Source organism: Rhodovastum atsumiense, assembly GCF_937425535.1.
In the GTDB taxonomy this organism is placed as follows: Bacteria; Pseudomonadota; Alphaproteobacteria; order Acetobacterales; family Acetobacteraceae; genus Rhodovastum; species Rhodovastum atsumiense.
Genome location: NZ_OW485601.1, coordinates 2760251 through 2817921, shown reverse-complemented (window position 1 = coordinate 2817921; position 57671 = coordinate 2760251). Strand labels below are relative to the sequence as shown.

Genomic DNA, 57671 nt, shown 5'->3' with positions numbered 1-57671 from the left:
AGCTCCGCCAGTTCCGCATCGGTGAACACGCGGCTGCGGGTCAGGAAGCGCAGACCCTCCGGCGCTTCCAGGGAAAACCCCGAGCCGCGGCCTGGCACCACGTCGATGACGAGCTGGGTGTGCTCCCAATAGGTGAACTGCGCGGCGCCGATGAAGAAGGCGCAGCCGGCGATGCTGCCGAGCCGCACATCCTGCCCGCCGACGCGGAACTCGCCGCGCGGATAGCACATCGGCGCGCTGCCGTCGCAGCAGCCCCCTGACTGGTGAAACAGCAATTCGCCGTGCAGGTCCCGCAATTTCGCGATCAGGGCCTCCGCGGCCTCGGTCGCGACCACACGCTCGACCATGTCCTCTCTCTCCCCCGGCCGGCGAGGCGGGCGGGCCATCCCGCCTCGCGCGGTGCCCCGCCTGATCAGAAGAAGCCGAGCGCCTTCGCGCTGTAGCTCACCAGCAGGTTCTTGGTCTGCTGGTAATGATCCAGCATCATCTTGTGCGTCTCGCGGCCGATGCCAGACTGCTTGTAGCCGCCGAACGCCGCATGCGCCGGATACAGGTGGTAGCAATTGGTCCAGACCCGGCCGGCCTGGATCGCCCGGCCGAAGCGATAGGCGCGATTGCCGTCACGCGTCCACACCCCCGCACCGAGGCCATAGAGCGTGTCGTTGGCGAGCGCCAGGGCGTCGTCATCATCCTTGAAGGTGGTGACGGCAACGACGGGGCCGAAGATCTCTTCCTGGAACACGCGCATGCGGTTATGGCCGCGCACGATCGTCGGCTTCACGTAGTAGCCGCCTTCCAGGTCGCCCCCCAGATGCGCCCGCTCGCCGCCGGTCAGGATCTCGGCATGCTCCTGCCGGGCGATGTCGAAATAGGACAGGATCTTTTCGAGCTGGTCGTTGGACGCCTGCGCCCCGAGCATGGTGGTGGCATCGAGCGGATTGCCCTGCACGATCCGGCCGACCCGCCGCAGCGCGCGCTCCATGAAGCGGTCGTAGATGCTCTCGTGCACCAGCGCCCGGCTCGGGCAGGTGCAGACCTCGCCCTGGTTGAGCGCGAACATGGCGAAGCCTTCCAGCGCCTTGTCGAGAAAGTCGTCGTCCTCGGCGGCGACATCGGCGAAGAAGATGTTGGGCGACTTGCCGCCGAGCTCCAGCGTGACCGGGATCAGGTTCTCCGAGGCGTACTGCATGATCAGCCGGCCGGTGGTGGTCTCGCCGGTGAACGCGACCTTGGCGATGCGCCGGTTCTGCGCCAGCGGCTTGCCCGCTTCCACGCCGAAGCCGGTGACCACGTTCACCACGCCCGGCGGCAACAGGTCGGCCAGCACGTCCATCAGCACGCAGATCGCGAGCGGGGTCTGCTCGGCCGGCTTCAGCACCACGCAATTGCCCGCTGCCAGCGCCGGCGCCAGCTTCCAGATCGCCATCAGCAACGGGAAATTCCACGGGATGATCTGGGCGACCACGCCGAGTGGCTCGTGGAAGTGATAGGCGACGGTGTCCTCGTCGATCTCCGCCAGGCTGCCTTCCTGGGCACGGACGCAGCCGGCGAAGTAGCGGAAATGATCGACGCCGAGCGGCAGGTCGGCGGCCTTGCTCTCGCGGATCGGCTTGCCGTTGTCGATGGTCTCGACCAGCGCCAGCAGCTCCAGCTTCTCTTCCAGCCGGTCGGCGATGCGGTTGAGCAGGCGCGCCCGCTCGGCTGCGGCGGTGCGGCCCCAGGCGGGGGCAGCGGCGTGCGCGGCGTCCAGCGCCAGCTCGATATCCTCGGCGGTCGAGCGCGCATGCCTGCTGATCACCTGGCCGGTGATGGGCGAGGGATTGTCGAAGCTCTGGCCGCGCACCGGCGCGACCCAGCGACCGCCGATCCAGTTGTCGTAATGCGAGCGGAGCGCGATGCTGCGGGCGATCTCGCCCAGGGTCTTTTCGACCATTTGTTCTTCCTCCCGAATGCTGCCCCTGGGGTGTTGCCCGGGGCGGTCTTGGTTTCGTTGTTCTACCGGGACCGGAGATGCCGCGCCGGCCTGCGACCAGGAGGCGCGGCTCGCGCGATGTCACCGTGGGTATAACGCGCGTACCACACGCGGTCTGTTCTGCCAAGCACGCGACCGGACACCTGCCGGACCAGGCCGGGCCGATCCGTCGGGCCGCCCGCCCCCGCCCGGCCCGTCTATCCCAAAGGTAGATTTTGAAAGGCATTCAGAAATCAACAAGAAAGCTCAACAATTCCACGCAATTCCCTGCTTTGCCTGGACGAGAATATTTGTCTCAATACCGCCAGTTCACAGATTCGTGAGTGAGGCGGACAATGACCGATTACACCGATGCCTTGGCCGGGATCACGCAGACCGCCCTGGACGCGTGCGACCCCACATTTTCCGCCGGCCGCAGCGGCATTTACGCTTATTTGACGATTGGCCGGATGCACGGCGTCTGCGTGACCTTCGCGGATCGCCATGATGTGAACGGCGAGGTTCCGTCGCTGATCCGCGACGGTGTCGTGCTGCGCTTCCTGATCCCGCGCGGCGCCAGCCTCGATGACCTGGTCCTGGGACTGGCCGAGGGCGGACATCTCTCCACCCTGATCGACACGGTGCTCGAAGGCCATGTGCTGACGCTCGGCCCCGACAGCGCGACGGGACGACTCACCGATGCCGCCGCCGCCGCCCGCGACGACCTGCTGGAAACGATCGGGGCGCTGGGACCGCTGGCGCATTTCGACGACGAAGCCTTCGACTTCGCCGACACCGCGCCGGAGCTGAAAGTTTTCTGGTCGATGCCCGATTTCGCCGATTTCGCCGATTTCGACTGCGACGGCGTGCCGGCCTGAGCCCGTCCGATCCGACCTGCCGGCCGGACAGGTGCACTTTCGATCGCGATCTGGCGGCCATGATCACCGCCAGCAGGATTTCCGTTGCCGGTTGGCGTATTCGACCGGCAATGGAGGGATCATGCAGACAGTTTTCGTCTATGTGGCGGCCGCCCTGGCCGAGATCGCGGGATGTTTCGCGTTCTGGGCCTGGCTGCGGCTGGACCGGTCGCCGCTCTGGCTGATGCCGGGCCTGCTGTCCCTGGTCCTTTTCGCCTGGCTGTTGACACGCGTGGACAGCGACGCCGCGGGGCGCGCCTACGCGGCCTATGGCGGGGTCTATATCTGCGCGTCGCTGCTCTGGCTGTGGGCCATGGAAGGCGTTCGACCGGATCGCTGGGACATCACCGGCGCCCTGGTCTGCCTGGCCGGCACCGCGATCATCCTTCTTGGTCCCCGTCCCGCCTGATCCTGCGCACGCCTCGTGCCGCGACGGGATGTTTCATCGCCATCGCGGCACGAAGCACGGAACGAGCAGCGGCCAGCCTGGCTCGTTCAGCTCCCTTTCGGCCGGAAGGCGACGCAGACGGCCGGGTCGGTTTCCAGCCGCGGCCCGCCGATGAGATCGATGCAGTACGGAATGGCCGGGAAGACCGCGTCGAGGCAGTCGGAGATCGCGCTCGGCTTGCCCGGCAGGTTCACGATCAGGCTGCGTCCGCGCGTGCCCGCCGTCTGCCGCGACAGAATGGCGGTCGGCACGACCCGCAGCGAAACCGCGCGCATCAGTTCGCCGAAGCCTGGCAGCATGCGCTCGCAGACCGCCTCGGTCGCTTCCGGCGTCACGTCGCGCGGCGCCGGGCCGGTGCCGCCGGTCGTCACGATCAGCGGGCAGCCCTCGTCATCGGCAAGTTCCCGCAACGCGGCCTCGATCGCCGGCCGCTCGTCGGCAACCAGACGACGCTTCGCGTGCCAGGGGGTCGTCAGGATGCGGCCAAGCACGGCCTCGATGGCCGGCCCGCCCTTGTCCTCGTAAATTCCCCGGCTGGCACGATCAGAGACGGTGACCACGCCGATCGGCACCGCGTCCATCGCTCAGGCTCCGGCGCAAGGGGTGGCGATGAGGTGGTTGGAAAAGATGTCCATGCTCGGCTCCTCGGCGAGGCGGCATTCGTGCCGCGGCAGCGATGAAACCTGCCGTCGCGGCACGAATGCCTGATGGGGTGTCCGGTTCACGCGACAAGGCGCACGCATCCGCCGGGGACGCGCCATGCGCGCGCCGGCACCGCGTCCCGACGGGCCCCCGTCCGCAGAGGCGATGATGGCCGGCATGATGACCCCCGAAGCTGCGCCCGCACAGTGCCGCCAAGTCAGAGCAGCGTGACGGCCCGGAAGGCAAGCCGTAATCCGTCATGGGAACCGCGCGCGCATGATGCCGCCGCCCGCCGGCAGGCCGGCGGCCGCAGTTCAGGCGCTGGCCGGGGCGGTGGTCACGCCGGCTGACAGCCTTGGCTCGATCACCATGCGCACGAGGATGCCGACGACACAGCCAAGCTGCAGGAAGAAGACCGGAGCCGTGATCATCGGCGATGCCACCGCCGCCGCGGCCAACTGGCCGCAGAGCGCCGCCGTGAACCCGTCCACCAGGATCTGCCCGGCATGGCCGCGCGAGACGACGCGCCCCTGCACCCTGAGACGCCGCAGGCGCAGCAGCAGCCATATCACCATGGCGATGCCGAAGACCCCGGCATTGGCGAGCAGTCCGGGGATCAGGCTCGAGCTGCGATAGCTGCCCCAGCCGACGCCCAGCCCGTAGGTCGGCGCCAGCGTCTCCAGCGCGCCGGCATCCCATTCCGAGCGTTCCTGGAACGATTCGCTTTCGCCCTTGCTCAGGGTCGCCTCGACGACGGTCTGCACCGAATCGAACAGGCTCGGCCTGGTCGCGAAGATCAGGGCGCCCAGCATCACCCCGCCCAGGACCAGTACGCCGGCCGTCCGGCCGATCCGCCCCACCGCGGCACGGCCGCCCCCGGCCAGGGCCAGGGCGAAGGTGAACGGCAGGCCGACGGCGACGGTAACGATGCCGGTGGTGGAGGTCGACAGCAGGATCGTGCCGAGCGACAGGAGGAACAGCACGTTGGGCCACATGGTCCGGTAGCCGCGCAAGGTGATCCACAGGCTGCAGAAAGCGATCCCGGACATGTAGCCGGCCAGCGCCGCCGGTTCGGAAAACGGTCCCTGGATTCTCGGGACCGAGCCCACTTCCTGTTCGACGATGGCCCACCCCGGGTTCGAATGCAGCAAGGTGTCCGGAAACGGAAGGCCGGCGACACGGCTGGCGAATTGCCACAGCGCCAGGGCAACCACCACGTAGCCGCTCAGCAGATAGGCCGCGATGAGGCTCTCACAGGGAATCCGGGCGCGGGTGAGAAAAATGGCCACCACCGTGGCAAGCAGCACATTGAACGCGAGATACAGCGTCTGCGTGACGTTGCCGAAGCCGGCCTGCAACGGCACGAAGGCGTCCGGCGCGAGCGGATCGGCCTTCTGCGGCGCCACCATGACGCGTCCGGCGAACAGGTCCGGCAACAGCCAGGCCGACATCACCGCGTAGAGCAGCAGCAGCAGCAGCGGCAGCATCGCCCACAGCACGCCGCCCTCGCCCGGGTAGCGCATGCCGATGGCGTATTGCGACACCATGTAGAGCACGAACAGCAACCCCGGCACCATCGCCGGCTGCAGGCCGAAATTTCCAAAGATCAGGGCGGCGGCGGCTTCGAAGGCCGCCACCAGCAGCGCCAGTTGCAGCAGGCGGATCGGGCGATAGGCCAGCCACAGGCTGATCGGCAGCAGGATCATGCCGAAGACGGTGATGCTCATGTCGCCCGCCCCCCCCCGCAGGAGGGCCGGCAAGACCTACGCCAGGTGTTCCTGAATGCCACGTCTCGCGCGCCTCCATGACCAGCGGCGTTCTTAGTCCCCCGCCCGCGTTGGTGCGGGATCAATTCCTTTTGCTTGCCGTATTGCTTTGCGCCCCGTGGGGCAGTCCCGGCGCAGCCCGGCCTGGTCATGGCTGCCCGCAATCATGCAATACAATTGTATGATAAAGCCGCCCCCCCCCCGGCCTGATCGCCCGGAGTGGTATTCGCCGGGACGATGACCATCTCGTTTCAATCGATTCCTTCTATCATCGAAATCGGTTTTTTTCGTTTTTTATTCACATCGGGGTTGGCTATCTCCAGTGTGGTCAAGCGGCCGGCGACGGCAAGCAACCCCTGGCGGAAGACGGGCCGGTGCGGACCAGACAAGATCCGCGGGCACGGCCGAAGATCCGGGAAACCACAACGTTATCATTGAAGGCAGTGCAGACTCATGTCCTTGATCAACACCGAGATTAAGCCGTTCAAGGCGACGGCCTTCAAGAACGGGAAGTTCGTTGAGGTCAGCGACGCCGATCTCAAGGGGAAGTGGTCGGTCGTGTTCTTCTATCCCGCGGACTTCACCTTCGTCTGCCCGACCGAGCTCGAGGACCTGGCGGACAACTACGCGGCTTTCCAGAAGCTCGGCGTGGAGATTTACAGCGTTTCGACCGACACGCATTTCTGCCACAAGGCCTGGCATGACACCTCGGCCGCGATCGGCAAGATCGAGTACACGATGGTCGGCGATCCCACCGGCACCATCAGCCGCAACTTCGAGGTCCTGATCGAAGACGTCGGCCTCGCCGACCGCGGCACCTTCGTCGTCGATCCCGAGGGCAAGATCCAGATCGTCGAGATCACCGCCGGCGGCATCGGCCGCGATGCCACCGAGCTGCTGCGCAAGGTCAAGGCCGCGCAATACGTCGCCGCCCATCCCGGCGAGGTCTGCCCGGCCAAGTGGCAGGAAGGCGAGAAGACCCTGGCCCCGTCGCTGGACCTGGTCGGCAAGATCTGAGCCTACCCGGCTGCCCCGGGACCGGCCCTGCCGGCCCCGGGGCGCCCTCCGGGTCCGCCCCACCCGGGTTGCTTCACGTGGTCCGGAGTCATTCCGGGGACCGCCATCGGGAGACATCGCATGCTGGACGCCACGCTGAAGACCCAACTGAAGGCCTATCTCGACCGCATCACCCAGCCGGTCGAACTGATCGCCTCGCTCGATGACGGTGCCAAGTCGCAGGAAATGCTCGGCCTGCTGCAGGACATCGCCGGCCTGTCGGAGCGCATCACGCTGGTGCGCCGCGATGACGACGCCCGCAAGCCCTCCTTCGCCATCGTCCGCGCCGGCACCGATCATGGCGTGCGCTTCGCCGGTCTGCCGATGGGGCATGAATTCAACTCGCTGGTCCTGGCGCTGCTGCAGGTCGGCGGCCATCCGCCGCGCGAGACGCCGGAAGTGATCGAGCAGGTCAAGGCGCTCGACGGCACCTATCATTTCGAGACCTATTTCTCGCTCTCCTGCCAGAACTGCCCGGACGTGGTGCAGGCGCTGAACCTGATGAGCGTGCTCAACCCCCGGATCCGGCACGTCGCCATCGACGGTGCGCTGTTCCAGGACGAGGTCGAGGCGCGCAAGGTGATGGCGGTACCGAGCATCTTCCTCAATGGCGAACCCTTCGCCCAGGGGCGCATGAGCCTCGCCCAGATCCTGGAAAAGCTCGATACCGGCGCGGCCCGGCGCGAGGCGGAGAAGATTGCGGCCAAGGACGCCTTCGACGTGCTGGTGGTCGGCGGCGGCCCGGCCGGCGCCGCGGCGGCGGTCTATGCCGCGCGCAAGGGCGTGCGCACCGGCGTCGTGGCGGAACGCTTCGGCGGACAGGTGCTCGACACCATGTCGATCGAGAACTTCATCTCGGTGCCGCATACCGAAGGCCCGAAGCTGGCCGCGGCGCTGGAACAGCACACCAGGGACTACGGCGTCGATATCATGGCGCTGCAGACCGCGGTGGCGCTGGAACCGGCGGCGATCCCGGGCGGGCTCGCGCGGGTGAAGCTGGCCAGCGGCGCGACGTTGCAGGCCCGCACGGTCATCCTTTCCACCGGCGCGCGCTGGCGGCAGATGGGCGTCCCCGGCGAGGCCGAATACCGCAACAAGGGCGTCGCCTATTGCCCGCATTGCGACGGCCCGCTGTTCAAGGGCAAGCGCGTCGCGGTGATCGGCGGCGGCAATTCCGGCGCCGAGGCGGCCATCGACCTGGCCGGCATCGTCGCGCATGTCACGCTGATCGAGTTCGATGCGGCGCTTCGGGCCGACGCGGTGCTACAGAACAAGCTGCGCTCGCTGGCCAACGTCACCATCATCACCTCGGCCCAGACCACCGAGGTGCATGGCGACGGCAGCAAGGTCGTCGGCCTGTCCTACAAGGATCGCAACAGCGGTAACCTGCACCGGGTGGACCTCGACGGCATCTTCGTGCAGATCGGCCTCGTGCCCAATACCGAATGGCTGAAGGGCACGCTGGCACTCAGCCCGCGCGGCGAGATCGAAATCGATGCGCGCGGCCAAACCTCGGTGCCCGGCGTGTTCGCCGCCGGGGACGCAACGACGGTTCCCTACAAACAGATCGTGATCGCCCTGGGGGAAGGGGCGAAGGCTGCGTTGTCGGCCTTCGATCATCTGATCCGAACCGTGCCCGCCAACCTCGCGGCGGCAGCCTGAGCGCTGCCGCGACGCGAGGACGCGTGCCCGACCGGATCCGGACCCTGCTTGTCACGGGCAGGGCCAGCCGGGCGACGAGGGGGACGGCCATGCCGTCACCTTCGCCGCCCGGTTCGCTTTTCGGCAGGCTGACGCGATCGCGCGCACCGGCCCGCTTGCAGCGCATCGGGCCCGCCCCGATATGCCGGGCATGATCGACGCGAAAGCCCTCCTCGACCGTTTTCTCGGCCCCGGCGGGACCGGCGCCGTCCCGGGCCGCCCTGCCCAGCCCCCTTCTCCCTGGGGAACTCCGTCAGCACCCGCCACGGGCACGGGCGGAGGACTGGCGGATCTCGCCAAGCAGGTACTCGGCAGCGGAGGTGGCTTCGTCGGCGGCACCGCGGCCGGCGGGTTGCTGGGCGTTCTGCTCGGCAAAAAGACCGGCAAGCGCACCAAGGGACTGCTGAGCCACGGTGGTGCCGCGGTGCTCGGCGCCCTCGCGCACCGTGCCTGGCAGAACTGGCAGGCCGGCCAGGCCCCCGGCACCGCCGCCCCGGCCACCGCGCGCGACGTGGAAACCCTTGAGCCGCGTTTCCTGCCGGCCACCACCCAGGCGGCCGGCGGCGAGCCATTCGAATTGTCGCTGATCCGGGCCATGATCGGCGCCGCCCGCGCGGATGGCCATATCGACGCCGAGGAACGGGCCCGCATCTTCGAACAGGTGGAAAAGGCCGGGCTGGACGCCGAGGCGAAGGCCTTCGTCTTCGACACGCTGGACGCCCCCATCGGGGTCAGCGAGGTCGCCGCGGCCGCCCGCACCCCCGAACAGGCCGCCGAACTCTACCTGATCTCCCGCCTCGCGGTGAATCCAGACGAACTGTCCGAACGCGCCTACCTGCAGGCGCTCGCGCACCGGTTGAAATTGCCCGACGCCCTGGTGGCGCATCTCGACCGGCAGGCCGACGCGGCATCGCGTCCGGCCACCTGAGGCACCCCGCCGGCGCGCGCGCCCGGCCTTATCCCCGCAGCCGATGGAACATCCAGGCCCCCACCCGCCAGCGGGCGAAGGCGGGGGGCGCTGGTGGCAACTCGGGCGGAGGAAGCGGCACCGCTTCAGGAACCGCATGCGCACGTGTGAGCACGGCGGCGATCTCCGCGCTGAGCGCCTGCGCCTGGACCTGATCGACCAGGGTGATGCGATTGCGCACCACGGCGTCCAGCAACAGCTTGATCGCGCCAGCGGTGGCCTCGAGCAACCGACGGTCGTTGTCAGTCATGGGTCCTGCCCTCCGTTCTGATCGTAACAAGCTGTAACGATGCCAGCAGGGAACGTCGATCCATCGGCTGGTCGCTTCAGCAATCTGTCATATGCACTGCCCGCCGCGGTGGCCGCCCCGCGCCCGGCGCGCAATTTCGTCCAAGACCGGGTGCCGCCACCCGGCCTAATCTCCGCCGCATGTCGGCAAGGATCCAGCACCTGACGGACCAGCACGGCGCGGTCGGTGCCGGGGGCACGCTCGCCGCCACCGACCGCGCCCGCCTCTGGCGCGAGCAGCGCCATGGCAGCCTGGAATGCCTGACCGCGCTGTTCCGCCGCCACCGCTACCTGCCGCACACCCACGACACCTTCGTGATCGGCGTCATCGAGGCCGGCTGCGAGGCGTTCCATCTCGGCGGCGTGCGCCATCTCGCCACCGCCGGCAGCCTCTGCCTGGTCAATCCCGGCGAGGTGCATGACGGCGCCCCCGCGGAGGACGGCTACGCCTATCGCATGACCTATCCCTCCGAGCAGTTGCTGCGCGCCGTCGCCTCCGAACGGCAGGGGCGGCGGATGGCCATCCCGCGCTTCCGCGACGCCGTGGTGCAGGACCCGCAGGGCTACGCGCTGCTGCGCCGTGCCCATCTTTTGCTGGAAGCCGCCGCCCCGCCGCTCGCCGCCGACGAGGCGCTGCTCGAAGCCTATGGCTGGATCGTCGCCCGCCATGCCGAGGATGCCGGCCCCACGGCACGGCTGCCCTCCGCCCCCGACGCGGTGGCGCGCGCCCGCGACTGGCTCGACGCCCATCACACCGAGCGCGTGGACCTCGCCACCCTGGCGGCGGTCGCCGGACTCTCCAGCACCCATCTGGTGCGGGCCTTCCGCCGGGCCACCGGCCTCACCCCGCATGCCTGGCAGACCGACCGCCGCATCCGCACCGCCCGCCAGATGCTCGCCCGCGGACAGGCACCGGCCGAGGTCGCCGCCGCCTGCGGCTTCTGCGACCAGAGCCATCTCAACCGCGCCTTCCGTGCCCGCGTCGGCGTCGCGCCGGGCGGCTATCGCGCGTGATGCGCCGCGCCGCCCCGCCCCTCGCCGAGCTGCACGCCGGCGCCTTCGCCATCCTGCCGGCAGCGCTGGCGGCCTGTCCGTTCGGGCTGATGCTCGGGCAGCAGGCGGTCGCCAAGGGACTGACGCCGATGGACGTGCTGGCGATGTCCTCGATCGTGTTCGCCGGCTCGGCCCAGTTCGTCGCCATCGGGTTGTGGGAATCGCCGCCGCCTTTGCTCGTGCTGGCCTGCACGGTGCTGCTGATCAACCTGCGGCACGTGTTGATGGGGGCTTCGATCGCCGGGCGCATCCGTCCCTTCGGGCCCTTGCGCTTCGTCGCGGTGCACCTGATGGCCGACGAGATCTGGGCGGTCGCCGAGCGCCGCGCGCTGTCGCAGCCCTTGACCCCGGCCTTCTGGTTTGGCGCGGGCCTGCTGCTGTTCTTCTGCTGGCAGGTTTCCACCGTGCTCGGGGCCGTGCTGGGGGCCACCATCCAGGATCCGGCGCGCTACGGCCTCGATTTCGCCTTTCCGGCGATGTTCCTCGGCCTCGCCCTGAGCTTCTGGAAGGGCTGGCGTACCGGGCCGGTGGTCGCGGCGGCCGGCATCACCGCGGTGCTGGCGCATGCGGCGCTGCCGGGCGGCTGGCATGTCCCGGCCGGCGCCCTGGCCGGCATTGCCACTGCCGTCGTGCTCGGTCCTGAGAAGGCACGACGGTGATGGTCGGTGATCCCTGGACCCTGCCGGCGATCGTGCTGATGGGCGCGGCCACCTATGCGACCCGGATCGCCGGGCTGTTCGTCGCGGCCCGGCTGCCGCACAGCGGGCCGGTGCGCCGGGCGCTCGACGCCCTGCCACCGGCGGTGCTGACGGCGGTGATCGCGCCGGCCCTCGCCGCCGGCCCGGCCGAGGCGCTGGCCGGCGGCATCGTCGTGCTCGCGGCGTTCCGGCTGCCGCTGCTGGCGACCGTGGCTGTGGGGGTGGCGACGGTGGCCCTGCTGCGGCAAATGCTGGGCGGATAGCGCGTCGGGGCGTTGCCCCGAGCCCCACCAGGAGGCTTCGCCTCCTGGACCTCCACCAAGGGCGTTGCCCTTGGAACCCGATACTCTGTGCCGCGCAGCGAGAATGGGATCCAAGGGCCTTGTGGCCCTTGGCGGGTCAAGGGCGGAGCCCTTGCCTTCCCTTATTTGCCTGCGCGCCGCCGCTCCTCCAGCCGCTGCATCACCACGAAGAACGACGGCACCAGCAGCACGGCGAGGCAGGTCGAGGCCAGCATGCCGCTGCATGACGCGAGCCCGATGGAAATACGCGCATTCGCCCCCGCCCCGGTCGCCAGCACCAGCGGCAGCACGCCGAGGATGAAGGCGAAGGAGGTCATCAGGATCGGCCGCAGGCGGGTGCGCGCCCCTTCCACCGCGGCGTCCAGGATCGGCTTGCCTTCGACCAGGCGGGCGTGCCGGGCGACCTCCACGATCAGGATCGCGTTCTTGGCGGCCAGCGCGATCAGCAGCATCAGCCCGATCTGGGTGTAGAGGTTGTTGTCAAGCCCGAGCACCGAGAGCACCGAGACCGGCCCCAGCAGGGTCAGCGGCACCGCCAGGATCACCGACACCGGTGCGAGCCAGCTTTCGTACTGTCCCGCGAGCACAAGATAGACCAGCAGGATGGACAGGCCGAAGGCGTAGAGGATGCTGCTGCCGACTGCCTTCTCCTGGTAGGACATCGCGGTCCATTCGAACCCGGCGCCGCGCGGCAGCGACGCGGTGGCGACCTGTTCCATCAGCGCCATCGCCTCACCGGTGCTGAAGCCCGGGGCCGGGCTGCCGATGATCGTGCTGGAAGGATACAGGTTGTACAGGCTGATCAGCGCCGGCCCGACCGAGGGACGGATATGCACCAGCGTGCCCAGCGGGATCATCTCCCCTGCCTCGTTGCGCACGCTGAGTCGTTCGATATCGGCGGGCCGCAGGCGGAAGGTCGAGTCCGCCTGGGCATAGACCTGGAAGCTGCGGCCGAAGCGGGTGAACTGGTCGACGAAGGACGACCCGACATAGGTGGCGAGCGTCTGGAACACCGATCCGACCGGCACGTGCAGGCTTTCCGCCTTGACCCGGTCGACCTCGATTTCCAGGTGCGGCACGCCGGCGCGGAAGGGGCTGGCGAGATGGGTCAGGCCGGACTGGGTCTGGGCGTTGGCGATCACCGTGCGGGTGAGCCCCTGCAGCTTGCCGAGATCGAAGCTGCCGTCGCGCAGTTCCAGTTGCAGGGTCAGGCCGCTGGCATTGCCGATGCCCTGGATCGCCGGTGGCACCAGGATGAAGGTCGCGGCCTCGTCCACGGCCTGCAACCCCTGGCTGAGCTGGGCGTAGACCGCGCGCAACCCCTGCTTCTCGCCGCGCACCGACCAGTCCTTCAGCACCACATAGGCAAGGCCGCCATTGGCCAGGGTGGCGTTGTTGTCGAGCACGGAGATGCCGGCGATGCTGATCACCTGATCGACACCCGGTACGGCGTGCGCGATCTGCTGCACCTGCCGCAGCACCGCCTCGGTGCGCGCGAGCGCGGCGCCGTCGGGCAGTTGCACGCCGACCAGCAGATAGCCCTGGTCCTCCACCGGCAGGAAGCCGGTCGGCAGGCGGGCGAAGCCGTAGAAGCCGACGCCCATCAGCACGAAGGCGGCCAGCACCATGGCCAGGCTGCGCCGGACCATGCGCCCGATCAGCGCGGCATAGGCCCGCTCCAGCGCGTCATAGACGCGGTTGAAGCCGCGATAGAACAGGTTACGCCGTTCCGGCGGCACCGGTGGGCGCAGCCACAGGGCGCATTGCGTCGGCTTCAGCGTGGCGGCGTTGACGGCACTGATCAGCGCGGTCGCCGCGATCACCAGCGCGAACTGCGCGTAGAGCCGGCCGGTGAGCCCCGGCAGGAAGGCCGATGGCAGGAACACCGCCATCAGCACCAGGGTGATGCCGATGATCGGGCCAAACAGTTCGGTCATGGCCTTGGTCGCCGCCTCGCGGCCCGGCAGTCCGGCCTCGATGTGGCGGGCGGCGCCTTCCACCACCACAATGGCGTCGTCCACCACGATGCCGATCGCCAGCACGATGGCGAACAGGGTCGAGAGATTGACGCTGAAGCCGAGCGCCGCCATGGCGGCGAAGGCGCCGAGGATGGTGACCGGCACGGTGGTCGCCGGCACCAGCGTGGCGCGCCAGTCCTGCAGGAACACCATGATCACCAGCAGCACCAGCAACCCGGCCTCGATCAGCGTCATGTAGACTTCGTCGATCGAGGCGCTGACGAATTTCGTGGTGTTGAACGGGATCGTCACCTGCATGCCCGGCGGGAAGGCGCGTGCCAGTTCATCCAGCTTGGCCTGTACGCGCCGCGCCACGTCGAGCGCATTGGCCTCGGGAGTCTGGAAGATAGCGATGCCCGCAGCCGGCCGACCGTCGGCGGTGAAGGACTGGCTGTAGGTCTGCGCCCCCAGCTCGACGCGGCCGACATCGCGCAGCCGGGTCACCTGCACGCCGCTCGCGGAGGGGCCGGTCTTGAGGATAATGTTCTCGAACTGCGCCGGATCGTCGAGCCGGCCCTTGATGTCGAGCGTGTACTGGAACGCCTGGCCCGTGGGCACCGGCGGGGCACCGACCTGGCCGGCGGTGACTTCCTGGCTCTGCTGCTGGATGGCGCTGACCACGTCGCTGGCGCTCAGGCCACGCGCCTGCAGCCGGTCGGGATCGAGCCAGACGCGCATGGCGTACTGGCCGGCGCCGAAGACGGTGACGTTGCCGACGCCGGGCAGCCGGGCCAGCTCGTCATGCAGGTTGATGGTGGCGTAGTTGGCCAGGAACAGGCTGTCGTGGCGCGGATCCGTCGAGGTCAGCGTCGCCATCTCCAGGATGGCGGTGGATTTCTTCTGCACCGTCAGGCCCTGCGCCTGCACCGCCTGCGGCAGCGCGGCCAGCGCCGCCGAGACGCGGTTCTGCACCAGCACCTGGGCGAAGTTGAGGTCGGTGCCGATGGCGAAGGTCACGGTCAGCGTGTAGGTGCCGTCGGACGCCGCCGTCGATTGCATGTAGAGCATGTTCTCGACGCCGTTGACCTGCTGCTCGACCGGCAGGGCGACGGTGTCGATGACGGTGCGCGCGCTGGCGCCGGGATAGCGCGTGGTGACCTGCACGGTCGGCGGCACCACGTCGGGATATTCCGCCACCGGCAGGCTGAACAGGCCGACGCCGCCAAGCAGCATCATCACGATCGCCAGCACGTTCGCGAGCACCGGGCGCTCGATGAAGAATTTCGAGATCACGGCGATCTCCCTGGCTGGAGGACGCGCTCAGCGAGCGGTTGCGGCGGTGCCGGGAACGGCCTCGACCTTGCTGCCGGGGATGGCCGCCTGCAGCCCGGCAACGACCACCCGGTCACCTGGCTGCAGCCCCGTCTCGATCACCCGCAATCCGTCGGACAGCGCGCCGGTCTGCACATAGCGCTGTGCCACGACGCCATCCGCGCCGACCACCAGCACGTAGCGCCCGCCCTGGTCGGCACCGAGCGCGGTGTCAGGCACCAGCAACCCGGCGGCGTCGCGGCGCGTGGGGATGCGCACCCGGGCAAAATAGCCGGGCAGCAGCGTGTGCTCGGGATTGGCGAAGACGCCGCGCATGGTCAGCGTGCCGGTGCCGGGATCGACCAGGGGCGCCACATAGTTCAGCGCGCCGGCGTGGGGATAGCCGGTCTCGTTGGCCAGCCCGACCTCGACCGGAACCTTGCTGAGGTCGGTGACCTTGATGCCGCGCTCGACCATCGACTGGCGGATGCGCAGCACGTCGCGCTCGGAGACGTTGAAGGTGACGTAGATCGGGTCGAGCTGGATGATGCTGGCCAGCCTGGTGGGGGTGGCACCGCCGACCAGCGCACCGATGGAGGCAAGATGGCGGGTGACGATGCCATCGAACGGCGCCAGCACATGGGTGTACGAATAATCGATGGCGGCGAGTTCCAGGCTCGCCCGGCTGTTCTGCAGGTCGGCGCTGCTCTGGTCGCGGTTGCGGATCGCCTCGTCGACCTTGGATTGCGAGGCGAACTGGTCCTTCCCCAGGGTGGACTGGCGCAGGTATTCCTCCTGCGCGTGCTTCAGCACCGCCTCGGAGGCCTGCACCTGCGCCTGCGCCTGCAGCAGCTTGGCGCGATACGGCTCGGGCTCGATGGTGAACAGCGAGGTGCCGCGCGCCACCATGGCGCCGTCGGCGTAGTTGATCTCCTGCAGGAAGCCGGTGACCCGCGCCATCAGATCGACGGAATTGACCGCTTCCACCGAGCCGTTGACCTCGAGGTACTGGATGACCTCGCGCTGCACCGGCAGCATCGTCGTCACCTTCGGCGGCGGCGGCGGAACATAGTGGTTCCGGTCCTTGCAGCCGCCGGGCAACACCGCCAGGAGTGCCAGGCCGGTCGCGCCGACAAGGCGGACGGTGACTTGCATCATGCTACGGCTCCCTCCGGTCCACGACTCCGGCCCGCCGCCGATGGCGACGACGTTACCTGGCCGGGGCGCGCGCGGATGTCTTCTGGTGCGACTCCTCGACGACCCGATCGGCGGCGGCGGCGAAATCCCGGGCGGCCTTGGCAATCGCCAGGCGCGCCGTCATCACCGTGCCGGCCTCCGTGCGCAGATCATAGGCCTGCGGGCTCTCCTTGGTGACGAACCCGGCCAGCACCTTGCCGCCGGCGGATTCGGTCAGCTTGCCGCCGATGGTCACTGAACCGACGAAATTGGCCGGCAAGCCAGCCGCCGACTTGACCACCATCAGCCCGAAGCCGACCGGGGTGAGCCGGGTCAGACCACCGATGGCATTGGTCTTGCCGACGCCACCGAGCGTGAGCTGCAGGGTGACGGTGTCGGGACCCGGCCGGTCGACCACCCGGCGGTGCTGGCTCAGGGCCTTTTTGAACTCGGAGGTCAGCACCCCGGCGAGTTCCTGCCGTTCCGCCTCGGTGGTGCCACCGAACTCGGCATCCGGGCCATCATAGACGGTGGCCGGCAGCACGACGAAGCCACGGTAGCGCCGGGCGTCCAGATCCGGCGCACGATAGATGATGGTGTTGCTGGCGTTGTCGCCCGCCGCGCTGTCGGTCTTGGCGGGCTGCATGGCCAGACCGTCGCTCAGGGCCGGCGGCGCCTTCTGCTCCGCGCAGCCGGCCAGCATGAGGGGAATGGCAACCAGGGCAGCAAGTGCTCGCAAGGCGTGGCCCCCTTCTTCATCTGATCAGGGAACATTCCTTATGAGTGTAGGATTATGCTGACTTCCTGAACAGTGAAATGTTTCGTAGTACAATCAATCGCACGCGCCACGACCGCCCCTCTGGCCGAAGCCAAGCAGGCGGGCGACCGGACCGATGGTCCAGCCCTGCACCAGCAGCGATGCGACCACGACGACGAACACGCTGTCGAACAGCCGCAGCCCGCGGGGATCGGCGATCGCCGGCACGATGCTGAGGTAGATCGGCGCCGCGCCGCGCAGCCCCACCCAGGAGATGAAGGCCACCTCCCGCGCGGCGAAGCCGAAGGGTGCGAGGCAGGCGAGCACTGCCACCGGTCGCGCCAGCAGGATCAGCACCGCCGTCATCATCGCCATCGGGCCGATCAGCGGCAGCAATTGTGCCGGCGTGACCAGCAGTCCGAGCATGACGAACAGCACTACCTGCGCCAGCCAGGCCAGCCCGCCGAAGAACGCCGCGAAGGCGGGTCGTGCCGGGAAATGTGCCGGCCCGACGATCAGCGCGGCCACGGTGACCGCCAGGAAGCCGCTGGTGTCCAGCACCTGCGCCAGGCCGAACAATGTCAGCACCCCGGCCAGCGCCAGCACCATGACCAGCGAGGCCTCGGCCGGTACATGCCGCAGCAAGGCCACCAGCAGCAGGCCGCCGCCCGCCCCCAGCGCCGCGCCCCCGCCCATCTGCTGCAGGAACATCAGCATCCCATCGGCGGCGCCGACCGATTCCGGACGATGGATCAGCATCATCAGCAGCAGGGTGAGGAACACCGAGGCCGGGTCGTTCAACCCTGATTCCAGTTCCAGCGTGGCATGGACCCGCTCGGGTAGCACCGCCCCGGCGCGGCGCAGCAGCGCGCCGACCGCGGCCGCGTCGGTCGGCGCCATCGTCGCCCCCACCAGCAATGCCACCGGCCAGGACGGCGCGCCCATCAGCAGCTTGACCGCAACCCCGACCACGCCGGCCGTCAGCGCCACCCCCACAGTCGCCAGCAGCAGCGCCGGCCCCCATGCCAGCCGCAACAGCCGCGGCGAGATCGACAGCCCGCCATCGAACAGGATCACCGCCAGGGCCACGCTGCCGATCACGTAGGCCGAGCGGAAATCGGCGTACACCAGCCCGGGTGCCGCCTCGCCGACGATCATGCCGATGCCGAGAAACACCAGCAGCAACGGCGCCCCGATGCGCCGTGACAGCAGGCCCGCGAGAATGCTCAGCAGGCCGGTTGCCCCGATCGCCAGGATCAGCAGGTGGGCCGTCGCCATCATCGCACGCTCTCCGTGGGGTGCGACTGCCCTGTTCGTCGCGGCCTCAGCCGCCGGTCGTGGCGATCCAGCCCTCGCGCCGGAACACCGCCCCGAGCGCATCGGCCACGCAGTTCCCCAGTTTCTTCGCCTGGTCCTCCGGATCCGCCTTGCGGTTCTCCGATGCCACGTGCAACCCGCCGGAAACGGCGGCGGAGGTCGCCAGATGACCGGCCGCGGCCCCCACGCCCATGGTGGTCGCCATGCCCGGCATGCGGCCGCTGTCGACATCGGCCTCGAAAGTCTGCAACAGCGCCGGACGCTGCCCGGGCGCCGCGTAGTAGACCTGCACGTCGGCCCCGACCACGCTCTTGCCGGCGCCGAAGCCGATCAGGGTGCGGCGGGTCCGGTTGCCTTCATCGATATCCACCACCTGGCCGCGCACCAGCACCGCGCGCTCATGCGGCGTCGTGCCGATCGCGACCACGGCCGCCGGCAGGCCCATGGCCTGGATCCGGCCGACCAGCGTCGCCGCGGCGACGCCCCGCACCCGGGCCGCTTCCTGGGCGCGGCGCGTGTCGGGTTGCGTCCCTTCCAGGCCGCGGGTCAGCCGGGCGCGCAGGCTGGTGTCCAGGTGCACTTCCGACGGGTCGACGGCGAATTCCTCCACCAGCACGATCTCGGGCCGCTGCAATGGCGCCCCGGTCGCCACCGCCCCGTAGGTGCCGGTGCTGCGCACATGCGTCGCGCAGGCACTCACCAGCAATGCCAGGCCTCCCAACAGCGGAACCTGGCGAAGGACACGACGGCGCGCAACGATCGACACTGGCATGAACGCCTCCTGCCGGCGGAACTGCGGGCATGGCTGTCACGCCAGGCCGGGACCTCCGCCACGGTGATTGATCCGGTTCGACCGGTCCGGGGGCGCCCGCGATCTAATCCGTTTCATTGCTAGGTTGCAACACAAGACCAGGACGGAGTCGGTCTTCTATCGCAACCAGCGTACCATGAACCGGGACGACTCGCCGTACTCGGCCAGCTTCGCCCTGATCTCGGGCGTCTCAAGCACGTCGAAACCGTGCCTGCGCCAGAACCCGGATGCGCCGCTGACGGCAACCAGCGACATGTTGCCAAGGCCGCTCGCCACGGCCTGCCGGGTCAGCAATGCCACCGCCGCGCCGCCGGCCCCCGATCCCCTGGCCTCGGGCAACAACGCGACATCGTGGATGTAGAACGTGTCCGGCCGCTCCGGCAGGGATCCCAGCACGACGTTCAGCTTCGGCGGTTGCCCGAGCCGCCACGGGTGGCTGATCGTATAGCCCAGGATGCTGCCCGGTCCCTGGAACACCAGGCACCCGGCGGGATAGCGCTGCAGGCGCTCGCCGAACACCGCGGCCGTTTCGGGATAATCCGGATGCACGCGGTCGCCGACCCGCTCCACCTCATCGAGGTCCGCCGCCGTCATCGCCCGCCAAGGGCCTGTCGGATCCTGCTGCATCATCGAGCCAGCATAGCAGTTTCATGACGGAAGAGAATGTACGCTTGGGATACGCCTGCATTCCTGCTTCCGTGAGGATGCATCGCGACATGCGGTCACAGCCGCGATACCGGCGCGAGAAACCCGGTTGGCCTGAACGCCCCCCTTGAACCCGGGGATCTTCCCCCGCACACTTTCCGCACCGGCGCAGAACCGGTACCAAGAGAGGAACGTCCATGACCGTCACACGCCGCTCCGCATTGGGCGCCGCTGCCGCGTCCTTCCTGTTGCCCGGCCAGATCCGTCGTGCCGCCGCCCAAACGCCCGTGATCCGCCTTGGCGTCCTGAACGACCAGTCGGGCAATTACCGTGACGACACCGGCCCGCTGTCGGTCACCTGCGTACGACAGGCCGTCGAGGAATTCGCCCGGCAGCGTCCCGACATCAAGGTCGAAGTGCTGTCGGCCGATCACCTGAACCGTCCCGACACCGGCGCCGGCATCGCCCGCCGCTGGTTCGACGAGGCGGACGTGGACGCGATCATCGACGTGCCGACCAGCTCGGTGGCGCTGGCGGTGAACACCATCTGCCGAGACAAAAACAAGGTGTTCCTGAACTCCGGCGCCGCTACGACCGATCTCACCGGCGGGCAGTGCAGCCCGAACACGATCCAGTGGACCTACGACACCTATATGCTGTCGAAGTCGACCGGCGGCGCGATGGTGCGATCGGGCGGCGATACGTGGTTCTTCATCACGGCCAACTATGTGTTCGGCCAGCAGTTACAGCGTGACACCGCCCGCTTCGTGCAGGAAGCCGGCGGCAAGGTCCTCGGCGCGCAGACCTACCCCTTCCCGGAGACGACGGATTTCAGTGCCCTGCTGCTGCAGGCGCAGGCCTCGGGCGCCAAGGTACTCGGCCTGTGCAACTCGGGCACCGATACGGTGAACTGCATCAAGCAGGCGCATGAGTTCGGGCTGACCGGCTCGATGCGGATCGCCGCGATGCTGATGTACGACAGCAACGTGCGTGCAGTCGGGCTGGCCGAATCGCAAGGCCTGGTCATGACGGAAAGCTTCTACTGGGACCTGAACGACCGCACCCGCGCCTTCTGGGAACGGGTGCGGCCGAAGACGCCGACGCAGCCGCCGAACATGATCCAGGCCGGATGCTACGCGGCGACGCTGCATTACCTGAAGACCGTGGCCGCGCTGGGCGTGGCCGCGGCGAAGGCGGACGGACGGGGCGCGGTCGCGCACATGAAGGCGATGCCCACCGATGACGATTGCTTCGGTGCCGGCCAGATCCGTGAGGACGGGCGCAAGATTCATCCGTCCTACCTGCTGCAGGTCAAGAAGCCGGCAGAGAGCAAAAGCCCTATCGACGTGCTGAAGGTCGTAGCGACGACACCGGCGGACGCTGCCTTCCGGCCGATGAGCGAGGGCGGCTGCAGCCTGGTCAAGAGCTGATCCTTCGTCCTGGCGCAGGGCCATGGCGTCGTCCTCGCGGGCACGTCATGGCTGCTGGCCGGCACCGCCAGCACGAGAAGTGTCGAACCAAGATCAACCAGGACAAAATCGCGGTGACTTGGCAGTCTGCGTCCGGTCTGTCAGAGAGGGGAAGCAATATGCCGGACACCTTGATCAAGGTCGATCTGTCGCAGTCTCCCTATGAAAATGATACGATCCACAATCGCTGGCATCCGGACATCCCGATGGTGGCGACGGTCAGACCCGGCCAGGATTTCATCATCGAGTGCTATGACTGGACCGGCGGTTTCATCAAGAACAACGACTCCGCCGCCGACGTTCGCGACATCGACCTGAGCATCGTGCATTTCCTCAGCGGCCCGGTCGGCGTCGAGGGCGCGGAACCGGGCGACCTGCTGGTGGTGGACTTCCTCGACATCGGCGCCTTCCCGTCCAATGCGTGGGGATTCAACGGGTTCTTTTCGAAGCAGAATGGCGGCGGCTTCCTGACCGATCAGTTCCCGCAGGCGCAGAAATCCATCTGGGATTTCCACGGCCTGTTCACCACGTCGCGCCACGTGCCGGGGGTGCGCTTCGCCGGGCTGATCCATCCCGGACTGATCGGCTGCCTGCCGTCGCATTCCCTGCTGGAAACCTGGAACGCGCGGGAGACGGCGCTGATCGGCACCAACCCGACCCGCGTGCCGCCTTTGGCCAATCCGCCCTTTGCGCCCACCGCGCATCTCGGCCGGCTGCGGGGCGAGGCACGCGACGCCGCGGCCGCCACCGGGGCCCGGACCGTGCCGCCGCGCGAGCATGGCGGCAACTGCGACATCAAGGATCTCTCGCGCGGCGCCCGCGTGTATTTCCCCGTCTATGTCCCCGGCGCCGGGCTTTCCGTGGGCGACCTGCATTTCAGCCAGGGCGACGGCGAGATCACCTTCTGCGGCGCCATCGAGATGCCCGGCTGGATTCACCTGAAGGTGGAGCTGATCAAGGACGGCATGGCGAAGTACGGCATCCGGAACCCGATCTTCCGGCCCAGCCCGATCAAGCCGGAATACCGCGATTACCTGATCTTCGAAGGCATCTCGGTCGACGAGAGCGGCGCCCAACACTACCTGGACGTGACTGTTGCCTACCGCCAGGCCTGCCTGAACGCCATCGAGTACATCAGCAAGTTCGGCTACACCCGCGCCCAGGCCTATGCCATCCTCGGCGTGGCCCCCGTGCAGGGCCATGTCAGCGGCGTGGTCGACATCCCCAATGCCTGCGCCACGCTGTGGCTGCCCACCGAGATCTTCGACTTCGACATCAGGCCGGGTGCCGCCGGGCCGATCGCCGGCGTGCAGCCCGGCACCGACATCCCCATCGCCCCCGACGCCTGAGCCGGGCGACGCCATGCCCGACTACGATTACCTGTGCGAGCGCTGCGGCCCGTTCACCGAGAACCGGCCGATGGCCATGTTCAACGCGCCGCATCCCTGTCCGGGGTGCGGCGCCGACGCTCCCCGCGCCCTGCTGCGCGGACCGGCCCTGGGACGGATGGAGGCGTCCCAGCGGAAAGCCTTCGCCACCAATGAACAGAGCGCCCATGCCCCGAAGCTGGCGAGCAGCGCCGGGCGGCACCCACGCGGCTGCGGCTGCTGCTCGGCCGGCACCGGACGGAAAGCCGAGGCGGTCAGCCCGGCCAAGGGGTTTCCCGGCAAGCGTCCCTGGATGATCAGTCACTGAGCGGCACGGGGTCGCGCCCCACGCGCGGCCCCGCCGCAAAGGATCGCGATGGCGAGTAACAGTTCGCTACCCGGTTGGCCGTTGCAGTCGGCACGAAACTTTCCCACGTGTCGCGCGCCCGCTCCCCCACGGGGACGGACCACCAACCAATCAGGGCTCTCGCATGTTCGGAATGTTCAGGTCGCAGTCTGCGCAACTCGATCTCACGCCGCGCAACTGCCTCGTCATATCCCTCATCTACTGCATGGGGGCGGACGGAGAGATCGACCCCGAGGAAGTCGGGCATCTCACCTCGGTGCTCGGGCGTGGCGCCAGCCGTGACCAGCTCGATGCCTGCCTGCGCTATGTGCGCGTGACCCAGCCGGCGCAGTTCCTCGCTACCGTGGCACCGCAGCTGCGGCCGGACCAGAAGCTCTGCATCCTGCTGAACATGATCGACAGCGCCATGTCCGATGGCGACGCCGAGCCGGGCGAGCAGCGGCTGATCATCGACTTCGCCCAGGCGTTCGGCCTCGCCGAAGCCGAGATCGAGCCGCATTTCCGCACCCTGGCCCGCAAGAACGACCGTTCGGTGCTCGACCGCTAACCCGACGGGGCGCCCAGCCATCCGCGCTCACGGAAGCCGGCCAGATCCACGCCGGGCGGCGCATACCAGCCGCCGGCGCGGTAGCGGGCACCGAGCCGGAAGGCGATCTCCTTGTTGCCGAAGGGGATACGCAGCGGTGTCTCGGCATCGCTCGTCTCCGGTGTCGGGGCATTTGCCACCGGCGCCGGGACGGTGCCGGCGGGACCGGGACGCCTTGCACGCGACGTTGCCCGCTTTGCCTTCCGGGCGGGCGGCGCCGCGGTGGCTTCCTGATCCGCCTTCACCCGCCGCCGGCGCGGCTTGCGTGCGCGCGGCGATCCGGCCGTGCCGGCGCCGGGTGCCACGGTGGCAAGCAGGGCGGCATCGGGCGATGCCACCCCCTGGGGCAGGCCCTGGCATAACCGGCCGATGATGCGGCTGGCCTGGGTGCAGACGGCATCGATCGCCTGCATCATCTCCTGCTGGCCGGTCAGCACCTGGTCGAGCAGGCATTCCATCTGCGCGGTCACGCCCGGATCGACCAGGGCGGCATCGGCCCGCTGCAACACGGCGAACAGCGCCAGGCCCCGCTCGGTGGGCACGATCGCCTTGCCGTCGGCCACCAGAAAATCCTGCGCCTTGAGCCCACGGATGATCTCGGCGCGGGTAGCCGGGGTACCGATCCCCTTGGCCTCCTTCAGCCTTGCCTGCAGCGCCTCGTCGGCGACGAAGCGCCAGGCATTCTGCATCGCCTCGATCAGCGTGCCCTCGTTGTAGCGGGGCGGCGGGCGGGTTTCCTTGTCCTCGACCGCGGCGTCGCGCAGCGTGACCGTCTCGCCATCCCGGAGCGCGGGCAGCAGTTGCGCCTCCTCGCCCTTTTCCCCGGGCGGCTGCCAGTCCGGGAAGGCGGCCCGCCAGCCCAGCTCAATGGGCTGGCGCCCGGTGACGCCGAACAGGTGGCCCCGCACATCCAGCGTGACAGTGGTCTGCCGGTAGCGGAAATCCGGCATCATCGCCGCCAGATAGGCCCGGGCGATGATGTCGAACAGCCGGCGCTCGTCGCCCGACAGGCGCGGCCAGACCTGCGGGAGGTCCCCGACCGTGTTGACGTTGGGGATGACGGCGTGATGGCTGGCCCCGGCGAGCCCCTTGTCATGGAAGGGACCGGCGGCGCCGCGACGAACCAGCGGCGGCTCGGGCACCGGGATGGCGGAAAAGGCGCGCCCGACCCGCAGCCCGGCGACGATGCGCGGCACGTCGGGGATCAGGCTTTCCGGCAGATAGCGGGTCTCGGCACGGGGATAGGTGATGATCTTCTTGCCCTGGCCGTCATACAGCTCCTGCGCCACCTCCAGCGTGTGCGCCGCCGACCAGGCGAAGCGGGCACCGCACAGCTTCTGCAGCGACGGCAGGTCGAACAGCCGCGGCGGCGCCTGCCGCTTGTCCTCGACCCGCAGCACGAGCGGCCCGGTGAAGCCTTCCGCAAGGGCCGCAATCGCCTCGGCTTCCGCGCGCTTGAGGATCCGCTCCTTCGGGGCATGGCGCAGCCGCACCGGCCCGGCTTCGGCCTGCGCGGTCGCGACCACCTCGTAATAGGCCTGCGGGACGAAGGCGCGGATCTCCAGCTCGCGCCGGCAGACGATGGCCAGGGTCGGGGTCTTGACCCGCCCGACGCCGATGACGCTGCGCGCGCCACGAGCGAAGGTGACGGTGGCGGTGCGGGTCAGCGACAGGTTGTAGATCTGGTCGGCCTGGCGCCGCGCCACCGCCGCGGCATAAAGCCGGGCGTACTCGGCATTCGGCTTTGCCCGGGCAAAGGCGTCGCGGATCGATTGCGGGTCCTGGGCCGTGAACATCACCCGCATCACCACGCCGCGGTAGCGGTAGTGCTCCAGGATCTCCTGGCCGATCAACTGGCCCTCGCGGTCGCAATCCGTGGCCAGCCAGACCCGCTTCGCCGTCCGCAACGCCTCGCGGATCGCCTTCAGCTTCGATGGCTTGTTGCCGCCCGCCGCCGGCCGCGTGGCGTAGAGTCCCTCCGGCCGCAGCAGCACCGGCGCCCAGCGCTTCCATTCCGGCACCACGTCTTCCGGTTCCACCAGATCGAACAGGTGCCCCTCGGCCGGCAGGATCGGACCATAGCGGTTGCCCACCGCCGCACGCACATCCCTGGCCTGGCTGGTCTTCTCCGTGATGACGATCTGGTCGGCCACCCGCGCCCCGGCTGTTCCGCAAAAGCCGGAGCCGGCATGCCACCGCCGCGCCGTGGCGGTCAATCCGATGGGATGCGCGGGCGCAGTCTCCGGACAGGCCGGTTTTGCCGCGCCCGAAACTGGTTTCGCTGTCGTCATGAGATAGGCTGCCACGGGGCCTCGCGCCCCCGATGGCGACGCCGGGTCATGCCATGCGGTGGCCCATGGCAACGAACATCATCACGCCATAACATGCCGCTGCGGAAACCCGCATGGCCCAGGCCAGATAATTCAGGGAGGACCCACCATGAACGCAGACCAGCTCCGGGCCTTGCAGGCTCCCCTCAAGCAACGCTACCGCGAGACGCCGGACGCGGCGCGGATCCCGGCACGGGCCGAAGCCCAACTGAACGCCGACGGCATTGCCTGCCGGATCGCGTCCTGGCATGGCGAGACCATCGCCGGCCTGCATGCGGCGGCTGGCGGCACCGGCGAACTGGCCTGCTCGGCGGACATGTTGCTGGAAGCGATCGTGGCCTGTGCCGGCGTGACGCTGCGCGCCGTGGCCACGGCGATGGGCATCGAGGTCCGTGGCGGCCGCATCGTCGCCACGGGGACCTGGGATGCCCGGGGCACGCTGGGCATCGACCGCGCCGTGCCGATCGGGCTCACCGACATCACGCTGCGCTTCGAGCTGGAGGCCGACGCGGCCCCCGACCGGCTGGCGCGCCTGATCGAGACAACCGAGCGATATTGCGTGATCCTGCAGACTCTGCGGCAGCCGCCACGGATCACGGTGGAAACGCCCTGAATGTCCGATCGCGACGGGGGCTCCGGCCCCACCGCGTGACGCGGGAGCGCCGATCAAGCGATCGTGCCCGTCGCGGCAGGCATGCCGGGACCGTGTGACGACACGGCAGGCCAGGGGGACGGCGCGCCGTCAAACCTGTCATCCCCCTGTCACTCCCCCCTGTCCTCCTGGCAAAATTTGGTTTATAAGCCAGTGGCTTGTGAAAGAGGCGGCGACCTGGGCAGGTGCGCCGGCAAGGCCCGGGATGGCATCGTCCCGAGGCCCGATAAAAGCTATCAACGCGCAGCCATCCGGTGTAGGATGTGGCGCTTTAAAAATCCTGACCAGAATCCCAGAGGACTACGCTACTTGCGCTCAACGAAAAGCAACCGGCCTTGGCAGACTCGCCAGCGCGGGTTCGACGACGACAACTTCTACGGTAACACCCGGTCCCCGACGCCCCTGCCCTCTTTCGCGTCCCCGATTGCAGGACCCGAGGTGCAGGCGACGGTGAAGTGGTTCAACACCGAGAAGGGCTACGGTTTCGTCGCCCTGGCCGATGGCTCGGGGGATGTGTTCCTGCATGTCAACGCATTGCAGGCCGCCGGGGTCCAGACGGTGAGCCCGGGCGCGACGCTGCAGGTGCGCGTCGGCAACGGACAGAAGGGCCGGCAGGTTGGCCAGGTTCTCTCCGTTGACGAGAGCACGGCCGAGGCCCCCGCCCCGCGCCGGCCGCAGGCTGCACGCCCCCGTCCGCAAGGTGGCGCGCCACGGCGCCCGCTCGACCTCGACAGCGCCGTCGAGACGTCCGGGGTGGTGAAGTGGTACAACCCCACCAAGGGCTTCGGCTTCGTCACGCCCGAAAGCGGCGGCAAGGACATCTTCGTGCACGCGACCGCCCTGGAACGCGCCGGCATCGGCTCGCTGCAGGAAGGCCAGTCGGTGCGGCTGTCGGTGCTGCAGGGCGCCAAGGGACCCGAGGCCGGTTCGATCAGCCTCGCCTGAGGTCGCATCGGCCTGACTGACGACGGCCCGACGGTCAGGGGCCGCGTCAGGCCACAGAACGAGAGCGCTGTGACCGCTGGCGGTCAGCCGGAAGGCGCTCTCGTGTTCCCAGGGTCATAAACCGCGTCCGCCCCGACGCGTACCCTTGGCTGCGCCATCCGGCCGGAAGCCCTCCCGCACCGAACGGTCATGCCGGCTTGCGGGCCGAGGCCAGGACGTAATCGAACGCCCGGTAAATGGCGTCTTCGTCGAGATGGCGCAGCAGGAAATCCGCCAGCCATCCTGACAGGCGCAGCCGCCGCCGCAGCGCCGCATCCTCCATCACGGCGCGATGCCAGCCAGGGAAGACCTGGTCGCGGATCGAAGTGACCTGGACATTGCCAAACCCCGGTGCCGCGAGCTTGTCGCGGTAGATGTCGCGGGGATAGGCGTTGGCGGCCGGGATCGCGAACGAGATCGCGGCGGCATTCCAGAGAAAATCCCGCCCCCGGCGCCGCAGCGGACCCGGCGGCGGCGCGGCGGGGATCACGTCGGCGAGCACCAGCCGCCCGCCCGGCCGGAGCACCCGGAACGCCTCGGCGAAGAAGCGTTCGCGCGTGTCGAAGTGGAAGGCGCATTCGACCGCGGTCACCACGTCACAGCTTGCATCCGGAAGCGGCAACTGCGTCGCCGAGCCCTCCCGCAGGTCGATCCGGCCCGCAAGCCCCATCCGGCGCAGCCGGGCCCGTGCGATCCGCACCTGGGCGGGGGTCACGTTGAAGCCGATGATGCGGCGGGGGGCGAAGCGCCGCAGCCAGAACATGTCCTGGTCGGCGAAGCCGAACCCGACATCGACGACCTCGTCGCCGGGCCCCATCCCGGCGGTTTCCCCGATCAGTTCGACCAGGGCCTCGCAGGCCTCGTCGATGCCGCCCGCCCGGGGCCAATAGCCCAGGTTCAGGTAAAGCCCGCGTGCGGTGAAGGCATTGGTGGAGAGGAACGCATAGATCCGCCGGGCGGTCAGGGGACGGAAACCGGGCGAGGCGCCCGCGGTGTCGCTGCCGGTGGTCATGGATCCCTCGCTTCGCCCTTTCGCGGTCTCGCAGATGGTCGGTCCGGGACAGTGATGCAATGGAAACGCGTCATCACCCTGTCGACATTCGCGTCAGGAAAAGGCGAGGGCGCTGCGCGGCACAGAATGGGTTCCAAGGGCGAAGCCCTTGGTCGGTCCAGGGCGAAGCCCTGGTGGGGCGCGGGGTAACGCCCCGCCGGCAGCGGCTCCGCCGTCCCGGGTGCGAACGGTCTTTTTCTCTCATAACCGCCCCCTCGTCATCGATCATTCCGACCAGGGCACGGCATCACGGCGCTCATGAACACCACGTTGTCAGAACGCTACATTTGATACATTATCAAGAATTGCACATTGCGACCATTGAAGCGGGCTCGGGGCGGAGACCCGTGGGATCGCATGGCGAGAGAGGTCGACAATGCTGTTGACGCTACAAGATAAAGAAAAAGACCTGATCGCCGACCTCGCCAAGAAATACATCATTGAAAGATTGCAAAAGCGCTCCGCTCTGATACCTATACTTCAGGCACTGCAAACAGAGTGCGGCTATATTTCTGAATTTGCGATGCAATACATCGCCGACCTGATGGGTATGTCCGCCGCCGAGGTGTACGGGGTCGCCACCTTCTACCATTTCGTGAACACCCGTCCGAAAGGGCGCTTCATCATCCGGCTCAGCCGCGACATGTCGTCGATGATGAAGGGCGCGAAGATGGTCGCCCAACAGTTGCAGAATGACCTTGGCATTCGCTTTGGCGAAACCACGCCGGATGGCATGTTCACGCTGGAATGGACCAGCTGCATCGGCATGAACTACCAGGCGCCGGCGATGATGGTGAACAACGAGGTGTTCTCCAATCTCACCGCGCCCAAGGTGCACCGGATCATCGAGGACTGCCGGCAGGAGTACAACGCCCATCGCAAGCCCGTGGGCAATGTCGGCGAGACTTATTCCAACACCCTCAATTACGCCAACCACCAGGCCAATGCCGCGCTGACCAAGGTGGTGGCGATGTCGCCCCGCGAGGTGATCGCCGAACTGACCGCCTCCGGCCTGCGCGGGCGCGGCGGCGCCGGCTTCCCGACCGGGCTGAAATGGCAGTTCGGCGCCGCGGCCAAGGGCGACCCGAAATACATGGTCTGCAACGCCGACGAAGGCGAACCCGGCACCTTCAAGGACCGCATCATCCTCGGCAAGCACGCCGACATGGTGTTCGAAGGCATGACCATCGCCGCCTATGTCGTGGGCGCGCGCGAAGGCATCGTCTATCTGCGCTACGAGTACAGCCACCTCCGCCCGCATCTGGAAGCGGTGCTGGAAGCGCGCCGCCGCGCCAACCTGCTCGGCAAGGACATCCTCGGCCGGCCAGGCTTCTGCTTCGACGTGCGCATCCACATGGGCGCCGGCGCCTATGTCTGCGGCGAGGAAACCGCGCTGATCGAATCCCTGGAAGGCCGGCGCGGCGAACCGCGCAACCGCCCGCCCTATCCAGTGGAACGCGGCTTCAACAACTGCCCGACCATCGTCAACAACGTCGAGACGCTCGCCTCGGCCTGCTGCATCCTCGACCGCGGCGCCAAGTGGTTCGCCAGCATGGGCACCGAGCGGTCGAAGGGCTTCAAGCTGTTCAGTGTCTCCGGCGACTGCACCCATCCCGGCGTCTACGAGCTGCCCTGGGGCATCACCGTCGATCAGTTGCTGGAAACCGTCGGCGGCAAGGGCGCCAAGGCGGTGCAGGTGGGCGGCTATACCGGGCAACTGGTGCCGGCGCGGCAGTTCGACCGCAAGATCGCCTACGAGGACCTGGGCATCGGCGGCTCGATCATCATCTACGGCCCGGACCGCGACATGCTGGAAGTGGCCGAGAACTACCTGGAATTCTTCATCGAGGAATCCTGCGGCCAGTGCACGCCCTGCCGCGACGGCAACGTCAAGCTGCTGGAGGGCATCCGCCTGCTCAAGCGCGGCACCTGCTCCAACCGCTACCTCAATGACCTGATCGGCCTGAGCGAGACGATCAAGCTCACCTCCAAATGCGGACTCGGCCAGGCGAGCCCGAATGTCATCGTGGCACTGAACGCGCACTTCAAGGAAGAGATCCTGGCGCGTCCGATCCAGGGCCATTGACGGATCTCGGGAGAAGCAGGCCCATGCATCATCATCCGCGCGACGTCGTCGTCCCGTGTGCCCCCGCCGGCGATGCCGGCGCGTCCGAGGCACCGTCCGCCCCCGTCATGGTCAGCGCCACCATCGACGGCATCTCGGTCGAGGTGCCATCCGGCACCACCATCCTCAAGGCCGCCCGCGAGATCGGCGTGCACATCCCCACCTTGTGCGACCATCCGGACCTGCGCCCGGCCGGGGTCTGCCGCATCTGCGTGGTGCAGGTCGAAGGGATGCGCGCGCTGCAGCCCGCCTGCACCACCCCGATCCTGCAGCCTATCGCCATCGACACCAAGGCCCGCGCCGTGCGCACGGCACGCCGGCACATCGTCGACCTGATGCTCGCCAACCACTACGGCGAATGCTACGCCTGCAAGCGCAACAACAATTGCGAGCTGCAGTCGCTGGCCAAGGAATACGGGGTGGATTTCTTCCGCTTCGGCCATCCGACCGAGCCGCGCTACCCGGTGGACCACACCAGCGACGCCATCGTGCGCGACATGAACAAATGCGTGCTCTGTCGCCGCTGCGTGCGCACCTGCGCGGAGTTGCAGGCGATCGGCTGCCTGACGGTGAAGGACCGCAGCGCGCGGTCGATGATCACCACCTTCGGCGACAAGTCGCTCGCCGCGGTGGTCTGCATCAATTGCGGCCAGTGCATCAATCGCTGCCCGACCGGCGCGCTGACCGCGCTCGACCAGACCGACGAGGTCTGGCGGATGCTCGATGACCCGAGCCGGCACGTGGTGATCCAGACCGCGCCCTCGCCGCGCGCGGCGATCGGGGAATGCTTCGGCCAGCCGCCCGGCACCTCGATGACCGGGCAGATGAACACCGCGCTGCGCCGTATGGGCTTCGACGGCGTGTTCGACACCAACCACACCGCCGACCTGACCATCCTGGAGGAAGGGACCGAGCTGATCCTGCGGCTCTACAACGCCCTGGCCAAGCGCGACAACGACGTCGCCCTGCCGCAGTTCACCAGTTGCTCGCCGGGCTGGGTGAAATATGTCGAGCACGTCTATCCCGACATGATCCCCAACCTCTCCACCGCCAAGAGCCCGCAGCAGATGTTCGGGGCGCTGCTGAAGACCTATTACGCCCAGCAGCGCGGCATCGATCCCAGGGACATGGTGGTGGTGTCGGTAATGCCCTGCACCGCCAAGAAATACGAGTGCAACCGGCCGGAGATGTGCGACAGCGGCTTCAAGGACGTCGATTTCGTCGTCACCACCCGCGAACTCGCCAAGATGATCTCCGAGGCCGGCATCGACCTGCCGAACATGCCGAAATCGGGCTTCGACGAGCCGTTCTACGAAGCCTCCGGCGCCGGCATGATCTTCGGTGCCACCGGCGGCGTGATGGAGGCGGCGCTGCGCACGGTGATCGAGCTGGTCACCGGCCAGAAAGTGGAGAACTTCTTCGACCACGCCAACATCGTGCCGGTGCGCGGCTTCGAGGGCGCGCGGCTGATCGAGATCCCGATCACCGAGGTCGGGCCGGTGCCCGACCTGCTCAAGGCGCTGGTGCCGGACTGGGAATGGCTGAAGGGGGTGACCCTGAAAGTGGGCGTCGCACACGGCATCGCCAATGCCCGCCAGGTGGTCGAGGACATCAAGGCCGGCGGCCCGTTCAGCGAATGCCACTTCATCGAGGTCATGGCCTGCCCGGGCGGTTGCCTCGGCGGCGGCGGCCAGCCGATCCCCACCACCCCGGAAATCCGCGCCAAACGCGCCCAGGCGATCTACGAAGCGGATGCCGGCTATGCCCTGCGCAAATCGCACGAAAACCCGGTGGTGCTGAAACTTTATGAGGACTTCCTGACCGACGGTCCCTGCGGCCATCAGTCGCACCACCTGCTGCACACCGACTACACACGGCGCGGCAAGTTCATCTCGTGAAAGCGCGTTGAAATAAGACCTCCTTCCCGGCAAAGGTCCCGGCATGAAACAGCAAAGCCCGATCGACTGGATCGACGAGGCTGCCATTGCCGGGGCGCTCGGGTCGCCGGCCCGCGACGACCCGGGGCAGGTCAGGGCCATTCTCGACAAGGCCAGGACTCTGACGGGGCTGGGCCTTGCCGAGGTGGCGGTGTTGTCGACGGTCACGTCGCCCGACCTGCTGGCGGAGGTCTTCGACGCCGCCCGCACCGTCAAGGACGAGATCTACGGACGGCGCGTGGTGCTGTTCGCGCCGCTCTACTTCTCCAACATCTGCCAGAACGAATGCGTCTACTGCGCCTTCCGCAAGAATAATCACGAATTGTCCCGCCGGTTCCTGACGCTTGAGGAAGTGGCGCAGGAAACCGCCGCGCTGGTCGAACAGGGACACAAGCGGCTGCTGCTGATCGCCGGCGAGGCGTTTCCCGGCAAGGGATTTTCCTACCTGCTCGATGCCATCGCCACGATCTACGGCGTGCACCGCGATCGTGGCGAGATCCGCCGCATCAACGTCAATGTCGCGCCGCTCACCGTCGAGGAATTCCGGGCGCTCAAGGCCGCCGGCATCGGCACCTACCAACTGTTCCAGGAAACCTATCACCGCCCGACCTATGCCGAGGTGCATGTCGCCGGCCCCAAGACCGATTTCGCCTGGCGCGTCTCGGCGATGGACCGGGCCATGGAAGCGGGCATCGACGATGTCGGGCTCGGCGTGCTGTTCGGCCTGTACGACTGGCGCTTCGAGATCCTGGCGCTGATGCAGCACATCGCCCATCTGGAACAGTGCTTCGGCGTCGGCTGTCACACGATCAGCGTGCCGCGGATCGAGCCCGCCGTCGGCTCGGCGATGTCGGAAGCGCCGCCCTATGCCGTCTCCGACGACGATTTCCGCAAGCTCATCGCCATCCTGCGCCTCGCTGTTCCCTATACCGGGATGATCATGAGCACGCGCGAAACCCCGGCGATGCGGCGGGAAAGCCTGTTGCTCGGGATTTCGCAGATCTCCGGCGGCAGTCGCACCAATCCGGGCGGCTACACGGAGACCGATGCCGAGGACGCCAGCCAGTTCCAGCGCGGCGACCACCGCTCGCTCGACGAGGTGGTGCACGATGTCGCCGAAGCGGGCTTCCTGCCGTCCTTCTGCACCGCATGCTACCGCCGCGGCCGCACTGGCAAGGACTTCATGGACATGGCCAAGCCCGGCCTGATCCGCGAGATGTGCGGCCCGAACGGGCTCTCCACCTTCGTCGAATACCTCGAGGATTATGCCTCACCGGCGACGGTGCGGGCCGGCAACCAGGCGATCCAGGCGGAACTCGAGCGGATGCCTGAAAAGATCCGGCACTACTCGGAAACGATGATCCGCAAGGTGCACGAGGGAAAGCGCGACGTGTTCCGCTGAGGCGCCTTGCGATGGCGGATGGCGCTGCGCTTATCCGCCCTACACTTGCTGATGTAGGGCGGACATAGTCCGCCAACGCTTGCTCAGCGGCCCGGCTGATGGATCTGGTCGTAGATGCCGCCATCAGAGAAGTGCTTCGCCTGCACCGTCCGCCAGTCGCCGAACAGATCCTCCAGCGCGAAGGTGGCGATCGGCGGGAAGGTCTGGGTGTGCCGCGCCGCCACCGCCGGGTCGATCGGGCGGTAGTAGTGGCGGGCCACCAGATCCTGCCCCTCCGGCGTGTACAGGTAGCGCAGATAGGCTTCCGCCAGCGCGCGCGTGCCGCGGCGATCCACCACCTTGTCGACGACGGCGACCACCGGCTCGGCCTTGATCGACAGCGACGGGTAGACGATTTCCAGTTGGTTGCTGCCGATTTCCCGCACCGCCAGGATGGCGTCGTCCTCCCAGGCCAGCAGCACGTCGCCCTGGTTGCGCCGCGCGAAGGTGTTGGTGGCACCGCGCGCGCCACTGTCCAGCACCGGCACGTGGCGGAACAACTCGGCCACGAAGGCGCGCGCCTTGGCCTCGTCCCCTTCGTTGGCGCGCAGCGCATAGCCCCAGGCGGCGAGGTAGTTCCAGCGTGCGCCGCCGGAGGTCTTGGGATTGGGAGTGATGACGGCCACGCCCGGACGGATCAGGTCGGGCCAGTCGCGGATCTGCTTCGGGTTGCCCTTGCGGACCAGGAAGACGATGGTCGAGGTATAGGGCACCGAGCGATTTGGCAGTTCCCCCCGCCAGCCCGGCGCGATCAGCCCGGACCGGTCGACGATGGCGTCGATGTCGGGTTCCAGGGCAAGCGTCACCACGTCCGCCTCCAGCCCGTCGATGACCGCGCGGGCCTGCGCCCCTGATCCACCATGCGACGCCCGCAGTTGGACGGTTTCGCCGGTCTGACGCTTCCAGACTTCGGTGAAGGCCTTGTTGAAAGCGGCGTAAAGCTCACGCGTCGGATCGTAGGAGACGTTCAGCAGCGTCGTCTGCGCCAGGGCAGCCGAGCTGACCGACAGCGCGATCAGGACGAGGGCGAACAGGCGGCACATGGTCGGGTCTTTCTCAGGTTGCAGGAAGCGGTGCGGTTCGGCCCGCCGTGGCCGGAGCGGAGGAAGCGATCGGCTGGGCGGGCACGACAACGGGGGTTGGAAGGGCTGGTTGCGTGTCCTCGGCGGGAGCGCGGCCCCCGGCCAGGGCCGCCCGCCCGATCTCCTCGATCAGCCGCCGCGCCCCACGGGGACCGGAATAGAAGCTGTCGAGCACCAGCCGGTCGGCGACGGGAAAGGCCAGCTCGACCAACGGCACGCCGAGGCGCTCGGCCACGTCGCGCTCGAAGGCACGCCCGAGCACGATTTCCGCGCCCTGCGCCAGCACGGCATCGGCGATCTCGGCCGCGTTGTCGCTGAACAACACGCGCGCCTCGAAGCCTTCCGTCGTTGCCGCCAGGGTCGCTTCCAGCGCGGCACGCGCCGGCTCCGGCAGGGCGTCCGTCACCACGATCGTGCGCGGCAGCCAGCCCAGCGTGCCGACCAGGAAGCGCACCAGCCCCGGCACCTGCAGGCTGCCGGCCACCAGGGCGAATTCGCGCTGCAGCTCCAGGCGGTGCCAAGCTTCGGCCAGCCGCAACAGGGCATGGTCCTCGCGGCGGCGCTCGGCGGCGATCACGGCCTCGACCGGGGCGGCATCGGCGCCGAGCCGCGCCGCCAGCGCCCGCAGCAATTCAGCACTGGCCTCCACGCCCACCGGCAGGCCGCCGGCATCGAGCCAGGGCACCCCGGCGGATTGCTCCAGGCCGCGCGCCACCTCCAGCCCCCAGGGCGAAAACACCAGGCTGATCGCGGCGCGCGGCAGGTCGCGCAGGCCGTCGACGCCACCATCGGGGCCGAACAGCGGATTGGCCCGCAGGCCAATGCCGGCGAGCAGACGCGACCATTCCGCCAGTTCGCCTTCCCAGAACACGTCCTGTCCCGGCACGATGCCGAGCAGATTGACCAGGGCGGGATCGCGCGGCCCGGGTGCGCCGAGCCGCCCGGCCTGCGCCAGCACGCCCTTGAGGAACAGCGTGTAGCCCTCGTGGGCCGGGCCGCGGAAGCCGGCGGTGGCGACGTCGATGACCGGCAGCCCCTGCTCGCGCGCTTCCTTCGCCATGGCGGGGATGTCGTCGCCGATCATCTCGGTGGCACAACTGCTCAGCACGACATAGAGCTGGCCATCGAGGATCTTGACGGCGTTCTTGATCTGCTCGCGCAGCCGCGCCGTGGCCCCGAACACGACCTGCTTCTCGAACACGTTGGTGGCAGGCACGCCGAGGCCGCCGCTCCATCCCGCCGCACCGGCGGTGCCGCCATGCCCGGCCTGAACGGCACAGCCGGCGGTCGCGTGCAGGATCGGCACCACGCCGGGCACCGCGGCAGCGCTGAGCAGCGCGCCGTGCAGGGCGCAGCCGGTGCCTGGACGCTCCGAGGACACCGCCATCACCGGACCTCCTGCTTGATATGCCAGTCGGCGCTGCGCCGCAGCCAGGCGGCGCTGTAGGTCGGGGCGGTCGCCGCCAGACGACGCACGAAGGCGGGATTGGCCCGCGCCTTTCGCGCCTGCCGCACCAGATACTCGGCGCCCTGGTAACCGACCAGCGCCGCCGCGGCGATGCCCACCGCCGGCACGCCGAGCCGCGCCGCCAGCGCCGCCAGCTCCGGTCTGCCGATGAACAGATCGGCGGCACGGGCACCCAGCAGGTTGGCGTGCTCGAAGGGCTGGCCATGGGCGACGTGCAGCACCGCTCCCGGATGGTCCTCGGCGAAGCGGCGCAGCGCCGCCACGTGCCCGGCATCGACGTGATCGACGCTGAGGCGGGCGACGGTGCCGCCCAGTTCGCCCACCAGCACCGCGCCGGCAAAGGCGGCGGCGGGCGGCAGCGCAAGATGGACGCGCAGCCCCGCGAGCGGCTGTCCCAGCGCCTCCAGCCGCGCCTCGTGCAGGCGGCGCTCCGGCGGCGGATGGCCCGCGCCCGCGGCCACCACTTCCAGCCAGTGCCGCGTCGCCTCCAGGCCGATCGGCAGCGCCTGACGCAGCAACTTCACGCCATGGGCGGCCTCCAGCCCGAGGCCGAAGCGTTCGGTGGCATCCGGGTCGAGCGCCACGCTGAAGCGCGCCCGCGCGGCCAGCACGAACCGCCCGGCATCGGCGCCGGCCGGCAGCACGTTGGCGCCGAGCCCCAGGGAAGCGAGCAGCGCGGCGGCCTCGGCGGCCCGGCCGGCATCGAGCGTCAGCAGGTTGACAAAATCCCCCACCGGCCCGGCGGGCGGCGGCACCAGCCGCAGCGCCGCGTCGCTGGCGGCATCGGATCCGGTGGCGGCGACGCGCGAACGGAACCCGTCCACGGCGACCACGACGACAGGGATGTCGAGCTCGGCGGACAGCGCGTCGGCGGTGGCGCGCGCGTCGTCGCCGTTGATGGCGACGACAGGGGTGGTGACCACGAACACGGCCCAGGGATGGTGGCGCCGGTACAGCGCCAGGATGCTGCGCGAGAGGGCGCCCTCCGAGCCCATGATGGTATCGCGCTGGTCGAGCCCGGTGACCGCCCAGTGCGCCGCCGGCGCGCTTTCCACCAGCGCCGCGGCACAGCCGCGCGGGCCGTGCACGACGATGCCCACGCCGGCGATGCCACCGAGGAAGGCCAGCGCCGCCGCCAGATCATCGGGCGCGGCCTGCGAGAAGGTGCGCACCCGCTGCGGCGGGGTGCCGGCGGCGAATTCCGCGCTCAGCGCATCGGCGGTGCCGAGCCAGGCGCTGATCGCCTGCAGGCGCTTTTCGCGGGTGGGCAGGACCGGACGGCGCGCCATGTCAGACCCCTCCCCCGGCCTCGACCAGGGCGGCTTCCTCGGTGAAGATGCGGTCGCCCCAGCTCTTGGCCCAGCCCTTCAGCGCCGGACCGTTCAGCGGGCGCGGGATCGTGGTGTCCTCGTCGCCGACGACGACGCGGGCAAGCGCGCGGTAGATGGCGGCCTGCTCGGACTGCGGCGCCGACTGGATGACGGTCTGGCCATACAGCTCGCCCTGCGCCACCGCGAGCGAGCGCGGCACGTAGCCGATCACCCGCGTGCCGGTGCGCGCGGCGAAGTCATCGACCAGGGGCCGCGCGTAGGGCGCCTGCAGCCCGTTGGCGATGATGCCGCCGAGCCGCGCCCCGCCGGAAGGTGCGTATTTGCTGATCGCCTTGAACAGGTTGTTGGCGGCGAACACCGCCATGAAATCGGACGACGTGACCACGAAGGCACGCTCGGCGATGCCGTCGCGGATCGGCACGGCGAAACCGCCGCAGACCACGTCGCCGAGCACGTCATACAGCACCACGTCCGGCTTGAACTGCTCGAACACCTCCAGCTCGTGCAGCAGGTCGACCGCGGCGCTGATGCCGCGCCCGGCGCAGCCCACGCCCGGCACCGGTCCGCCCGCCTCGATGCAAAGCACGCCACCGAAGCCGGTCGCGGAGATGTCGGCGAGCGTCACCCGCCCTTGCTCGCGCAACGTGTCCAGCACGGTCGGCAGATCGTCGCCGCCGCGCAGGATGGTGGTGGAATCCGCCTTGGGATCACAGCCGACCTGGATGACGCGGTAGCCCTCGGCGGCCAGGGCCGCGCTGATGTTGGAGGTGGTGGTGGACTTGCCGATGCCGCCCTTGCCGTAGATCGCGATGTGTTTGGCCGTCCGTTCGCTCACGGTGTTTCCGTCCTCAACTCTGATGGGGCGGGCGCGTCGTCCCGCAACGGGGTGAAGCCGCCGGCAAGCGGGCGCGGGCGGGCCGGCGCCAGCACCAGAACGGCCAGCAGCAGGTACAGCGGCACGAAGCCGATGAAGGCGGCGCGCGTGTCGAGCGTCCCGGCCAGCACGCCGGCGAAGGCCGGGCCCAGCGCCCCCCCCAGGCTGGCGGCCGTCATGAACAGGGCGGTGACGCGCCCCTTCTCGCCGGGCAGGCTGGCCGCCCGCGCCGTGGTCACCAGGTTCAGCACGCCCAGCCCCACGCCGAGCGTCACCGCGAATTCGGCCAGCAGCACCAGCGAGGTGGCCAGCGCCAGGCCGACGAAGCTGACCGCCGACAGGGCGATGCCGCCGAGCGCGGCCGCGCGATGCGTCCGGCGCGCGACCCGTTCCCCGCCGCGGAACACGGTGACAATGAAGGCGGCCCCTTCCAACCCCACCAGCAGCGCCGTGATACCGGCGCCCTGGCCCAGCTCGGTCACCGCGCGCACCACCATGAAGCTGGTGAAGGCGGCGAAGCTGCCGCTGACGACCGCCTCGGTAAGCAGGCTGCTTACCACGCGAGGATGCTGCAGCAGCGCGCGGGAGCCATCGAGATGGTCACGCAGCGTCGTCCCCGGCCCGCCATGCCCCTGGCTCGGCCGGGGTGCGGCGATGCGCCGGATCAGCAGGTTCGGCAGCAGCACCAGCGCCACCACCGTCGCGAAGGTGACGCCGAAGCCGACCGAGCCCAGCAGCAGCCCCGCGAGCAGCGGCCCGGCGAAGCTGAGCCCGGTGGACAGCGATGCCTTGTGCCAGCCCAGCCGGCGCGGCCCGAGCCAGGGCAGCGCCTCGAAATAGATGGCGCCGAGCGCATTGAGCTGCAGTGCCCGCGCCGCGCCGTCGCAGAACACCAGCAGCGCCAGCGCGGCGGGGGTGGGCGCGAAGGCGAAGCCGACAATGCTGGCGATGCTGACGATGCTGCCGGCATGGAAGCTGCGATGCGGGCCGAAGCGATCGACGCAGAACCCCGCGGGAATGGCGGCGAGCAGCAGGCCGAGTCCGCCGGCGGCGCGGATCAGCCCGACCTCGGCGGCGCTCGCCGGCAGGCCGAGCGCATAGAGCGGCACCGCCACGGCGAGCACGCCGATCGAGATGCCGCTGGCGCCACTCAGCACCAGGAACCTGGCCAGCGTCCCCGGATGCAGGAAAGCGGGCATGGAGGGTGCCTCCTCGCAGGGGGTGGTTTCCCCTGCCGCCGCGCCCGGCGTGGGGCAAACGCGCGCGGCGGCAGGGTGCCCGTCCATCGGCGCCTCAGCGCCCATGGGGCAGGACGGGACGGTCAGGCCGCATGGGCCGCTTCCGGTTCGCGTGCCTCGGCGAACACCGGCAGCAGTTCGTCCTGGATGCGCCAGATGTCGTGCTGCAGCGTGTCGTTGGAGGCGTTGCAGTCGCAGACCTGCTGGAAGGTGAAGCCGGCCTTCTTCCAGATCGCCGTGGTCTTCTCGGCCAGATCGAGGTACCAGCCCGGCTGCGGCGCGCGGTGTCCTTCCAGTTCCGAGCCCGGATTGGGGCACCAGACCGAGAAGGTGCCGACCACGCCATGCGCGGCGAGGTATTCAAGCCCCTCCAGCGTCTTCCGCTTGGGCTCCAGCCCGGCGACCATGTTGGAGCGCACGTTGCCGTGGCCGAACACCTGCCCGGCGTGCTTCAGCGCCTTCACCCAGTGCTCCCAGCCGCCGCCGCCACGCGCCTTGCCCGGGCAGATGGTGTCGTAGTAGCCGCTGTCCCAGATTTCGATGTTCATCGCCGTGGTGCGGTACCCGGCTTCCTTGAAGCGATCGATGTGGCGCAGGTCGAGCGGGGCGGCGACCACGGCGGTGCCGTTGAAGTCCTGGCGCCCGGTATGGGCCTGGATCGCCTCGGCGACGTCGAGGTAGTATTCCAGCTCGCGCCGCTCCGGGATCACGCCGCCGCTGATGGTGACGTGGTCGATGGCGTCCTCGGCGAAGGCGGCGGCCGCGACCTCGCCGATCTGCTTCGGCGTCTTCCAGAAGATGCCCTTCTTCTCGCCGTAGACGTCCTTGGTGTGGTTGATGTTGCAGAAGGCGCAGTCCTCGCCGCGATCCTTGTACGAACATTCGTTGCTGTAGGCGACAAACAGGGCGCGGTGACGATACAGCGCGGCGACATTGCCCATCGTCTGGCCGTCAGAGGTGGTGAGGCCGTAGAAGCCGGGCCGCCTGTGGAACTTCACCTCGCCCAACTCGCGCCCGTCGCGCACCAGGATAGTGCGCTCGCCATCGGCGGTGATGACATTGGCCGAGCGCTGGTTCCAGCGGAAGCCGACGGACAGGCCGAGCGGCAGGTCGAAGCCCGATGGCAGTTCGAAGTCATGGACGTCGAAATCCATCTCGAACAGGTTGTGTACCTGCTCCTGCGCCACCACGCCGGGCTGGGCCAGGTCCAGCGCCGCCTGGGTGATGGCGACGCCGTCGGTCACCAGCTCCGCCTTGAGGGCGAGCTCCTCCCACAGGCGGCGCTTGAGGTCAGGGATGCGGCTCGGTGCCGACATGGATCAATCCTCGTCTCGTGGTCTTTGTCGATGCAGCGGGGGCAATGGGACATCAGCAGTTGAAGGACGCCAGCACCGGAAAGTGGCGCACCACCGATCCCGGCGGCGGCTCCGCCCGGGTGGCGGCCGGCGTCACGCCGAGCAGGTCCAGCACCTGGTCGCGGATGGCAAGGAAGGCCGGGGCGGAGCGGTCGCGCGCCGCGCCGAGCCCGACCGTCAGCACCGTCGCCACCCGCCCCGGATGCGGATGCATGATGACGATGCGGTCGGCGAGGAACACCGCCTCGTCGACATCATGCGTCACCAGCAGGGCCGTGCTGCCCTGGTGGCGCACGATGCGCGCCAGTTCGCCTTGCAGCCGCAACCGGGTCAGCGCGTCCAGCGCCCCCAGTGGCTCGTCCATCAGCAGGAAGCGCGGCCGGTTGACCAGCGCGCGCGCGATCGCCACGCGCTGCGCCATGCCGCCGGAGAGCTGCGCCGGCCAGGCACCGGCGAAGGCGGACAGGCCGACCAGATCAAGCAATTCGGCGACACGCTGCCGCCGCTCCGCCCGGGGCAGGCCGCTGCGTCGCAGCGCCACCGCCACGTTACCCTCGGCGGTCAGCCAGGGCAGCAACCGGTGCTCCTGGAAGACGATGGCGCGATCCAGGCCCGGCCGGCGCACGCGCTGCCCGTCGACGCGGATCTCGCCTTCGTAGTCGGTATCAAGGCCAAGGATCAGCCGCAGCAGCGTTGACTTGCCGCAGCCCGAGGCACCGACGATGGCGACGAATTCGCCGCGCGGCATCACCAGCGAGACGTCGCGCAGCACCGTCAGCGGCTTGCCGGTGACGTGGAAGGTCTTGCTGACGCCTTCGATCTCCAGGGCGAAGCCGCCGATGCGTCCGATATGCGTCATGCCATCCTCCGTCGCAGCAGGGCAGCCTCGGCCGCGGTCGCGGCCCGGGCGAAGACGATGCCGAGCACGCCGAGCACGATCAGGCATGTCAGCAGCAGATCCATCTGGAAGGTTTCGCGCCCCTCGTTCATCCGCCCGCCCAGGCCCGGCGCGATGTTGAGGAACAGCTCGGCACCGATGGTGGCGAGCCAGGCATAGATCAGTGCCGTGCGCAGGCCGGTGGCGATCGCCGGCAGCGCCGCGGGCAGGGCGATGAAGCGGATGAAATCGAGCCGGCCAAAGGTCAGCACCGCCGCGAGTTCCACCTGCGTGCGCGGAATTTCGCGCGTGCCCCGCCAGGTATTGACCACCGCGGGTGCCAGTGCCGCCAGCGAGATGAAGGCGATCTTGCCCACCTCGTTGCCGCCGAACCACATCGACAGCAGCGGCACCCAGGCGAACAGCGCCACCTGCCGGTAGGCCAGGAACAGCGGCCCGAGCAACCGCTCGGCCAGGTGCGACAGGCCCAGCAGCAGGCCGAGCGCCACGCCCGTGCTGGCGCCGATGGCGAAGCCGGCAAGGTCGCGCGAAAGGCTCGCCGCCACGTCGCCGCCGAGATCGCCGTTCGCCACCTCGGCCCGGAACCGTGCCAGGATCGCCTCGGGCGACGGCAGCAGGCGCGGGTCGAACCATCCGGCACGGCTGCCGAGATCCCACAGCGCCAGCGCGAGCAAAGGCACCAGCCAGGGCCGGAGACGGCGCAGCACCGCGGCGCGGGAAGGAAGGATCATGCCGCGCTCACCTGCCAGCGGCGCAGGCGCTGCTCGACGCGGCCGAGCGACCAGTTGAGCACGAAGCCGATGCTGCCGACCACCAGCACCACCACCAGCACGAGATCGAGCTGGAACAACTGCCGTCCCCAGGACATCAGGAAGCCGAGCCCCTCGGACGATGCGAACAGCTCGACCGCCACCAGGGTCTGCCAGGAATTGGCAAGGCCTTCGCGCAGCCCGGTGAAAATGGCGGGCAGAGCCGCGGGCAGCACGATGCGCGTGAACATCGACCAGGGATCGAAGGTCAGCACCTGCCCCACTTCGCGCAAGGCCGGGGGCACGTCACGCATGCCCTGCGTGGTGTTCAACACCACCGGCACGAAGGCGGACCAGCCGATGACGATGACCTTCAATTCCTCGTCGAGCCCGACCAGCAGGATCATCAGCGGCAGCCAGCCCAGCACCGGAATCTGCGCGAGGGCGAGGAAGCTGCCGTCCAGCAGGCCGCGCAGGGTCCGTGACAGGCCGAGCGCTGTGCCGAGCGCGAGCCCCGCCGCCGCCCCCGCGGCGAAGCCCACGGCCACGCGCTGCAGGCTGACCAGGGTATGTTCCAGCAGTTCGCCGCTTGCCGCTGATTCCCGCAAGGTCTGCAGCACCACGCGGGGATCGGGCAGGATCTGGTCGGGCAGCAGGCCGTGCCGCGCGGCGAGACTCCAGGCGAGCAGCAGCACCAGCGGCACCAGCAGAGCCGCCACCGGCATGAAAAGCCGCGTGAGCAGCCGCAGGACTACCGGCCTGCGGCTGCTCGTCCGCAGCGCGCGCTGGAAGCGCAGCGTCACTGCGCCGCGGCCCGGGTGCGCTCGACCTCCCCGGTCGTGACCTTGTGGCCGGCGGCGTCGTACTGCGGCCAATAGGACTTCAGCCCGAGTTCGACCAGGGCACGATCGAGATACTTGCGCTCGACCCAGCCGTCGATATCGGCGTCCTTGCGGATCAGGTTGTATTCCCGCGCCCGCGCCGCCTGGTCGCGATAGCGGGCGAGCACGTACTCGTCGAGCAGCGGCGTCAGCCGGCGCGCCAACGGCTCGTTTTCGAAATCGGCACGGAAGCTCTCGGCCGGATGGCCCGATTTCGTCCAGAGCGCGATCACCGCCTCGCGGTTCGCCTCGTCGGCGGCGTAATGGGCCGCCCGCACGAAGGCGGTCACCACGCGCTGCACCAGATCGGGATGCGCGCGCTCGAATGCCTCGGTGACGAACAGCGCGGCATTGCGGCCGAAGGTCGGGTCGTCGCCCTTGGTGGTGTAGGCGATGTCGACCACGCCGCGCCGGCGCAGCTCGAACAGCTCCACGCCGCCGAAGGACCCGTCCACGTCACCCGAGGTCAGCGCGGCGATCGCGTTGCCGAAATCGAGGTTGAGGAAACGTACGTTGCGCTCGGTCAGCCCGTGCGCCGCCAGCACGCGGTCGGCCGCGAGCTGCAGGTTGGTGCCCTTGAACTGCGAGATCTTGCGGCCCTTCAGGTCCTCGATCCGGGTGATGCCGGTGTTCGGCCGCACCGCGAGGTAGATGGTGTCACGTACCTTCTCGGTGGCGATCCACTTCGTCTTCAGCCCGTTGGCCCGGTGCACGATCGAGGGCAGGTCGCCGAGCCCGATGGCGAAATCAAGCTGCCCGGCGGCGAGCGATTCATTCAGCGCCGGCCCGGCGCCGCGGAAGAAGGTCCATTCCAGCTTCACGTCCGGATCATTGGCGAAGGCGCGCTCGAGAAAGCCGCCGGCATGCGCCGCGCCGGTAATGCCGCCATAGGAGAACGGCCGGTTGTCGGCACCCACGCCGGGATAGCCGAAGCGGATCACCGTGGTCTCGGCCACGGCGGGGACGGCGGCAAGCAACCCCGCGAGCAGAGCGAAGATGGCACGAACTGGCAGGAAACGTTTCACGATGCGCGTCCTTCGGGGCTCATTCGGCAGCGGCGGCGAGCGGGGCCGGACGCCGGGTCACGCTGCGCCGCCCATCGATGGCGACCGGCGCCACGCCGGCGATGGTGATGCGGCGCACCACGCGCGGCTGGTCGCCATAGTCGTTGATGGCGATGTGCTGGGTGGCGCGGTTGTCCCACAGCACCACGTCGCCTTCCCGCCAGCGCCAGCGCGTCGTGTAGTCCGGCCGGGTCGCGTGCCCCTGCAGCAGGCGGTAGAGCAGCTCCGACTGGTCCTGCGAATGCCCGAGGAAGCGGCGGATGAAGCTACCGAGGATCAGCGAACGTTCACCGGTTTCAGGATGCACGTGCACCACCGGGTGCTCGGTTTCGTACACCGTGGAGGTGAACACCTGGCGATAGGTCTGGTGATCGGCCTCGGTCGCATGCGGCCGCTGCGCCGCGTAGTCGTACTCGTTGCTGTGCACGGCCCAGAGCTGGTCGGCCAGGGCCCGCAGCGCCGGCGACAGCCCGTCATACGCAGCCGCCGTGTTCGCCCAGACCGTGTCGCCACCGAAGGCCGGCACGGTGACGGCACGCAGGATGGTGATCGCCGGATAGGCATCGACAAACGTCACGTCGGTATGCCAGCGATCGGCACGCCCGCCGCCACGGGACGCATCGAGCTCCAGGATGGCGGTGCCGGTGCGCGACGGTTGCGTGGGATGCTCGACCAGATCGCCGAGCAGCCGGCCGAATTCCTGCTGCGCGACATCGTCGAGATGATGCTGCCCGCGCACGAACAGCACCTTGTGGCGCAGCAATGCCTGGCGGACCAGCGCCACCGCCTTTGCGGTGAGCTGGCCGGACAGTGTGATCCCCTCGATCTCGGCACCGATATGGCCCCCCACCGGACGGATGACGGGCTCGGACGGCGTCGTGTTGTTATGGTTGTCGGTCGGCACGCGGACCTCCGGACGGACGTTCACGGATTGCGTTCGGGCAGGCTGGGGAGAAGGAGGCTAGCGGCAGCCCCGACAAGGGCGCCGACAGGCGGAGCCGGCCCCGGGGCGCGGCATCGCAGGGAATGGACAGTCCCGACGGGACGTCGTGGCAACGACCGTCACGGCCTCGTCCCTCCTCAGGGTTGGGGTCAACAAAAGCGACAGCTTCCGGCAACGCGTGCCGGCTACCATCATGATTGTACTATCATCTGACGTTGGTCAACTGAATTAACGATCGCTTTATGCCTATCTCAAGCTGGGCGCGTAATTCCCTCCAGCGATCTCCACCGTCCGCATAATTTCACGATTAATTTTTGTATATAATGCCCCCTGCCTGCGGGGCGGGGCTTTCGCGTCCATCGCTCGCGAACATCCTTGCTCACGTCATAAAACCTTAACGTTCCTGTCTCTCAGCGATCCCCTACGAGTTGTATGGCGCATCGACCGCAAGCATGACGGACGCGCCGCGATACGACGCAGCGGCCCCGCGGGCGAGCGGGTGGGAAGAGGGAATCAATGAGACGCATCCTGTTCGCCGCCGTTGCCGGCCTTGCCATCGCGGCCGGCCTGGCCCCGATGAACGCAGACGCCGCCGAGAAACTCACGGTGTACACCGCCTTCGAAAACGAGCAGCTCGCGCCGTACAAGAAGGCGTTCGAGGCTGCGCATCCCGGCATCGAGATCCAGTGGGTGCGCGATTCCACCGGCATCATCACGGCACGGCTGCTCGCCGAGAAGGCGAACCCGCAGGCCGACATCGTCTGGGGCCTCGCCGCCTCCAGCCTGCTGGTGCTGGACAAGGACGGGCTGCTCGAAGCCTACGCGCCGAAGACGCTGGGCGAGATCAAGAGCACTTTCCGCAGCCAGAAGTCACCACCGACCTGGGTCGGCGCCGATGCTTGGATGGGCGCCGTCTGCTTCAACACGGTCGAGGCCGCGAAGAAGAAGCTGCCAACCCCGCAAAGCTGGGAAGACCTGCTCAACCCGGCGTACAAGGGGCAGCTGGTGATGCCGAACCCGGCTTCCTCGGGCACCGGCTTCCTGACCGTCTCGGGCTGGCTGCAGATGATGGGCGAGGCGAAAGCCTGGGCCTACATGGACAAGCTGAACGAGAACATCGCCGCCTATACCCATTCCGGTTCGAAACCCTGCAAGCAGGCGGCGTCCGGTGAATACGCGCTGGGCATCTCGATCGAGTACACCGGCGCCTCGCTGAAATCCAAGGGCGCCCCGATCAGCGTCATCCTGCCCAAGCCCGCCTCGGGTTGGGACATGGAGGCGACCGCGATCGTCAAGGGCACCAAACACCTCGCGGCGGCGAAGCAACTGGCCGATTTCGCGGCCAGCCGGCCGGCCAACCAGCTCTACAACGACTATTACGCGGTGGTTGCCTACAAGGGGGTCAGCAAGGAGATCCCGAACTACCCGGCCAACGCCGAGGCGATGATGATGCCGAAGAACAACTTCGAATGGGCCGCGACCAACCGCGACCGCATCCTCGCCGAATGGACGCGGCGCTACGATTCCAAGTCCGAACCGAAATAAGCACCAGGGCCGCCGGAGCCTCGGTTGCGGCGGCCCGCGCGGAGGCAGGCATGACAAACTGGACGGCATCGGCGGCGAATGGGGACACCGCGCGCCCCTACCTGCGGATCGAGAACGTCCGCAAGCGCTTCGGCGCTTTCGAAGCCCTGCGCGACGTCTCGCTCGATGTGCTTCCTGGCGAGTTCGTCTGCTTCCTCGGCCCCTCGGGCTGCGGCAAGACCACGCTGCTGCGCGCCATCGCCGGGCTCGACCCGCAAAGCTCCGGCCGGATCGAGCAGGGCGGACGCGACATCTCGCTGCTGCCGCCCTCGCAGCGCGATTTCGGCATCGTTTTCCAGTCCTATGCGTTGTTCCCCAACCTCTCGGTGCGCCGCAATGTCGGCTACGGGCTCGAGCATCGGAAGATGCGGCGCGCGGAGGTGGATCGGCGCTGCACCGAATTGCTCGAACTGGTCGGACTCGCCGACCAGGCCGAGAAATATCCTGCCCAGCTCTCGGGCGGGCAGCAGCAGCGCGTGGCGCTGGCGCGGGCGCTGGCCACCTCGCCCGGCCTGCTGCTGCTCGACGAGCCGCTCAGCGCGCTGGATGCCAAAGTACGGCTGCACCTGCGCCAGGAAATCAAGGACCTGCAGCGCCGGCTGGGCGTGACCACCATCATGGTGACGCACGACCAGGAAGAGGCGCTGACCATGGCCGACCGCATCGTGGTAATGCGGTCCGGGGTGATCGAGCAGGTCGGCCGGCCCGGCGACATCTACGGCGATCCCGCCAATCCCTTCGTCGCCGACTTCATCGGCACCATGAACTTCCTGCCTGGCACGCTGATCGGCCCCCGCCATGTCCGGCTGGGCAGCATCGAAATCGAGCATGCCGCCCCGCTCGACGGGCTTGCCGCCGGGGACAGCGTCAGCCTGTGCGTGCGCCCCGAGGATGTCGCCATCGCCGACGCGGCGATCGCCGCCCCGGCGAACCGCATGCAGGCCCGCATCGCCGACCTGGATTTCCTGGGCAATGTCTTCCGCGCCCGCCTCGCGCCGGATTGCCTGGAAGGCATGATCCTGACTGCCGACCTGCCGACGGCGCAGGTCCGTCAACACGGGCTCGCGACCGACCAGACCCTGCCGATCGCCCTGCCGAGCGAGCGGCTGCGCGTCTACCGGGCAGCCCCGTGAGCCCCTCGGCGACCGTCACGACCGCCCCCATCGCCGCCACGCCGCCGACCGGGCGTAGCGAATGGTCGCGCGAGAAAGTGGTTCTGGCGGCCTGCCTCGGCCTGCTGGTGGCCTGCCTGCTGGTACTGGTGGCGGCCCCGCTGGTCTCGCTGCTGTCCAAGGCGTTCGAGGACCGGAGCGGCGCTTTCGTGGGCCTGGCGAATTTCGGCGCCTATTTTACCAATCCGGCACTGTCGCAGTCGATCGGCAACAGCCTGCTGATCTCGGGGCTGTCAACCCTGATCACCACGCTGCTTGCCTTCCTGCTCGCCTATGGGCTCAGTCGCACCTGCATGCCGGGGAAAGGGCTGATCCGGGCGATCTCGACCATCCCGATTCTCGCCCCCTCGCTGCTGCCGGCGATCTCGCTGGTCTACCTGTTCGGCAACCAGGGGGTGATCAAGGACTGGCTGTTCGGCGCCAGCATCTATGGCCCGATCGGCATCGTCATCGGCATGGTGTTCTACACCCTGCCGCACGCCACCATGATCCTCTACACCGCGCTCTCGCTCGCCGACGCCCGGCTCTACGAGGCGGCGCAGGTGCTTGGCGCCGGGCGGGTGAAGACCTTCTTCACCGTCACTCTGCCGGGGGTCCGCTACGGCCTGGTCAGTGCCATGCTGGTGGTGTTCACCCTGGCCATCACCGATTTCGGCATCCCCAAGGTGATCGGCGGCCGCACCAACGTGCTGGCGACCGATGTCTACAAACAGGTGGTGGGCCAGCAGAATTTCCAGATGGGCGCGGTCGTCGGCATGGTGCTGCTGACCCCGGCGCTGCTTGCCTTCATCGCCGACCGCATCGTGCAGAGGCGGCAGACGGCGAGCCTGTCGGCCCGTGCCGTGCCCTATGTGCCGCGGCCGCACCGCGCCACCGACCTTGCGTATTTCGCCATCTGCGGCGTGATCAGCCTGTTCCTGCTCGGCATGCTGGGGATGGCCGCCTATGGCTCCTTCGTGCGGTTCTGGCCGTACGACCTCGGGCTGACGCTGGCGAACTACGATTTCTCCTCGGTTGATGCCGATGGCTGGGCGTCGTTCCTCAATTCCCTGAAGATGGCGAGCTGGACCGCAGTGATCGGCAGCCTGATCGTCTTCACCGGCGCCTATCTGGTGGAGAAAGGCCGCGGCGCGCGCTGGCTGCGGGCGGGCGCACACCTGCTTGCCATGGTGCCGCTGGCGGTGCCTGGGCTGGTGCTCGGCATCTCCTACATCTTCTTCTTCAACGCCCCCTGGAACCCGCTCAATGTGCTGGTGGGGTCGATGGCGATCCTGGTGCTGTCGACCGTCGTGCATTTCTACACGGTCAGCCACCTGACGGCGGTGACCGCGCTCAAGCAGATCGACCCGGAATTCGAGAGCGTCTCCGCCTCGCTGAAGGTGCCGTTCTACACCACCTTCCTGCGCGTCACCGTGCCGATCTGCCTGCCCACCATCCTCGATATCGCGCTCTACCTGTTCGTCAACGCCATGACGACCGTCTCCGCCGTGGTGTTCCTCTATTCCTCGGACACGCGCCCGGCCGCGGTTGCCGTGCTGGCGATGGACGATGCCGGCAGCGTCGCCGCGGCGGCGGCCATGGCGATGATGATCGTCGTCACCTCGGCCGCGGTGCGGCTGCTGCAGAGCGTGCTCTCGACCGCCCTCACCCGCCGCACCCAGGCGTGGCGGCATCGCTGACCAGTGCGCCTTTCGCCCAACGTGCCTTTCGCAAGGACCCCGAACCATGCCCGATCCCTATCTGCTCACGCCGGGGCCGCTGACCACCTCGGCCCCGGTGAAGCAGGCCATGCTCCGTGACTGGGGCTCCCGGGACGAAACCTTCATCGCCATGAACCGGCGCGTGCGCGCGCGGCTGGCCGAACTTGCCGGCGCCGAAGACACGCATGTCTGCGTGCCGGTGCAGGGCTCCGGCACCTTCGCCGTGGAAGCGGCCCTCGGTACGCTGGTGCCGCGCACGGGCCGGCTGCTGGTGCTGGTCAACGGCGCCTATGGGCGACGGATGGTACAGATCGCCCGCGTGATCGGCCGTGATTGCCGCTTCCTGGAAACCGCCGAGAACGAACCGGTCTCGCCCGCAGCACTCGACCGCGCCCTCGACGAGGATCCGGACATCACCCATGTGGCCGTGGTCCAGTGCGAGACTACCACGGGGCTGCTCAACCCGGTGGAGGAGGTGGCGGCGATCTGCGCGCGCCACGGCAGGGCGCTGCTGATCGATGCGATGAGCGGCTTCGGCGCATTGCCGCTGGATGCGCGGCGGACGCCGTTCGAAGCGGTGATGGCCAGCGCCAACAAATGCCTCGAAGGCGTGCCCGGCCTCGGCTTCGTCATCGTTCGCCAGCAGGCGCTGGAAGCCGCCGCCGGCAACGCGCATTCGCTCAGCCTCGACCTGCACGCCCAGTGGCGCGGCTTCGAGCAGAACGGCCAGTGGCGCTTCACCCCACCCACGCATGTGCTGGCGGCACTCGACCGGGCGCTCGACGAGCATGCCGAGGAAGGCGGCGTGGCCGGGCGCGGCGCGCGCTACCGGCGCAACCTGCGGGTCCTGCTCGACGGCATGGCGGCGCTTGGCTTCGTGCCGCTGCTGCCGGCGGCACTGCAGGCGCCGATCATCGTCACCTTCCGCATGCCCGCCGATCCGCGCTTCGCCTTCGACTGCTTCTACGAAGGGCTGCGCCGGCGCGGCTACGTCATCTATCCCGGCAAGCTCACCGTCGCCGAGAGCTTCCGCATGGGCTGCATCGGCCGGCTGGACGTGGCGGTGATGCAGGGCGCCGTCGCCGCGGTCGCCAACACGCTCGGCGAGATGGGGGTGCGCTCGGGCGCGCCGCAACGGGACGGAGACAGCACGCCATGACCTTCCGCTACGCCCGCCGCTATTGCGGCCCACTCCGCGCGGCGATCCTCGACTGGGCGGGGACGACACTCGACCATGGCTGCCACGCCCCGGTGGCGAGCTTCATCGCCGCCTTCGCCGATGCCGGAATCACGGTCTCGGTCGCCGAGGCGCGCGCGCCGATGGGCCAGCCGAAATGGCACCATATCCGCGCCATCGCCGACCAGCCGCGCATCGCCGCCGCCTGGGCGCAGCGCCACGGCCACGCCCCCACCGACGCCGACGTGGATGCGTTGTACCAGCGTTTCCTGCCCCTGCAGACGGCGATGGTTGCCGAGCATGCCGACCTGATCCCCGGTGCGCTGGAAGCGGTCCAGGCGATGCGTGCGCGCGGGATGAAGGTGGGCTCCACCACCGGCTATCCGCGCCAGGTCATGGAGGCGGTGATCCCGCGCGCAGTGGCCCAGGGTCTGGACATTGATTGCATCATCAGTGCCGATGACGGCCCGCCCGGCCGGCCGAGCCCATTTCCCGCTTTGGCCGCGCTGGCCCGTCTCGGCGTCTACCCGGTCGAAGCGGCGGTGAAGATCGGCGACACCGTGGTCGATGTCGAGGAAGGGCTCAACGGCGGGATGTGGAGCGTCGGCCTCGCTGTTTCGGGCAACGAGGTCGGTCTCGGCCTTGCCGACTGGCAGGCGCTGCCGATAGCCGAACAGGACGCCCTGCGCCGGGCGGCGACGGCGCGGCTGGCCGCCGCCGGCGCGCATTACGTGATCGACTCCATCGCCGGGATCGGGCCGGTGCTGGATGACATCGACCAGCGGCTGGCGCGCGGCGAGAAGCCGTGACCGGCCCCGACCGCTCGGAAGGCGATGTCAACCTGGGGCCGGCGCGGGCGGCATGGCGGCACGCCGCCGGACCGGCCGGCCAGGCACTGGTCACACGCGACGAGCGGGTCTTCCTGCGCCAGTCACTGTCCACGCCTTGCCTTTCGGCGGTGCGCCGGGCCGAGGGCATCTGGATCGAGGACGCGGATGGCCGCCGCTACATGGATTTTCACGGCAACAGCGTCCATCACCTCGGGCACGGCCATCCGAAGATCAAGGAGGCCATCCTCCGGCAGATGGCGGAACTGCCCTTCGCGCCGCGCCGCTTCACCTGCGAACCGGCGATCGCGCTGGCCGAGCGGCTGACCGCGCTCGCCCCGCCCGGGCTGACCCGCGTGCTGTTCGCCCCGGGCGGGTCGGAGGCGATCGAGATCGCGCTCAAGCTGGCGCGGGTCGCCACCGGGCGGCACCGGACGCTGTCGTTCTGGGACGCCTTCCACGGTGCCGGCTTCGGCGCCGCCAGCGTGGGCGGCGAAGCGCTGTTCCGCGACACCCGGCTCGGGCCGCTGCTGCCAGGGACGACGCATGTCCCGCCCTTTGCCTGCTTCCGCTGCCCCTATGGGTTTCCTTCTGCCAGTGGCGCGCCCGATCTCGCCACCTGCCGCATGGCCTGCGCCCGCGCCGCAACCTTCGCCCTCGACCGCGAGCCCGACATCGGCGCGCTGGTCGCCGAGCCGATGCGCGCCGTCCCGACCTTGCCCCCACCCGGCTTCTGGCCGGAGCTGCGCGGCGCCTGCGACCGCCACGGCACCCTGCTGGTGTTCGACGAGATCCCGACCGGGCTGGGCAAGACCGGCCGCCTGTTCGCCTGCGAGCACAGCGGCGCCGTTCCCGACATCCTCGTGCTGGGCAAGGCCCTCGGCGGCGGCATGCTGCCGCTGGCGGCGGTGCTGGCGCGCGCGGATCTCGATGTCGCGGACGACCTCGCGATCGGCCATTACACACACGAGAAGAATCCCATCCTCGCCGCCGCCGGCCTCGCCACGCTGGAGGTGATCGTGCAGGAAGGACTGGCACAGCGCGCGGCCGAACTGGGGGCTTATGCGCTCGACCGGTTGCGGGAGATCGCCGCCACACGCAAGCTGATCGGCGAGGTGCGGGGGCTCGGCCTGCTGATCGGCATTGAGATGGTCGATGCCGATGGTCGGCCCGCGACCGCAGCGGCCGAGGCGACATTGTACGCGGCACTGCGGCGGGGGCTCAGCTTCAAGGTCACGCAGGGCAGCGTGCTGACGCTGTCGCCACCTCTGATCATCAGCCGTGACGAACTGGACCAGGCGTTGGAGTGGCTCACCGCAGCGCTGGACGAGGTGACAACGGCAATGGCTTCGTCCTGAACCGACGTAGGGCGGACGCAGTCCGCCAACGCAAGCCGGCCACCTCGCGGTGCGTTGCGATGGCGGATGGCGCTGCGCTTATCCGCCCTACAGTTCCTGGCCTTATCCTTCCGCCATCGCCAGCAGGCCACGATGCCGCAGCAACGCCTCGGTGCGTGGCTCCTGGCCACGGAAGGCCACGTACAGCGCCATCGGATCCTGCGTGTCTCCCGCTTCGAGAATCCGACGCAGCCCGGACGCGAGCTGTGGGTCGAACGGATCGCCCGCCGCCTCGAAGCAGCCGAAGCCGTCCGCGTCCAGCACCTCGGCCCAGAGATAGGAATAGTACCCGGCGGCGTAGCCCGAACCGGCGAACAGATGCTGGAAATGCGCGGGACGATGGCGCGGGCCGATTTCCGGCGGCATGCCGATCCCGGCCAGCACCTCGCGCTCGAACGCCGTCACGTCGAGCCCCGCCGGGTCGGGATGCGCATGCAACGCCATGTCCAGGATCGCCGAGGCCGTGTACTCGACCGTGGCGAAACCCTGGTTGAAAGTCCGCGCCGCGAGCAGCCGCTGCATCAGCGCCTCGGGCAAGGGCTCGCCGCTCTCATGGTGGCGGGCGTAGCGTTGCAGCGTCTGCGGCACCGCCAGCCAGTGCTCGTAGATCTGCGACGGGAACTCGACGAAATCCCGCCGCACCGCCGTGCCCGATTGCGAGGGATAGCGCACACGGCTGAGCAATCCGTGCAGCGCATGACCGAATTCGTGGAACAGCGTCTCGGCATCGTCGTAGCTCAGCAGCGTCGGCGTGCCACGGGCGAAATTGTTGTTGTTCACCACGATCGGGGAGACGGCCGCATCCAGCGCGGACTGGTCGCGGAAGCTGCTCATCCAGGCGCCGGACCGCTTGCCGGGCCGGGCATGGTTGTCGGCCAGGAACACGCCGACATGCCCGTTGGCATCCTGCACCTCCCAGGCGCGCACGTCCGGGTGGTAGCGAGGCAGGTCGGGACGCTCGATGAAACGCAGACCGAACAATCGGCTCGCCGTGTCGAAGGCGGCCTGCTGGATGTTCTCCAGCACGAAATAGGGCTTCAGCTCGGCCTCATCGATCGCATAGGCCTCCTGGCGGACACGCTCGGCGTAATGCAGCCAGTCCCAGGGCTCGATGCGGTCGTTGATGCCGTCGGTGCGCGCCACCTCCATCCACCGGTCGCGCTCGGCCGCGGCGCGCCGCTTCGCCGCCGCCCAGACCTCATCCATCAGCCGCTGCACATTGGCCTGCGACCCCGCCATGGTGTCGGCAAGGCGGAACTCGACATAGCTCCGATAGCCCAGCAACCGGGCCCGCTCGGCACGCAGGGCCAGGATTTCCGGGATCAGCACCCGGTTGTCGTGCGCCCCCGGATGCTCGCCGCGCGCCACCCAGGCCAGATAGGCGGTGCGGCGCAGGTCGCGCCGCGTCGAGAAGGTCAGGAACGGCTCGATCGAAGCCCGCGCGAGGGTGACGACATGGCCATCGAGGCCGCGCTCCGCCGCCGCCGCCCGCGCCCCCTCGCGCAGGAAGTCCGGCAGGCCGGCGAGGTCGGCCTCGCCGAGCGGCAGGAACCACTCCTTCTCGTCATGCACCACGTTCTGGCCGAACCGGGCATGCAGGGTGGCCAGCCGGGTGGAAATCTCGGCCATGCGCGCCTTGGCGGGCTCGGCCAGATGCGCGCCGGCCCGGATGAAGCCGAGATGGCGGCGCTCCAGCAAGCGCAGCGCGTCGGGGGCAAGGCCCAGTTCGTGGCGGCCCTGGTACAGGACATCGATCCGAGCGAACAGCGCCGGATCCAGCGCGATGCGCATGCCGTGCTGCGCCAGTTTCGGCGCGTAGTCGAGCTCGATCTGCTCCAGCTCCCCGGTGCCGAGGCTGGCGACCAGGTTGGAGAAGACGTTGCTCACGCGCTCCAGCAGCGCGCCGCTGCGCTCCAGCACCTCGATGGTGTTGGCGAAGCTCGGGGCCTCGGGATTGGCGGTGATTCCCGCGACCTCGGCGAGCTGCTCCTGCATACCGCGATCCAGCGCCGCGGGGATGTGCTCCGCGCGGATGCGGTCGAACGGCGGCATGCCGAAGGGTGTCGTCCAGGGTTCAAAGAACGGGTTCGTGTCCATGCACAAGAGGTGCAGATCCACCTCGCCAGGGTCAAGGCCCCGAAATCCTGCAAATGGTTTCGAAGCCGCGCGCAGCCCTGGCGGAGCCTCGCCCCCTGGAACCCGGGGCTTTCAGTCCAGGAAGGCCTGCATATGGGCCGCACTCGTCGCCGCGGCATCGGCCACGCTGTGCCGGACCGGCACGACCGGCGGGGCCGCCGCCAGTTGCCGCACATGCGCGGGAATATCGGTGCCGTGGGCCGGCAAGCCCGTCGCCGCCGCGCCCAGGCTGGCCTGCAGGTCGTTCGCCGGCCGCTCCGCCGCCCGCGCCACCAGCGCCGGGTCGGGGGACAGCACGGGGGCGGTGACCGCGGCGGGCCCATCGTTCTCCGGGGCCGCCTGCAACGCCGGCAGCAGGTCCGGCGCCGCGGCATCGCGGGCCGTCAGCGGCGCGAAGCCGAACAACCGGCGCAACGTGGCAATCAGGGAGGTATGGTCGAACGGCGTCAGGCCCGGCGGACGGATGACGCTGCCCGCGCGCACGTACGGCGAGACGATCACCGCCGGCACGCGCACGCCGAAATAGTCGAAATGGAATTCCTCCGGCGCCTTGTCGTCGGGCGGCGTGGCCGGCGGCGGCACGACATGGTCATAGCAGCCGCCATGCTCGTCATAGGTGATGACCAGCAGGGTGTGCTTCCACCCCGGCCCGGCCCGCACCGCGTTGTAGACGACGGCCACCAAGGCCTCGGCATGGGCGACATTGTGCGGCGGGTGCGCGTCGTTGGGAAGCCGGTTGCCCAGCACGTCGGCGAAATAGCGCGGCTCGATGAAGCTGTACGCGGGCAGGGTTCCGGCAGCGGCATCGCGCGCGAACTCCGCCTCGAAACGGCGGAAATTCCCCGCCGACGGCCAGAGCCGGGCGAGCGTGGCGGCCTGCGGGATGTCGTGGAAATAGATCCGCCAGCCTTGTCCCACGTCATCGAGGCGGTTGAACACCGTCTCCATCAGATACGGAAAATGCACCGGCGCGTTGTTGACATATCCATTCGCCGTCCCGGCATGCGCGAAGAAGCGATTGGGCCAGGTCTGGCAGGGCGCCGAGGCATGCCAGCGGTCGCTGACGCCGAAGGCGCGGGCCAGCGCACTGGTCACCGGCACCTGTTCCGGGGCGAAGCAATGCATCACCGCCTTCGGATCGGCGACCGGCGTGGTCGGCGGCTGGCGCATGTAGTTGTCGACGAAGCCGCCCATGGACGGGCCCGACGCCACCGCCCCGCCCGGCTCCGCCAGGCCATGGATCTGCACCTGGATGTCGTCGAACAGCTCACCCGGGTCGGGGTTGGGGATGCAGAGCGCCTCCGCCGTCAGTTCCGGGTCGGTCCAGACCGGCACCTCCTGCTGGCTGCCGTCCGGCTGGTGCCAGACATTGCGTTCGGCCCCGGTCACGCCGTCGAAGCCATCGCCGGCGGGATACAGCCTGCCCAACATGCTGTCGAAGGAGCGGTTCTCCAGCATGAGAACCACGACATGACGAATGTCCGGCAGCGTCCCGCCCATGACCGGCCTCCCCAGCGCATGCCGGCGATGGCCGCGCGGCCATGCCGGTGATCCGCCAGCATGCACCGTGACAGGCCGGTGCTGCCCGTCACGTCTCGGTCACGACCGCGATTCAGCGGCCGGGGTCCACCCAGATCCGCACATCGACGCTGCGACCGGTCGAAGGCTCGACGATCCGGCCGGGCGTGTGGATGCAGGATTGCGGATCGACGCCCCAGGACG

The 57671-nt window shown here is 68.8% G+C and carries 50 protein-coding genes and 1 pseudogene (3 of these 51 only partly in view); 24 read left to right on the top strand and 27 right to left on the bottom strand.

Features of this window, described 5'->3' with window-relative positions; translation table 11 throughout:
• Positions 1–25: the 3' end of a GlxA family transcriptional regulator gene (locus NBY65_RS12815; protein WP_150040392.1), read on the top strand. The gene continues 1049 nt to the left of window position 1, outside the view; only the last 25 of its 1074 coding nucleotides appear in the window; the start codon falls outside the window, past its left edge; its stop codon occupies positions 23–25.
• Here the strand turns inward: NBY65_RS12815 and NBY65_RS12810 are convergent.
• Positions 1–347, bottom strand: the 5' portion of a protein-coding gene (locus tag NBY65_RS12810; protein WP_150040393.1) for a DUF779 domain-containing protein. It extends 49 nt beyond the left edge of the window; 347 of the gene's 396 nt are visible here — the first part of the coding sequence; it begins with the start codon at positions 345–347; its stop codon lies off the left edge, out of view. The two genes, NBY65_RS12815 and NBY65_RS12810, sit on opposite strands and share 74 nt — an antisense overlap.
• A 65-nt stretch (positions 348–412) precedes the next feature.
• Positions 413–1933: an acetaldehyde dehydrogenase ExaC gene (gene exaC, locus NBY65_RS12805; protein ID WP_150040394.1), complete on the bottom strand. Its 1521-nt coding sequence runs from the start codon at positions 1931–1933 to the stop codon at positions 413–415.
• A 374-nt stretch (positions 1934–2307) separates the two neighbouring features.
• Between exaC and NBY65_RS12800 the strand changes: the two genes are divergently transcribed.
• Positions 2308–2829 (top strand): hypothetical protein, encoded by a 522-nt coding sequence (locus NBY65_RS12800; protein ID WP_150040395.1) that lies wholly within the window; start codon positions 2308–2310, stop codon positions 2827–2829.
• 121 nt (positions 2830–2950) lie between these two features.
• The gene (locus tag NBY65_RS12795; RefSeq protein WP_150040396.1) at positions 2951–3277 is read left to right on the top strand and encodes a YnfA family protein; all 327 of its coding nucleotides are present in this window, start codon (positions 2951–2953) and stop codon (positions 3275–3277) included.
• Between the two features lie 86 nt (positions 3278–3363).
• Here NBY65_RS12795 and mog read toward each other — a convergent pair whose 3' ends face one another.
• Positions 3364–3897: a molybdopterin adenylyltransferase gene (gene mog / locus NBY65_RS12790; protein ID WP_150040397.1), complete on the bottom strand. Its 534-nt coding sequence runs from the start codon at positions 3895–3897 to the stop codon at positions 3364–3366.
• A 375-nt stretch (positions 3898–4272) separates the two neighbouring features.
• Entirely contained in the window at positions 4273–5685 is a 1413-nt protein-coding gene (locus tag NBY65_RS12785) for a hypothetical protein (protein ID WP_150040398.1), read from the bottom strand.
• Positions 5686–6177: 492 nt separating this feature from the next.
• On the opposite strand from NBY65_RS12785, the gene ahpC reads away from it, so the two are divergent.
• From ahpC to NBY65_RS12770, 3 genes are all read left to right on the top strand, one after another.
• A complete protein-coding gene (gene ahpC / locus NBY65_RS12780; protein WP_150040399.1) occupies positions 6178–6741 on the top strand; it encodes an alkyl hydroperoxide reductase subunit C in 564 nt (187 codons plus the stop codon).
• 120 nt (positions 6742–6861) lie between these two features.
• On the top strand, positions 6862–8442 hold the full coding sequence (gene ahpF / locus NBY65_RS12775; protein WP_150040400.1) for an alkyl hydroperoxide reductase subunit F: 1581 nt from the start codon (positions 6862–6864) through the stop codon (positions 8440–8442).
• 190 nt (positions 8443–8632) lie between these two features.
• On the top strand, positions 8633–9409 hold the full coding sequence (locus NBY65_RS12770) for a tellurite resistance TerB family protein (RefSeq protein ID WP_150040401.1): 777 nt from the start codon (positions 8633–8635) through the stop codon (positions 9407–9409).
• Between the two features lie 28 nt (positions 9410–9437).
• Here NBY65_RS12770 and NBY65_RS12765 read toward each other — a convergent pair whose 3' ends face one another.
• Positions 9438–9698, bottom strand: a complete 261-nt coding sequence (locus NBY65_RS12765) for a hypothetical protein (RefSeq protein ID WP_150040402.1) — start codon at positions 9696–9698, stop codon at positions 9438–9440.
• Positions 9699–9877: 179 nt separating this feature from the next.
• On the opposite strand from NBY65_RS12765, the gene NBY65_RS12760 reads away from it, so the two are divergent.
• The 3 genes from NBY65_RS12760 to NBY65_RS12750 are packed head-to-tail and all read left to right on the top strand — an operon-like array spanning position 9878 to position 11750.
• Positions 9878–10750, top strand: coding sequence for an AraC family transcriptional regulator (locus tag NBY65_RS12760; protein ID WP_150040403.1), 873 nt, complete (start codon positions 9878–9880; stop codon positions 10748–10750).
• Positions 10750–11448, top strand: a complete 699-nt coding sequence (locus tag NBY65_RS12755; protein WP_239002758.1) for an AzlC family ABC transporter permease — start codon at positions 10750–10752, stop codon at positions 11446–11448. The genes NBY65_RS12760 and NBY65_RS12755 overlap by 1 nt, the downstream gene beginning before the upstream one ends.
• A complete protein-coding gene (locus tag NBY65_RS12750; RefSeq protein WP_150040457.1) occupies positions 11448–11750 on the top strand; it encodes an AzlD family protein in 303 nt (100 codons plus the stop codon). Before NBY65_RS12755 ends, NBY65_RS12750 begins: the two co-directional genes overlap by 1 nt.
• A 161-nt stretch (positions 11751–11911) precedes the next feature.
• On the opposite strand, the gene NBY65_RS12745 is transcribed toward NBY65_RS12750, so the two are convergent.
• From NBY65_RS12745 to NBY65_RS12720, 6 genes are all read right to left on the bottom strand, one after another.
• The gene (locus tag NBY65_RS12745; protein WP_150040405.1) at positions 11912–15040 is read right to left on the bottom strand and encodes an efflux RND transporter permease subunit; all 3129 of its coding nucleotides are present in this window, start codon (positions 15038–15040) and stop codon (positions 11912–11914) included.
• A 27-nt stretch (positions 15041–15067) separates the two neighbouring features.
• Complete coding sequence (locus NBY65_RS12740) at positions 15068–16216, bottom strand: efflux RND transporter periplasmic adaptor subunit (protein ID WP_239002752.1); 1149 nt, start codon at positions 16214–16216, stop codon at positions 15068–15070.
• A gap of 52 nt (positions 16217–16268) precedes the next feature.
• Positions 16269–16973, bottom strand: a complete 705-nt coding sequence (locus tag NBY65_RS12735) for a DUF3313 domain-containing protein (protein ID WP_150040406.1) — start codon at positions 16971–16973, stop codon at positions 16269–16271.
• Positions 16974–17066: 93 nt separating this feature from the next.
• Positions 17067–18272 (bottom strand): potassium/proton antiporter, encoded by a 1206-nt coding sequence (locus NBY65_RS12730; protein ID WP_162530508.1) that lies wholly within the window; start codon positions 18270–18272, stop codon positions 17067–17069.
• Between the two features lie 43 nt (positions 18273–18315).
• Positions 18316–19080 carry a DUF4410 domain-containing protein gene (locus NBY65_RS12725; RefSeq protein WP_150040408.1) on the bottom strand — a complete coding sequence of 255 codons (765 nt, stop codon included), beginning with the start codon at positions 19078–19080 and terminating at the stop codon, positions 18316–18318.
• A gap of 156 nt (positions 19081–19236) precedes the next feature.
• Positions 19237–19749 (bottom strand): GNAT family N-acetyltransferase, encoded by a 513-nt coding sequence (locus tag NBY65_RS12720; RefSeq protein WP_239002753.1) that lies wholly within the window; start codon positions 19747–19749, stop codon positions 19237–19239.
• A gap of 212 nt (positions 19750–19961) precedes the next feature.
• Between NBY65_RS12720 and NBY65_RS12715 the strand changes: the two genes are divergently transcribed.
• The 4 genes from NBY65_RS12715 to NBY65_RS12700 all read left to right on the top strand — a co-directional run bounded on the left by NBY65_RS12715 (position 19962) and on the right by NBY65_RS12700 (position 23514).
• On the top strand, positions 19962–21194 hold the full coding sequence (locus tag NBY65_RS12715) for an ABC transporter substrate-binding protein (protein WP_150040409.1): 1233 nt from the start codon (positions 19962–19964) through the stop codon (positions 21192–21194).
• A 158-nt stretch (positions 21195–21352) separates the two neighbouring features.
• Entirely contained in the window at positions 21353–22582 is a 1230-nt protein-coding gene (gene fmdA / locus NBY65_RS12710) for a formamidase (RefSeq protein WP_150040410.1), read from the top strand.
• 13 nt (positions 22583–22595) lie between these two features.
• A complete protein-coding gene (locus NBY65_RS12705; RefSeq protein ID WP_150040411.1) occupies positions 22596–22928 on the top strand; it encodes an FmdB family zinc ribbon protein in 333 nt (110 codons plus the stop codon).
• A 172-nt stretch (positions 22929–23100) separates the two neighbouring features.
• Entirely contained in the window at positions 23101–23514 is a 414-nt protein-coding gene (locus NBY65_RS12700) for a tellurite resistance TerB family protein (RefSeq protein ID WP_239002754.1), read from the top strand.
• Here the strand turns inward: NBY65_RS12700 and NBY65_RS12695 are convergent.
• On the bottom strand, positions 23511–25769 hold the full coding sequence (locus NBY65_RS12695) for a type IA DNA topoisomerase (RefSeq protein WP_250265669.1): 2259 nt from the start codon (positions 25767–25769) through the stop codon (positions 23511–23513). The two genes, NBY65_RS12700 and NBY65_RS12695, sit on opposite strands and share 4 nt — an antisense overlap.
• A 223-nt stretch (positions 25770–25992) precedes the next feature.
• Here NBY65_RS12695 and NBY65_RS12690 point away from each other — a divergent pair, with 223 nt between their 5' ends.
• Together NBY65_RS12690 and NBY65_RS33795 are read left to right on the top strand one after the other, a co-directional pair.
• Positions 25993–26496 carry an OsmC family protein gene (locus NBY65_RS12690; RefSeq protein WP_150040414.1) on the top strand — a complete coding sequence of 168 codons (504 nt, stop codon included), beginning with the start codon at positions 25993–25995 and terminating at the stop codon, positions 26494–26496.
• A gap of 477 nt (positions 26497–26973) precedes the next feature.
• Entirely contained in the window at positions 26974–27480 is a 507-nt protein-coding gene (locus NBY65_RS33795; RefSeq protein ID WP_338110406.1) for a cold-shock protein, read from the top strand.
• Between the two features lie 187 nt (positions 27481–27667).
• Here the strand turns inward: NBY65_RS33795 and NBY65_RS12675 are convergent, their stop codons facing one another.
• A complete protein-coding gene (locus NBY65_RS12675; RefSeq protein ID WP_150040416.1) occupies positions 27668–28531 on the bottom strand; it encodes a class I SAM-dependent methyltransferase in 864 nt (287 codons plus the stop codon).
• Between the two features lie 415 nt (positions 28532–28946).
• Here NBY65_RS12675 and NBY65_RS12670 point away from each other — a divergent pair, with 415 nt between their 5' ends.
• Genes NBY65_RS12670 through hydG form a run of 3 tightly spaced genes read left to right on the top strand, consistent with a single transcriptional unit; the run spans position 28947 to position 34034 of the window.
• On the top strand, positions 28947–30656 hold the full coding sequence (locus tag NBY65_RS12670) for an NAD(P)H-dependent oxidoreductase subunit E (RefSeq protein WP_150040417.1): 1710 nt from the start codon (positions 28947–28949) through the stop codon (positions 30654–30656).
• Between the two features lie 23 nt (positions 30657–30679).
• On the top strand, positions 30680–32593 hold the full coding sequence (locus NBY65_RS12665; protein WP_150040418.1) for an NADH-dependent [FeFe] hydrogenase, group A6: 1914 nt from the start codon (positions 30680–30682) through the stop codon (positions 32591–32593).
• A 43-nt stretch (positions 32594–32636) separates the two neighbouring features.
• Positions 32637–34034, top strand: coding sequence for a [FeFe] hydrogenase H-cluster radical SAM maturase HydG (hydG, locus tag NBY65_RS12660; RefSeq protein WP_150040419.1), 1398 nt, complete (start codon positions 32637–32639; stop codon positions 34032–34034).
• An 83-nt stretch (positions 34035–34117) separates the two neighbouring features.
• Here hydG and NBY65_RS12655 read toward each other — a convergent pair whose 3' ends face one another.
• The 11 genes and pseudogenes from NBY65_RS12655 to NBY65_RS12605 all read right to left on the bottom strand — a co-directional run bounded on the left by NBY65_RS12655 (position 34118) and on the right by NBY65_RS12605 (position 45917).
• The gene (locus tag NBY65_RS12655) at positions 34118–35116 is read right to left on the bottom strand and encodes a sulfate ABC transporter substrate-binding protein (RefSeq protein ID WP_150040420.1); all 999 of its coding nucleotides are present in this window, start codon (positions 35114–35116) and stop codon (positions 34118–34120) included.
• A 13-nt stretch (positions 35117–35129) separates the two neighbouring features.
• Positions 35130–36542 carry a nitrogenase component 1 gene (locus tag NBY65_RS12650; protein ID WP_150040421.1) on the bottom strand — a complete coding sequence of 471 codons (1413 nt, stop codon included), beginning with the start codon at positions 36540–36542 and terminating at the stop codon, positions 35130–35132.
• Positions 36542–37912 carry a nitrogenase component 1 gene (locus NBY65_RS12645; RefSeq protein WP_150040422.1) on the bottom strand — a complete coding sequence of 457 codons (1371 nt, stop codon included), beginning with the start codon at positions 37910–37912 and terminating at the stop codon, positions 36542–36544. The genes NBY65_RS12650 and NBY65_RS12645 overlap by 1 nt, the downstream gene beginning before the upstream one ends.
• A 1-nt stretch (position 37913) precedes the next feature.
• A complete protein-coding gene (locus tag NBY65_RS12640) occupies positions 37914–38789 on the bottom strand; it encodes a nucleotide-binding protein (protein ID WP_150040423.1) in 876 nt (291 codons plus the stop codon).
• Entirely contained in the window at positions 38786–40027 is a 1242-nt protein-coding gene (locus tag NBY65_RS12635; protein WP_162530509.1) for an MFS transporter, read from the bottom strand. Before NBY65_RS12635 ends, NBY65_RS12640 begins: the two co-directional genes overlap by 4 nt.
• 122 nt (positions 40028–40149) lie before the next feature.
• Positions 40150–41382 carry a radical SAM protein gene (locus NBY65_RS12630; protein WP_150040425.1) on the bottom strand — a complete coding sequence of 411 codons (1233 nt, stop codon included), beginning with the start codon at positions 41380–41382 and terminating at the stop codon, positions 40150–40152.
• A 52-nt stretch (positions 41383–41434) separates the two neighbouring features.
• A pseudogene (locus NBY65_RS12625) lies at positions 41435–42187 on the bottom strand (ABC transporter ATP-binding protein); the annotation flags it as partial.
• Between the two features lie 89 nt (positions 42188–42276).
• Positions 42277–43050, bottom strand: a complete 774-nt coding sequence (locus NBY65_RS12620; protein ID WP_150040427.1) for an ABC transporter permease — start codon at positions 43048–43050, stop codon at positions 42277–42279.
• A complete protein-coding gene (locus NBY65_RS12615) occupies positions 43047–43871 on the bottom strand; it encodes an ABC transporter permease (protein WP_203330452.1) in 825 nt (274 codons plus the stop codon). Before NBY65_RS12615 ends, NBY65_RS12620 begins: the two co-directional genes overlap by 4 nt.
• Positions 43868–44974, bottom strand: a complete 1107-nt coding sequence (locus NBY65_RS12610) for an ABC transporter substrate-binding protein (protein WP_203330453.1) — start codon at positions 44972–44974, stop codon at positions 43868–43870. The genes NBY65_RS12615 and NBY65_RS12610 overlap by 4 nt, the downstream gene beginning before the upstream one ends.
• Positions 44975–44993: 19 nt before the next feature.
• Positions 44994–45917, bottom strand: coding sequence for a TauD/TfdA dioxygenase family protein (locus NBY65_RS12605; RefSeq protein WP_150040429.1), 924 nt, complete (start codon positions 45915–45917; stop codon positions 44994–44996).
• A 555-nt stretch (positions 45918–46472) separates the two neighbouring features.
• On the opposite strand from NBY65_RS12605, the gene NBY65_RS12600 reads away from it, so the two are divergent.
• The 6 genes from NBY65_RS12600 to pbfA are packed head-to-tail and all read left to right on the top strand — an operon-like array spanning position 46473 to position 53774.
• Positions 46473–47501, top strand: a complete 1029-nt coding sequence (locus tag NBY65_RS12600) for a putative 2-aminoethylphosphonate ABC transporter substrate-binding protein (protein WP_150040430.1) — start codon at positions 46473–46475, stop codon at positions 47499–47501.
• 50 nt (positions 47502–47551) lie between these two features.
• Positions 47552–48673, top strand: coding sequence for a putative 2-aminoethylphosphonate ABC transporter ATP-binding protein (locus NBY65_RS12595; RefSeq protein WP_239002755.1), 1122 nt, complete (start codon positions 47552–47554; stop codon positions 48671–48673).
• Positions 48670–50391 (top strand): putative 2-aminoethylphosphonate ABC transporter permease subunit, encoded by a 1722-nt coding sequence (locus NBY65_RS12590; protein ID WP_150040432.1) that lies wholly within the window; start codon positions 48670–48672, stop codon positions 50389–50391. Before NBY65_RS12595 ends, NBY65_RS12590 begins: the two co-directional genes overlap by 4 nt.
• A 46-nt stretch (positions 50392–50437) precedes the next feature.
• A complete protein-coding gene (locus NBY65_RS12585; RefSeq protein ID WP_150040433.1) occupies positions 50438–51571 on the top strand; it encodes a 2-aminoethylphosphonate--pyruvate transaminase in 1134 nt (377 codons plus the stop codon).
• Positions 51568–52398, top strand: a complete 831-nt coding sequence (gene phnX / locus NBY65_RS12580) for a phosphonoacetaldehyde hydrolase (RefSeq protein ID WP_150040434.1) — start codon at positions 51568–51570, stop codon at positions 52396–52398. Before NBY65_RS12585 ends, phnX begins: the two co-directional genes overlap by 4 nt.
• Positions 52395–53774 carry a (R)-1-hydroxy-2-aminoethylphosphonate ammonia-lyase gene (gene pbfA, locus NBY65_RS12575; RefSeq protein WP_150040435.1) on the top strand — a complete coding sequence of 460 codons (1380 nt, stop codon included), beginning with the start codon at positions 52395–52397 and terminating at the stop codon, positions 53772–53774. The genes phnX and pbfA overlap by 4 nt, the downstream gene beginning before the upstream one ends.
• Before the next feature lie 102 nt (positions 53775–53876).
• On the opposite strand, the gene NBY65_RS12570 is transcribed toward pbfA, so the two are convergent.
• From NBY65_RS12570 to NBY65_RS12560, 3 genes are all read right to left on the bottom strand, one after another.
• Positions 53877–55910 carry a M3 family metallopeptidase gene (locus NBY65_RS12570; protein ID WP_150040436.1) on the bottom strand — a complete coding sequence of 678 codons (2034 nt, stop codon included), beginning with the start codon at positions 55908–55910 and terminating at the stop codon, positions 53877–53879.
• A 111-nt stretch (positions 55911–56021) separates the two neighbouring features.
• Complete coding sequence (locus NBY65_RS12565; RefSeq protein WP_150040437.1) at positions 56022–57449, bottom strand: alkaline phosphatase family protein; 1428 nt, start codon at positions 57447–57449, stop codon at positions 56022–56024.
• A 112-nt stretch (positions 57450–57561) separates the two neighbouring features.
• Positions 57562–57671 carry the 3' portion of a hypothetical protein gene (locus NBY65_RS12560; RefSeq protein ID WP_162530504.1) on the bottom strand. Its footprint extends 325 nt past the window's final position, so only the last 110 of its 435 coding nucleotides appear in the window; its start codon lies beyond the right edge, outside the window; it ends in the stop codon at positions 57562–57564.

Coding starts and splice junctions, on each gene's coding strand:
- fmdA (WP_150040410.1), top strand. CDS start 21,353: ATGCCGGACACCTTGATCAAGGTCGATCTGTCGCAGTCTCCCTATGAA.
- NBY65_RS12670 (WP_150040417.1), top strand. CDS start 28,947: ATGCTGTTGACGCTACAAGATAAAGAAAAAGACCTGATCGCCGACCTC.
- NBY65_RS12800 (WP_150040395.1), top strand. CDS start 2,308: ATGACCGATTACACCGATGCCTTGGCCGGGATCACGCAGACCGCCCTG.
- NBY65_RS12655 (WP_150040420.1), bottom strand. CDS start 35,116: ATGTGCCGCCTGTTCGCCCTCGTCCTGATCGCGCTGTCGGTCAGCTCG.
- ahpC (WP_150040399.1), top strand. CDS start 6,178: ATGTCCTTGATCAACACCGAGATTAAGCCGTTCAAGGCGACGGCCTTC.
- NBY65_RS12700 (WP_239002754.1), top strand. CDS start 23,101: ATGTTCAGGTCGCAGTCTGCGCAACTCGATCTCACGCCGCGCAACTGC.
- NBY65_RS12720 (WP_239002753.1), bottom strand. CDS start 19,749: ATGATGCAGCAGGATCCGACAGGCCCTTGGCGGGCGATGACGGCGGCG.
- NBY65_RS12770 (WP_150040401.1), top strand. CDS start 8,633: ATGATCGACGCGAAAGCCCTCCTCGACCGTTTTCTCGGCCCCGGCGGG.
- NBY65_RS12795 (WP_150040396.1), top strand. CDS start 2,951: ATGCAGACAGTTTTCGTCTATGTGGCGGCCGCCCTGGCCGAGATCGCG.
- NBY65_RS12730 (WP_162530508.1), bottom strand. CDS start 18,272: ATGATGGCGACGGCCCACCTGCTGATCCTGGCGATCGGGGCAACCGGC.
- NBY65_RS12785 (WP_150040398.1), bottom strand. CDS start 5,685: ATGAGCATCACCGTCTTCGGCATGATCCTGCTGCCGATCAGCCTGTGG.
- hydG (WP_150040419.1), top strand. CDS start 32,637: ATGAAACAGCAAAGCCCGATCGACTGGATCGACGAGGCTGCCATTGCC.
- NBY65_RS12620 (WP_150040427.1), bottom strand. CDS start 43,050: ATGATCCTTCCTTCCCGCGCCGCGGTGCTGCGCCGTCTCCGGCCCTGG.
- NBY65_RS12765 (WP_150040402.1), bottom strand. CDS start 9,698: ATGACTGACAACGACCGTCGGTTGCTCGAGGCCACCGCTGGCGCGATC.
- NBY65_RS12675 (WP_150040416.1), bottom strand. CDS start 28,531: ATGACCACCGGCAGCGACACCGCGGGCGCCTCGCCCGGTTTCCGTCCC.
- NBY65_RS12635 (WP_162530509.1), bottom strand. CDS start 40,027: ATGCCCGCTTTCCTGCATCCGGGGACGCTGGCCAGGTTCCTGGTGCTG.
- NBY65_RS12760 (WP_150040403.1), top strand. CDS start 9,878: ATGTCGGCAAGGATCCAGCACCTGACGGACCAGCACGGCGCGGTCGGT.
- NBY65_RS12715 (WP_150040409.1), top strand. CDS start 19,962: ATGACCGTCACACGCCGCTCCGCATTGGGCGCCGCTGCCGCGTCCTTC.
- NBY65_RS12645 (WP_150040422.1), bottom strand. CDS start 37,912: ATGGCGCGCCGTCCGGTCCTGCCCACCCGCGAAAAGCGCCTGCAGGCG.
- NBY65_RS12725 (WP_150040408.1), bottom strand. CDS start 19,080: ATGCCAGTGTCGATCGTTGCGCGCCGTCGTGTCCTTCGCCAGGTTCCG.
- NBY65_RS12595 (WP_239002755.1), top strand. CDS start 47,552: ATGACAAACTGGACGGCATCGGCGGCGAATGGGGACACCGCGCGCCCC.
- phnX (WP_150040434.1), top strand. CDS start 51,568: ATGACCTTCCGCTACGCCCGCCGCTATTGCGGCCCACTCCGCGCGGCG.
- NBY65_RS12630 (WP_150040425.1), bottom strand. CDS start 41,382: ATGTCGGCACCGAGCCGCATCCCTGACCTCAAGCGCCGCCTGTGGGAG.
- NBY65_RS12600 (WP_150040430.1), top strand. CDS start 46,473: ATGAGACGCATCCTGTTCGCCGCCGTTGCCGGCCTTGCCATCGCGGCC.
- NBY65_RS12690 (WP_150040414.1), top strand. CDS start 25,993: ATGAACGCAGACCAGCTCCGGGCCTTGCAGGCTCCCCTCAAGCAACGC.
- NBY65_RS12750 (WP_150040457.1), top strand. CDS start 11,448: ATGGTCGGTGATCCCTGGACCCTGCCGGCGATCGTGCTGATGGGCGCG.
- NBY65_RS12565 (WP_150040437.1), bottom strand. CDS start 57,449: ATGGGCGGGACGCTGCCGGACATTCGTCATGTCGTGGTTCTCATGCTG.
- mog (WP_150040397.1), bottom strand. CDS start 3,897: ATGGACGCGGTGCCGATCGGCGTGGTCACCGTCTCTGATCGTGCCAGC.
- NBY65_RS12585 (WP_150040433.1), top strand. CDS start 50,438: ATGCCCGATCCCTATCTGCTCACGCCGGGGCCGCTGACCACCTCGGCC.
- NBY65_RS12650 (WP_150040421.1), bottom strand. CDS start 36,542: ATGGCGGTGTCCTCGGAGCGTCCAGGCACCGGCTGCGCCCTGCACGGC.
- NBY65_RS12665 (WP_150040418.1), top strand. CDS start 30,680: ATGCATCATCATCCGCGCGACGTCGTCGTCCCGTGTGCCCCCGCCGGC.
- exaC (WP_150040394.1), bottom strand. CDS start 1,933: ATGGTCGAAAAGACCCTGGGCGAGATCGCCCGCAGCATCGCGCTCCGC.
- ahpF (WP_150040400.1), top strand. CDS start 6,862: ATGCTGGACGCCACGCTGAAGACCCAACTGAAGGCCTATCTCGACCGC.
- NBY65_RS12755 (WP_239002758.1), top strand. CDS start 10,750: ATGCGCCGCGCCGCCCCGCCCCTCGCCGAGCTGCACGCCGGCGCCTTC.
- NBY65_RS12740 (WP_239002752.1), bottom strand. CDS start 16,216: ATGATGCAAGTCACCGTCCGCCTTGTCGGCGCGACCGGCCTGGCACTC.
- NBY65_RS12570 (WP_150040436.1), bottom strand. CDS start 55,910: ATGGACACGAACCCGTTCTTTGAACCCTGGACGACACCCTTCGGCATG.
- NBY65_RS12705 (WP_150040411.1), top strand. CDS start 22,596: ATGCCCGACTACGATTACCTGTGCGAGCGCTGCGGCCCGTTCACCGAG.